The sequence below is a fragment of the Mycobacterium sp. SMC-4 genome (genome assembly GCF_050205565.1).
Taxonomy (GTDB): domain Bacteria; phylum Actinomycetota; class Actinomycetes; order Mycobacteriales; family Mycobacteriaceae; genus Mycobacterium.
Window position 1 is genome coordinate 230,686 of record NZ_JBNMQU010000005.1, and the last position, 57,671, is coordinate 288,356.

General features: G+C 66.5%; 50 protein-coding genes and 2 tRNA genes (1 of these 52 running past the window's edge). 40 read left to right on the top strand and 12 right to left on the bottom strand.

Annotated elements, in window-relative coordinates; genetic code table 11:
* The 3 genes in view from ACQI46_RS11530 to hisI are tightly spaced (each overlapping or abutting the next) and all read left to right on the top strand, a layout consistent with a single transcriptional unit that may run on beyond the window.
* A protein-coding gene (locus tag ACQI46_RS11530) for an inositol monophosphatase family protein (protein WP_427094118.1) crosses the window boundary here: on the top strand, positions 1-791 show its 3' portion. Its footprint begins 25 nt before the window's first position; 791 of the gene's 816 nt are visible here — the last part of the coding sequence; its start codon lies off the left edge, out of view; its stop codon occupies positions 789-791.
* On the top strand, positions 788-1,573 hold the full coding sequence (hisF, locus tag ACQI46_RS11535) for an imidazole glycerol phosphate synthase subunit HisF (protein WP_427094119.1): 786 nt from the start codon (positions 788-790) through the stop codon (positions 1,571-1,573). Before ACQI46_RS11530 ends, hisF begins: the two co-directional genes overlap by 4 nt.
* Positions 1,570-1,917 carry a phosphoribosyl-AMP cyclohydrolase gene (hisI, locus tag ACQI46_RS11540; RefSeq protein ID WP_427094120.1) on the top strand — a complete coding sequence of 116 codons (348 nt, stop codon included), beginning with the start codon at positions 1,570-1,572 and terminating at the stop codon, positions 1,915-1,917. Before hisF ends, hisI begins: the two co-directional genes overlap by 4 nt.
* On the opposite strand, the gene ACQI46_RS11545 is transcribed toward hisI, so the two are convergent.
* Together ACQI46_RS11545 and ACQI46_RS11550 are read right to left on the bottom strand one after the other, a co-directional pair.
* Positions 1,872-2,717 carry an ABC transporter ATP-binding protein gene (locus ACQI46_RS11545; protein ID WP_427094121.1) on the bottom strand — a complete coding sequence of 282 codons (846 nt, stop codon included), beginning with the start codon at positions 2,715-2,717 and terminating at the stop codon, positions 1,872-1,874. The two genes, hisI and ACQI46_RS11545, sit on opposite strands and share 46 nt — an antisense overlap.
* On the bottom strand, positions 2,714-3,178 hold the full coding sequence (locus ACQI46_RS11550; protein ID WP_427094122.1) for a peroxiredoxin: 465 nt from the start codon (positions 3,176-3,178) through the stop codon (positions 2,714-2,716). Before ACQI46_RS11550 ends, ACQI46_RS11545 begins: the two co-directional genes overlap by 4 nt.
* Before the next feature lie 32 nt (positions 3,179-3,210).
* Between ACQI46_RS11550 and ACQI46_RS11555 the strand changes: the two genes are divergently transcribed.
* The 12 genes from ACQI46_RS11555 (at position 3,211) to ACQI46_RS11610 (ending at position 19,958) form a co-directional block, all read left to right on the top strand.
* Complete coding sequence (locus ACQI46_RS11555; RefSeq protein WP_427094123.1) at positions 3,211-4,737, top strand: anthranilate synthase component I; 1,527 nt, start codon at positions 3,211-3,213, stop codon at positions 4,735-4,737.
* A complete protein-coding gene (locus ACQI46_RS11560) occupies positions 4,734-5,330 on the top strand; it encodes a TIGR02234 family membrane protein (RefSeq protein ID WP_427094124.1) in 597 nt (198 codons plus the stop codon). The genes ACQI46_RS11555 and ACQI46_RS11560 overlap by 4 nt, the downstream gene beginning before the upstream one ends.
* Before the next feature lie 65 nt (positions 5,331-5,395).
* Positions 5,396-6,214 (top strand): indole-3-glycerol phosphate synthase TrpC, encoded by an 819-nt coding sequence (gene trpC / locus ACQI46_RS11565; protein WP_427094125.1) that lies wholly within the window; start codon positions 5,396-5,398, stop codon positions 6,212-6,214.
* Positions 6,215-7,474, top strand: coding sequence for a tryptophan synthase subunit beta (gene trpB / locus ACQI46_RS11570; RefSeq protein ID WP_427094126.1), 1,260 nt, complete (start codon positions 6,215-6,217; stop codon positions 7,472-7,474).
* On the top strand, positions 7,471-8,262 hold the full coding sequence (trpA, locus tag ACQI46_RS11575; RefSeq protein WP_427094127.1) for a tryptophan synthase subunit alpha: 792 nt from the start codon (positions 7,471-7,473) through the stop codon (positions 8,260-8,262). The genes trpB and trpA overlap by 4 nt, the downstream gene beginning before the upstream one ends.
* The gene (lgt, locus tag ACQI46_RS11580; RefSeq protein ID WP_427094128.1) at positions 8,259-10,619 is read left to right on the top strand and encodes a prolipoprotein diacylglyceryl transferase; all 2,361 of its coding nucleotides are present in this window, start codon (positions 8,259-8,261) and stop codon (positions 10,617-10,619) included. The genes trpA and lgt overlap by 4 nt, the downstream gene beginning before the upstream one ends.
* A gap of 75 nt (positions 10,620-10,694) precedes the next feature.
* The gene (locus tag ACQI46_RS11585; protein ID WP_427094129.1) at positions 10,695-11,054 is read left to right on the top strand and encodes an NINE protein; all 360 of its coding nucleotides are present in this window, start codon (positions 10,695-10,697) and stop codon (positions 11,052-11,054) included.
* Positions 11,044-11,460: a DUF2752 domain-containing protein gene (locus ACQI46_RS11590; protein ID WP_427094130.1), complete on the top strand. Its 417-nt coding sequence runs from the start codon at positions 11,044-11,046 to the stop codon at positions 11,458-11,460. The genes ACQI46_RS11585 and ACQI46_RS11590 overlap by 11 nt, the downstream gene beginning before the upstream one ends.
* 81 nt (positions 11,461-11,541) lie before the next feature.
* Positions 11,542-16,098 (top strand): glutamate synthase large subunit, encoded by a 4,557-nt coding sequence (gene gltB, locus ACQI46_RS11595; RefSeq protein ID WP_427094131.1) that lies wholly within the window; start codon positions 11,542-11,544, stop codon positions 16,096-16,098.
* Positions 16,091-17,599: a glutamate synthase subunit beta gene (locus tag ACQI46_RS11600; protein WP_427094132.1), complete on the top strand. Its 1,509-nt coding sequence runs from the start codon at positions 16,091-16,093 to the stop codon at positions 17,597-17,599. Before gltB ends, ACQI46_RS11600 begins: the two co-directional genes overlap by 8 nt.
* A gap of 27 nt (positions 17,600-17,626) precedes the next feature.
* On the top strand, positions 17,627-19,045 hold the full coding sequence (pyk, locus tag ACQI46_RS11605; protein ID WP_427094133.1) for a pyruvate kinase: 1,419 nt from the start codon (positions 17,627-17,629) through the stop codon (positions 19,043-19,045).
* A gap of 25 nt (positions 19,046-19,070) precedes the next feature.
* Positions 19,071-19,958 carry an acyl-CoA thioesterase II gene (locus ACQI46_RS11610; RefSeq protein WP_427094134.1) on the top strand — a complete coding sequence of 296 codons (888 nt, stop codon included), beginning with the start codon at positions 19,071-19,073 and terminating at the stop codon, positions 19,956-19,958.
* Here the strand turns inward: ACQI46_RS11610 and ACQI46_RS11615 are convergent.
* Together ACQI46_RS11615 and ACQI46_RS11620 are read right to left on the bottom strand one after the other, a co-directional pair.
* Positions 19,936-20,427 carry a DUF4190 domain-containing protein gene (locus ACQI46_RS11615; protein WP_427094135.1) on the bottom strand — a complete coding sequence of 164 codons (492 nt, stop codon included), beginning with the start codon at positions 20,425-20,427 and terminating at the stop codon, positions 19,936-19,938. The genes ACQI46_RS11610 and ACQI46_RS11615 overlap by 23 nt on opposite strands.
* Positions 20,424-21,005 (bottom strand): HdeD family acid-resistance protein, encoded by a 582-nt coding sequence (locus ACQI46_RS11620; RefSeq protein ID WP_427094136.1) that lies wholly within the window; start codon positions 21,003-21,005, stop codon positions 20,424-20,426. The genes ACQI46_RS11615 and ACQI46_RS11620 overlap by 4 nt, the downstream gene beginning before the upstream one ends.
* Positions 21,006-21,231: 226 nt before the next feature.
* Here ACQI46_RS11620 and ACQI46_RS11625 point away from each other — a divergent pair, with 226 nt between their 5' ends.
* The 7 genes from ACQI46_RS11625 to ACQI46_RS11655 are packed head-to-tail and all read left to right on the top strand — an operon-like array spanning position 21,232 to position 27,996.
* On the top strand, positions 21,232-22,116 hold the full coding sequence (locus ACQI46_RS11625; protein WP_427094137.1) for an ABC transporter substrate-binding protein: 885 nt from the start codon (positions 21,232-21,234) through the stop codon (positions 22,114-22,116).
* Positions 22,113-23,045 (top strand): amino acid ABC transporter permease, encoded by a 933-nt coding sequence (locus ACQI46_RS11630; protein ID WP_427094221.1) that lies wholly within the window; start codon positions 22,113-22,115, stop codon positions 23,043-23,045. The genes ACQI46_RS11625 and ACQI46_RS11630 overlap by 4 nt, the downstream gene beginning before the upstream one ends.
* A gap of 23 nt (positions 23,046-23,068) precedes the next feature.
* On the top strand, positions 23,069-23,821 hold the full coding sequence (locus ACQI46_RS11635; RefSeq protein WP_427094222.1) for an amino acid ABC transporter ATP-binding protein: 753 nt from the start codon (positions 23,069-23,071) through the stop codon (positions 23,819-23,821).
* Positions 23,818-24,951: a MacS family sensor histidine kinase gene (macS, locus tag ACQI46_RS11640; RefSeq protein ID WP_427094138.1), complete on the top strand. Its 1,134-nt coding sequence runs from the start codon at positions 23,818-23,820 to the stop codon at positions 24,949-24,951. The genes ACQI46_RS11635 and macS overlap by 4 nt, the downstream gene beginning before the upstream one ends.
* On the top strand, positions 24,948-25,598 hold the full coding sequence (locus ACQI46_RS11645; protein WP_427094139.1) for a response regulator: 651 nt from the start codon (positions 24,948-24,950) through the stop codon (positions 25,596-25,598). The genes macS and ACQI46_RS11645 overlap by 4 nt, the downstream gene beginning before the upstream one ends.
* 44 nt (positions 25,599-25,642) lie before the next feature.
* Entirely contained in the window at positions 25,643-27,460 is a 1,818-nt protein-coding gene (locus ACQI46_RS11650; protein ID WP_427094140.1) for a DUF2339 domain-containing protein, read from the top strand.
* A gap of 32 nt (positions 27,461-27,492) precedes the next feature.
* Positions 27,493-27,996, top strand: coding sequence for a Dps family protein (locus ACQI46_RS11655; protein ID WP_427094141.1), 504 nt, complete (start codon positions 27,493-27,495; stop codon positions 27,994-27,996).
* On the opposite strand, the gene ACQI46_RS11660 is transcribed toward ACQI46_RS11655, so the two are convergent.
* A complete protein-coding gene (locus ACQI46_RS11660; protein ID WP_427094142.1) occupies positions 27,971-29,245 on the bottom strand; it encodes an adenylate/guanylate cyclase domain-containing protein in 1,275 nt (424 codons plus the stop codon). The two genes, ACQI46_RS11655 and ACQI46_RS11660, sit on opposite strands and share 26 nt — an antisense overlap.
* A gap of 194 nt (positions 29,246-29,439) precedes the next feature.
* Between ACQI46_RS11660 and ACQI46_RS11665 the strand changes: the two genes are divergently transcribed.
* From ACQI46_RS11665 to ACQI46_RS11675, 3 genes are all read left to right on the top strand, one after another.
* On the top strand, positions 29,440-30,741 hold the full coding sequence (locus tag ACQI46_RS11665; RefSeq protein WP_427094143.1) for a PE-PPE domain-containing protein: 1,302 nt from the start codon (positions 29,440-29,442) through the stop codon (positions 30,739-30,741).
* 496 nt (positions 30,742-31,237) lie between these two features.
* Positions 31,238-31,984, top strand: coding sequence for a peptidoglycan-binding protein (locus tag ACQI46_RS11670; RefSeq protein ID WP_427094144.1), 747 nt, complete (start codon positions 31,238-31,240; stop codon positions 31,982-31,984).
* A gap of 44 nt (positions 31,985-32,028) precedes the next feature.
* Complete coding sequence (locus ACQI46_RS11675; protein WP_427094145.1) at positions 32,029-34,578, top strand: hypothetical protein; 2,550 nt, start codon at positions 32,029-32,031, stop codon at positions 34,576-34,578.
* 56 nt (positions 34,579-34,634) lie between these two features.
* Here ACQI46_RS11675 and ACQI46_RS11680 read toward each other — a convergent pair.
* A tRNA-Leu gene (locus ACQI46_RS11680) sits at positions 34,635-34,711 on the bottom strand.
* A gap of 70 nt (positions 34,712-34,781) precedes the next feature.
* On the opposite strand from ACQI46_RS11680, the gene ACQI46_RS11685 reads away from it, so the two are divergent.
* From ACQI46_RS11685 to ACQI46_RS11710, 6 genes are all read left to right on the top strand, one after another.
* Positions 34,782-35,420, top strand: coding sequence for an ANTAR domain-containing response regulator (locus tag ACQI46_RS11685; RefSeq protein ID WP_427094146.1), 639 nt, complete (start codon positions 34,782-34,784; stop codon positions 35,418-35,420).
* A 183-nt stretch (positions 35,421-35,603) separates the two neighbouring features.
* Positions 35,604-36,815: a branched-chain amino acid ABC transporter substrate-binding protein gene (locus ACQI46_RS11690; protein WP_427094147.1), complete on the top strand. Its 1,212-nt coding sequence runs from the start codon at positions 35,604-35,606 to the stop codon at positions 36,813-36,815.
* A gap of 58 nt (positions 36,816-36,873) precedes the next feature.
* A complete protein-coding gene (locus ACQI46_RS11695) occupies positions 36,874-37,884 on the top strand; it encodes a branched-chain amino acid ABC transporter permease (protein ID WP_427094148.1) in 1,011 nt (336 codons plus the stop codon).
* A gap of 8 nt (positions 37,885-37,892) precedes the next feature.
* The gene (locus ACQI46_RS11700; protein ID WP_427094223.1) at positions 37,893-39,059 is read left to right on the top strand and encodes a branched-chain amino acid ABC transporter permease; all 1,167 of its coding nucleotides are present in this window, start codon (positions 37,893-37,895) and stop codon (positions 39,057-39,059) included.
* Positions 39,056-39,916 carry an ABC transporter ATP-binding protein gene (locus tag ACQI46_RS11705; protein WP_427094149.1) on the top strand — a complete coding sequence of 287 codons (861 nt, stop codon included), beginning with the start codon at positions 39,056-39,058 and terminating at the stop codon, positions 39,914-39,916. The genes ACQI46_RS11700 and ACQI46_RS11705 overlap by 4 nt, the downstream gene beginning before the upstream one ends.
* Entirely contained in the window at positions 39,903-40,652 is a 750-nt protein-coding gene (locus ACQI46_RS11710; protein ID WP_427094150.1) for an ABC transporter ATP-binding protein, read from the top strand. Before ACQI46_RS11705 ends, ACQI46_RS11710 begins: the two co-directional genes overlap by 14 nt.
* 65 nt (positions 40,653-40,717) lie before the next feature.
* On the opposite strand, the gene ACQI46_RS11715 is transcribed toward ACQI46_RS11710, so the two are convergent.
* Genes ACQI46_RS11715 through ACQI46_RS11725 form a run of 3 tightly spaced genes read right to left on the bottom strand, consistent with a single transcriptional unit; the run spans position 40,718 to position 42,602 of the window.
* Positions 40,718-40,951, bottom strand: coding sequence for a DUF167 domain-containing protein (locus ACQI46_RS11715; RefSeq protein WP_427094151.1), 234 nt, complete (start codon positions 40,949-40,951; stop codon positions 40,718-40,720).
* 17 nt (positions 40,952-40,968) lie between these two features.
* Positions 40,969-42,168 (bottom strand): lipid-transfer protein, encoded by a 1,200-nt coding sequence (locus ACQI46_RS11720; protein ID WP_427094152.1) that lies wholly within the window; start codon positions 42,166-42,168, stop codon positions 40,969-40,971.
* On the bottom strand, positions 42,165-42,602 hold the full coding sequence (locus ACQI46_RS11725) for a Zn-ribbon domain-containing OB-fold protein (RefSeq protein ID WP_427094153.1): 438 nt from the start codon (positions 42,600-42,602) through the stop codon (positions 42,165-42,167). Before ACQI46_RS11725 ends, ACQI46_RS11720 begins: the two co-directional genes overlap by 4 nt.
* 96 nt (positions 42,603-42,698) lie before the next feature.
* Between ACQI46_RS11725 and ACQI46_RS11730 the strand changes: the two genes are divergently transcribed.
* The 3 genes from ACQI46_RS11730 (at position 42,699) to ACQI46_RS11740 (ending at position 47,524) form a co-directional block, all read left to right on the top strand.
* On the top strand, positions 42,699-43,931 hold the full coding sequence (locus ACQI46_RS11730; protein WP_427094154.1) for an MFS transporter: 1,233 nt from the start codon (positions 42,699-42,701) through the stop codon (positions 43,929-43,931).
* An 84-nt stretch (positions 43,932-44,015) separates the two neighbouring features.
* Positions 44,016-46,688: a DNA polymerase I gene (polA, locus tag ACQI46_RS11735; RefSeq protein ID WP_427094224.1), complete on the top strand. Its 2,673-nt coding sequence runs from the start codon at positions 44,016-44,018 to the stop codon at positions 46,686-46,688.
* 32 nt (positions 46,689-46,720) lie between these two features.
* Positions 46,721-47,524 carry an acyl-CoA thioesterase gene (locus ACQI46_RS11740; RefSeq protein WP_427094155.1) on the top strand — a complete coding sequence of 268 codons (804 nt, stop codon included), beginning with the start codon at positions 46,721-46,723 and terminating at the stop codon, positions 47,522-47,524.
* 5 nt (positions 47,525-47,529) lie between these two features.
* Here ACQI46_RS11740 and ACQI46_RS11745 read toward each other — a convergent pair whose 3' ends face one another.
* Positions 47,530-48,693 (bottom strand): PrsW family intramembrane metalloprotease, encoded by a 1,164-nt coding sequence (locus ACQI46_RS11745; protein ID WP_427094156.1) that lies wholly within the window; start codon positions 48,691-48,693, stop codon positions 47,530-47,532.
* Between the two features lie 164 nt (positions 48,694-48,857).
* Between ACQI46_RS11745 and rpsA the strand changes: the two genes are divergently transcribed.
* The 3 genes from rpsA (at position 48,858) to coaE (ending at position 52,844) form a co-directional block, all read left to right on the top strand.
* Positions 48,858-50,303 carry a 30S ribosomal protein S1 gene (rpsA, locus tag ACQI46_RS11750; protein ID WP_370487471.1) on the top strand — a complete coding sequence of 482 codons (1,446 nt, stop codon included), beginning with the start codon at positions 48,858-48,860 and terminating at the stop codon, positions 50,301-50,303.
* Between the two features lie 114 nt (positions 50,304-50,417).
* On the top strand, positions 50,418-51,638 hold the full coding sequence (gene aztD / locus ACQI46_RS11755; RefSeq protein ID WP_427094157.1) for a zinc metallochaperone AztD: 1,221 nt from the start codon (positions 50,418-50,420) through the stop codon (positions 51,636-51,638).
* Between the two features lie 27 nt (positions 51,639-51,665).
* Positions 51,666-52,844, top strand: a complete 1,179-nt coding sequence (gene coaE / locus ACQI46_RS11760; protein WP_427094158.1) for a dephospho-CoA kinase — start codon at positions 51,666-51,668, stop codon at positions 52,842-52,844.
* Here coaE and ACQI46_RS11765 read toward each other — a convergent pair.
* Both ACQI46_RS11765 and ACQI46_RS11770 read right to left on the bottom strand, forming a co-directional pair.
* Entirely contained in the window at positions 52,841-53,377 is a 537-nt protein-coding gene (locus tag ACQI46_RS11765) for a hypothetical protein (protein ID WP_427094159.1), read from the bottom strand. The two genes, coaE and ACQI46_RS11765, sit on opposite strands and share 4 nt — an antisense overlap.
* A gap of 10 nt (positions 53,378-53,387) precedes the next feature.
* A complete protein-coding gene (locus tag ACQI46_RS11770) occupies positions 53,388-53,894 on the bottom strand; it encodes a DUF402 domain-containing protein (RefSeq protein WP_427094225.1) in 507 nt (168 codons plus the stop codon).
* A gap of 67 nt (positions 53,895-53,961) precedes the next feature.
* Between ACQI46_RS11770 and uvrB the strand changes: the two genes are divergently transcribed.
* From uvrB to ACQI46_RS11785, 3 genes are all read left to right on the top strand, one after another.
* Positions 53,962-56,121 (top strand): excinuclease ABC subunit UvrB, encoded by a 2,160-nt coding sequence (uvrB, locus tag ACQI46_RS11775; RefSeq protein ID WP_427094160.1) that lies wholly within the window; start codon positions 53,962-53,964, stop codon positions 56,119-56,121.
* A 19-nt stretch (positions 56,122-56,140) separates the two neighbouring features.
* Positions 56,141-57,538, top strand: a complete 1,398-nt coding sequence (locus tag ACQI46_RS11780) for an MFS transporter (protein WP_427094161.1) — start codon at positions 56,141-56,143, stop codon at positions 57,536-57,538.
* Between the two features lie 48 nt (positions 57,539-57,586).
* A tRNA-Cys gene (locus ACQI46_RS11785) sits at positions 57,587-57,657 on the top strand.
* Positions 57,658-57,671 lie beyond the last annotated feature (14 nt).

Genomic DNA, 57,671 nt, shown 5'->3' on the forward strand with positions numbered 1-57,671 from the left:
AACTGCTGGCCACCGCAGCCGGAATCCTCGACTCCGCCTCGCCGCAGTTCGTCAACGGCCACCGCGCCGACTCCGCTGTGGAGAAGAAGGGCAACGACTTCGCCACCGACGTCGATCTGGCCCTGGAGAAGCGGATCACCGCCGAGTTGACCAGGCTCACCGGGATCGGGGTCCACGGCGAGGAGTTCGGCGGCGAATCGCTGGACGCCGAGCAGGTCTGGGTGCTCGATCCCATCGACGGCACGTTCAACTACGCGGCGGGGCTGCCGACAGCAGCGATACTGCTGGCGCTGCTGACCGACGGCGAACCCGTCCTCGGGTTGACGTGGTTGCCGTTCACCTCGCAGCGCTACACCGCGATCGTGGGCGGACCGGTGTACTGCAACGGCGAACCCGTGGATGCCCTGCAACGGACCACGCTGGCCGATTCGGTCGTCGCGACCGGCACCTACAACATCGATTCGCGAGGACGGTATCCGGGCCGCTTCCGCGCGGCGATGCTGGCGAACCTGAGCCGGGAATGTTCCCGGATGCGCATGCACGGGTCCACCGGGATCGACTTCGCATACGTCTCGGCCGGAATCCTCGGTGGCGCAATCAGTTTCGGACACCATGCGTGGGACCACGCTGCCGGAGTGGCGTTGGTGCGGGCCGCCGGCGGCGTCGTCACCGATCTGGCCGGCCAGCCGTGGACGGTGACGTCGCCCTCGGCGGTGGCGGCCGCGCCCGGCGTGCACGAACGGATGCTGGAACTCATCGCAGACGCGGGAGACCCGGAGGACTACCGGTGACCCCGTCCAGCGACGTCGCCGCCCGGGTGATCCCCTGTCTGGACGTCGACGCCGGACGGGTGGTCAAGGGCGTCAACTTCGCGAACCTGCGTGACGCCGGTGACCCGGTAGAACTCGCAGCCGCATACGACGCCGAGGGCGCCGACGAACTCACCTTCCTCGATGTGACCGCATCGTCGTCGGGCCGCTCGACGATGCTGGAGGTGGTGCGGCGCACCGCCGACCAGGTGTTCATCCCGCTGACGGTCGGCGGCGGTGTGCGCTCCGTCGGTGACGTGGACGTGCTGCTGCGCGCCGGGGCCGACAAGGTCTCGGTCAACACGGCCGCGATCGCGCGTCCGGAGCTGCTCTCGGAGCTCTCCCGCCAATTCGGTTCGCAGTGCATCGTGCTGTCCGTCGACGCGCGCACCGTGCCGGAGGGCTCGCCGCCCACGACGTCCGGGTGGGAGGTGACCACCCACGGTGGGCGCCGCGGCACCGGGATCGACGCCGTTGAATGGGCCACTCGCGGTGCGGAATTGGGCGTGGGGGAGATCCTGCTCAACTCGATGGACTTCGACGGCACCAAGGCGGGCTTCGACTTGAAGATGCTGCACGCGGTGCGCGGGGCCGTGTCGGTCCCCGTGATCGCCAGCGGAGGCGCGGGTGCGGTCGACCATTTCGCTCCCGCAGTGCACGCCGGGGCAGATGCGGTGCTGGCGGCCAGTGTCTTCCATTTCCGCGAATTGACCATCGGTCAGGTCAAGGCCGCGATGGCGGCGCAGGGAATCGTGGTGCGGTGACTCTCGACCCGGCGATCGCGTCGCGACTCAAACGCAACGACGACGGCCTGTTCACGGCCGTCGTGCAGGAACGCGCCACCGGGCAGGTGCTGATGGTCGCGTGGATGGACGATGCCGCACTGGCACGGACCCTGCGGACGCGGGAAGCGACGTACTTCTCCCGATCCCGCGGCGAACAGTGGATCAAAGGCGCAACATCCGGGCACACCCAGCATGTGCACTCGGTTCGGTTGGACTGCGACGGCGATGCGGTGCTGCTCGAAGTCGATCAGGTCGGCGGTGCCTGCCACACCGGCGATCACACCTGTTTCGACGCCGACCTGTTGCTCGGCCCCGCGGACTGACCCACGTCGATGACCGCCGCGGCCTTGGCCCGCGCGGTCCAGCGCCCCTGCTCGTAGCCGACCATCACCGGGTGGTCGAATGCTGCCGAGACCGTGTCGGTGGTGATCGTGTCACGTGCGGGACCGCTGACCACGATGCGGCCTTCGGCGATCAGCAGCGCGTGCGTCGTGGTGGTCGGGAGTTCTTCGAGATGGTGCGTCACCAGGATCGAGGCGACCTCGGGGTGCGTGTCGTCGAGCGAGTCGATGGTCTCCAGGAGTTGCTCGCGTGCGGCGACGTCCAGACCCGTGGTCGGCTCGTCCAGCAGCAGGAGCTGCGGCTCGGCGATCAGTGCCCGGGCGATCAGGGCGCGGCCCCGCTCGCCCTGAGACAGCGTCGGCCACACGTCCTCGGCCTTGCGGGACAGCCCGACCGCGGCGATCAGCGCTTCGGTGCGCGCGAGTTCGTCAGCTCCGGGGCTCCACCGCAGCGGCATGTCGATGGTGGCCGTGATGCCGGTCAGCACCACCTCGCGCACACTCAGCGGAGACTGCAGGCGGTGGCGGGGGTTGACGTGGCCGATGTGGCGTCGCAGCGCCGACAGATCGACCCGTCCCATCTGCTGCCCGAGGATGCGCACAGTCCCGGTGGTGGGGAACGTCATTGCCGCGCAGAAGCCCAGCAGTGTGCTCTTGCCGGCGCCGTTGGGACCGAGCAGCGCCCAGTGTTCACCGGCGTGCACCGACAGCGTGATTCCGTCGAGGATCTGTTTGCCGTTGCGGCGGAACGTCACATCGACGAGTTCCAGGACCGGGGTCACGCGCGTTGCCGGCGACGCAGCACCTCGAGCGCCTTGTCGGCGTGGGCGTTCATGTTCAGCTCGCTGGAGATGACGTCGATGACCGTACGGTCGGTGTCGATGACGAACGTCGTGCGCTTGACTGGCATCAGTTTGCCCAGCAAGCCGCGTTTGACGCCGAACCGCGAGGCCACGACGCCGTCGCTGTCGGACAGCAGGGGATAGCCGAACCCTTGCTGGTCGGCGAACGTGGCCTGTTTGGCAACCGGATCGGCGCTGATGCCCACCGTCGTCGCGCCGACGGCCGCGAACTCCGACGCAAGGTCCCGGAAGTGACAGGCTTCCCGGGTGCAGCCCGGTGTCATCGCGGCAGGGTAGAAGAACAGCACCATCGGTCCGTCGGCCAGGAGGTCGGTCAGGCGGCGCGGGGTGCCGGTCTGGTCGGGGAGTTCGAAGTCGTCGACCCGATCGCCAGGATTCATGGTTCCAACCGTACGTCTGGGAGAATCACCGCGTGCAAACGACTGCCGACCTGACGGTGACGACGTCGCGGGAGGACTTCCGGGCACTGGCCGCCGAGCATCGCGTGGTGCCCGTCACGCGCAAGGTGCTCGCCGACAGCGAGACGCCGCTGTCGGCCTACCGGAAGTTGGCCGCCAACCGTCCCGGCACGTTCCTGCTGGAATCTGCGGAGAACGGCCGGTCGTGGTCGCGGTGGTCGTTCATCGGTGCCGGCGCCCCGTCGGCGTTGACGGTGCGCGACGGCCACGCCGGTTGGCTGGGCACCATCCCGCAGGACGCGCCGTCGGGCGGCGACCCGTTGGAGGCGCTGAAGGCGACGCTGGCGCTGCTGGAGACCGCGGCGCTACCAGGGCTGCCGCCGCTGTCATCCGGTCTGGTCGGCTACTTCGCCTACGACTTCGTGCGGCGCCTGGAGCGGCTGCCGGAACTGACCGTCGACGATCTGGGCCTGCCGGACATGGTGTTGCTGCTGGCCACCGACATCGCCGCGGTCGACCATCACGAGGGCACCATCACCTTGATCGCCAACGCGGTCAACTGGAACGGCACCGACGAACGCGTCGATGCCGCCTACGACGACGCGGTCGCGCGACTCGAGGTGATGACCGCGGCGCTGGCCGAACCGCTGCCCTCGACGGTGGCCACCTTCCGCAGACCGGCCCCGGTACATCGCGCCCAACGCACGGTGGAGGAATACAGCCAGATCGTCGACAAACTCGTCGGTGACATCGAAGCCGGTGAGGCCTTCCAGGTGGTGCCGTCGCAGCGCTTCGAGATGGACACCGATGCCGATCCGCTGGACGTCTACCGGATGCTGCGGGTGTCCAACCCCAGCCCGTACATGTACCTGCTCAACGTCCCCGATCAGACTGGGGGCCTTGACTTCTCGATCGTCGGCTCCAGTCCGGAGGCACTGGTGACCGTGAAGGACGGCCGCGCCACCACCCACCCGATCGCCGGGACCCGCTGGCGGGGGGACACCGAAGAGGAGGATGTCCTCCTCGAGAAGGAGTTGCTGGCCGACGAGAAGGAGCGCGCCGAGCACCTCATGCTCGTCGACCTAGGCCGTAACGATCTGGGCCGGGTGTGCCGCCCGGGCACCGTGCGGGTCGAGGACTACAGCCACATCGAGCGCTACAGCCACGTCATGCACCTGGTGTCGACGGTCACCGGGTTGCTGTCCGACGGTAAGACCGCACTGGACGCGGTGACGGCGTGCTTCCCCGCCGGGACGTTGTCGGGGGCGCCCAAGGTGCGGGCCATGGAGCTCATCGAAGAGGTCGAGAAGACGCGGCGCGGCCTGTACGGCGGTGTGCTGGGTTATCTGGACTTCGCCGGCAACGCCGACTTCGCGATCGCGATCCGCACGGCACTGATGCGCGGCGGCACCGCCTACGTGCAGGCCGGCGGGGGCGTGGTGGCCGATTCCAACGGCCCCTACGAGTACACCGAGGCATCCAACAAGGCGCGCGCGGTGTTGAGCGCGATCGCTGCGGCCGAGACGCTGAGCGAACCGTGATCAGGGCCGCCCAACTGCTGCTGGTGCTGGCTGCGGCCGGCCTGTGGGTGGGCTCTCGGCTGACCTGGGTGCAGGTCAGCTCCTTCGATGGTCTCGGTCAGCCCAAGACCGCCGACATCAATGGCGCGACGTGGTCGACGGCGTTGATTCCGCTGGCGCTTCTGGTCGCCGCGGCCGCGGCTGCGGCGCTGGCGGTCCGCGGCTGGCCGTTGCGGATTCTGTCGGTGCTGGTGGCGGCCGCCAGCGCGGGCATGGGCTACCTGGCCATCAGCTTGTGGGTGGTGCCCGACGTCGCCTCCCGCGCGGCCCAGCTCGCCGAGGTGCCGGTGTTCCAGCTGCTCAACACCGAGCGCTCCTACACCGGCGCGGTGGTGACGCTGGTCGCTGCGGTGCTGTCGCTGCTGGGTGCCGTGCTGTTGATGCGCGCCGCGGCGACGCGCCGTGCCGACGCGGCGCGGTATTCGCGACGGGCCACGCCCGCCGAAGGTCCGGAGGACACGATGTCAGAACGGGCGATCTGGGACGCGCTGGACGAGGGAGACGATCCCACCCGCGACGGACCGGACCCTGAGTCGAGGGGCGGTGGTCGGTGATGGCGCGGTGGCGGCTACCCTTCTTAAAGAGTCAAACGGCTGGCAGGGGAAGGGAAGCGACGCCTATGAGTTCGGCGACCGTGCTCGACTCCATTCTCGAAGGAGTCCGTGCCGACGTTGCCGCTCGCGAGGCCGCGGTGAGTCTGGCGGAGATCAAAGAGCGGGCCCAGCGGGCGCCGGCGCCCCTGGATGTGATGGGCGCCCTGCGGGCACCTGGCATCGCGGTGATCGCCGAGGTGAAACGAGCCAGCCCGTCGCGCGGTGCGTTGGCCTCGATCGCCGACCCGGCCGATCTGGCGAAGGCCTATCAGGACGGTGGCGCGCGCGTCATCAGCGTGTTGACCGAGGAGCGTCGCTTCCACGGTTCACTCGACGACCTCGACGCGGTACGCGCCGCGGTGTCGATCCCGGTGCTGCGCAAAGATTTCATCGTCCGCCCGTACCAGATCCACGAGGCTCGTGCGCATGGCGCGGACATGCTGCTGCTCATCGTCGCTGCACTGGAGCAGCCGGCGCTCGAGTCGCTGCTGGAGCGCACCGAATCGCTGGGCATGACCGCGTTGGTCGAGGTGCACACCGAGGAAGAGGCCGACCGGGCGCTGCAGGCCGGCGCCAAGGTCATCGGGGTCAACGCACGCAACCTCAAGACGCTCGAGGTCGACCGCAACACGTTCGCTCGTATCGCACCCGGGCTGCCGAGCAACGTCATCCGGGTCGCCGAGTCGGGCGTGCGGGGGACCGCTGACCTGCTGGCGTACGCGGGGGCCGGTGCCGACGCGGTCCTCGTCGGTGAAGGCCTGGTCACCAGTGGTGACCCCCGCACCGCGGTCGCCGATCTGGTCACCGCCGGTACCCATCCGTCGTGCCCGAAACCTGCGCGTTAAGTGGGCGGGGTGACCGGTCCTGACCTGCCGCCCGCCAGCGCGGCGGTAGCTGAACCAACTTCACACGATCCCGACGAGCGTGGGCATTTCGGCGCCTACGGCGGCCGGTTGGTTCCCGAGGCGCTGATGGCCGTCATCGAGGAGGTGACCGCCGCCTACGAGAAGGCGCGCGGCGACCAGACTTTCCTCGACGAACTCGACCGGTTGCAGCGTCACTACACCGGGCGACCCTCACCGCTCTACGAGGCAGAACGGCTCACCGAGCACGTCGGCGGCGCCCGCATCTTCCTCAAGCGAGAGGATCTGAACCACACCGGCTCGCACAAGATCAACAACGTGCTGGGTCAGGCGCTGCTGGCCCGTCAGATGGGCAAGACCCGCGTCATCGCCGAGACGGGTGCCGGCCAGCACGGCGTGGCCACCGCTACCGCCTGCGCGTTGCTCGGTCTGGAGTGCGTGATCTACATGGGCGCCGTCGACACGGCACGCCAGGCGTTGAACGTCGCGAGGATGCGCCTGCTCGGTGCCACGGTGGTTGCCGTCGAGTCGGGGTCCAAGACCCTCAAGGACGCGATCAACGAGACGTTCCGTGACTGGGTCACCAACGCCCACGACACCTACTACTGCTTCGGCACCGCGGCCGGGCCGCATCCGTTCCCGATGATGGTGCGCGACTTCCAGCGGGTGATCGGGATGGAGGCACGCGCCCAAATGCTCGATCAGGCGGGCCGGTTGCCCGATGCGGTCGTGGCATGTGTCGGCGGCGGGTCGAACGCGATCGGGATCTTCCACGCCTTCATCGACGATCCCGGAGTGGCGCTGGTCGGCTACGAAGCCGCCGGAGACGGTGTCGAAACCGGCCGTCACGCAGCAACTTTCACCGGTGGTTCGCCTGGAGCTTTCCAAGGGTCCTTCTCGTACCTGCTGCAGGACGAAGACGGTCAGACCATCGAATCGCATTCGATCTCGGCCGGACTGGACTATCCCGGTGTGGGTCCCGAACATGCGCTGCTCAAGGACGTCGGGCGGGCGCGGTACGAGCCGATCACCGACACCGAGGCGATGGATGCGCTGTCGCTGCTCAGCCGGACCGAGGGCATCATCCCCGCCATTGAGTCGGCGCACGCGGTGGCCGGCGCGGTGAAGCTGGCGGTCGAGCTCGGCCCCGGGTCGATCATCTTGGTGAACGTGTCGGGGCGTGGCGACAAGGACGTCGAGACGGCCGCGAAGTGGTTCGGACTCTTGGACGGTGGCCAGTGACGAGTCGGCTTTCCGGACTGTTCGAATCCTGCCGTGCCGAGGGGCGTTCGGCGCTGATCGGTTATCTGCCGACCGGTTACCCGGACGTGCCCACCTCGATCTCGGCGATGACCGCTCTGGTGGAATCGGGCTGCGACATCATCGAGGTCGGTATCGCTTATTCGGATCCCGGTATGGACGGGCCGACGATCGCGGCGGCGACCGAGGTGGCGCTGCGTGGAGGTGTGCGCGTTCGTGATGCGTTGACCGCGGTGGAGGCCATCAGCAACGCAGGTGGTCGCGCCGTGGTCATGAGCTACTGGAATCCGGTGCTGCGCAAAGGGGTCGACGCATTCGCGCGCGATCTCGCGTCGGCCGGTGGTTTCGGGATGATCACGCCGGACCTGATTCCCGAAGAGGCCGACGATTGGATGGCGGCTTCGGAGGCGCACGACCTGGATCGGATCTTTCTTGTCGCGCCTTCGTCGACACCCGAGCGGTTGACTGCCACGGTGCGGGCATCGCGCGGTTTCGTGTATGCCGCCTCGACGATGGGTGTGACCGGTGTGCGTGACGCGGTGTCCAACGCCGCACCGGAGCTCGTGCGTCGGGTCAAAGAGGTCGCGGACATTCCGGTCGGTGTCGGGTTGGGTGTGCGGTCGCGGGAGCAGGCCGCGGAGATCGGCGCGTACGCAGACGGGGTGATCGTCGGCTCGGCGTTGGTGTCCGCGCTCACCGACGGGATTCCGGCGATGCGGTCGTTGACCGAGGAGTTGGCGGACGGAGTGCGGCAGAGGATCACTGCGTGACCGCCACGCTGTTGGCGTCTTTCCCGAGCCCTGCGCAAGGCGTCTGGTTCCTGGGACCGTTCCCGGTGCGGGCCTACGCGTTGTGCATCATCGCGGGCATCGTTGCGGCGTTGGTGATCGGTGACCGTCGCTGGGTGGCGCGGGGCGGTGAGCCCGGCGTCATCTACGACATCGCCTTGTGGGCGGTCACCTTCGGGCTGGTCGGTGGCCGGCTCTATCACGTGCTGACCGACTGGAACACCTACTTCGGGGCCGACGGGGCCGGTTTCAGTGCAGCGCTGCGCATTTGGGACGGCGGTCTCGGCATCTGGGGTGCGGTGGCACTCGGCGGCGTGGGCGCGTGGATCGCATGTCGCCGGCGGGGGATTCCGCTGCCGGCGTTCGGCGACGCGATCGCCCCAGGGATCATCCTGGCGCAGGCGATCGGCCGGCTGGGTAACTACTTCAACCAGGAACTCTACGGGCGTGAGACCACGCTGCCGTGGGGACTGGAGATCTACGAGCGGCGTAACGCCAGCGGTGCCGTCGACTTTCTCAACGGTGTGTCCACTGGTCAGCTGTTGGAAGTCGTTCATCCGACGTTCCTGTACGAACTGCTGTGGAACCTGCTGGTCTTCGTCGCGTTGCTGGTGATCGACCGACGGTTCAACATCGGACACGGACGGCTCTTCGCGCTCTATGTCGCGGGCTACTGCGTCGGGCGGTTCTGGATCGAGCTGCTGCGCAGCGATTTCGCCACCGAGATCGCCGGGGTACGAGTCAACTCGTTCACCGCGACGTTCGTCTTCATCGGGGCTGTGGTGTACATCATGGCCGCGCCGAGGGGCCGCGAGGATCCGGCGACGCTGCGCGGCAACCAAGATGGCGCTACCGAGCCGGCAGTCGAGGGCGTGGTCAAGGATCTCGCAGTCGGGGCATCGACGACGGGCGTCGTCGCCGCTGCCACGGTCGCCGCCGAGGAAGACCGAGCCGATGACGACGCCGAAGTCGCGGCCGGTGGTGTGGGTTCGGTTGATGAGGATGAGCTCGGTGAGTCGGTGGCTGATGCCTCGGAGGCGCATGAGGTTGCGGTAGCAGGTGAGGCTGAGGCTGATGCGGTGGCCGCTGAGGACGTAGCCGATGAGTCGTCGGTCGAGGACGAACAGACTGTTGTCGGTGGTGTGGGCTCGGTTGGCGAGGGCGAATTTGGTGAGTCGGTGGCTGAGGCTGACGAGGTCGCTGCTGAGGTCGCCGACGGGGAGGAACTGGGCGAGCCCGCGGCTGATGCGGTGGCCGCTGATGTGGCCGATGAGGAAGCCGTTGATGTCGCCTCCGCAGAAGATTCGGCTGTTGGTGGTGTGGGTTCGGTTGATGAGGCCGAACTTGGTGAGTCGGTGGCTGATGCCTCGGAGGCGCATGAGGTTGCGGTAGCAGGTGAGGCTGAGGCTGACGAGGTCGCTGCTGAGGTCGCCGACGGGGAGGAACTGGGCGAGCCCGCGGTCGATGACGAAGCCGATGGGGTCGCCGCTGAGGACGTAGCCGCTGAGTCGTCGGTCGAGGACAAAGAGGCTGTTGTCGGTGGTGTGGGTTCGGTTGATGAGGGCGAGCTCGGTGAGTCGGTGGCTGATGCCTCGGACGCGCATGAGGCTGCGGTAGCGGGCGAGGCCGAAGCTGATGCGGTGGCCGCTGAAGTGGCCGCTGAAGAAGCCGTTGATGTCGCCTCCGCAGAAGATTCGGCTGTTGGCGGTGTGGGTTCGGTTGGCGAGGGCGAGCTCGGTGAGGCGGTGGCTGATGCCTCGGACGCGCATGAGGCTGCCGTAGCGGGCGAGGCTGTAGCTGATGCGGTGGCCACTGAAGTCTCCGATGAAGAAGCCGCCGATGTGTACCCCTCCACGGAGGCACCGGCCGTCGGCGGTGTGGGTTCCGTCGACGAGGAGGAACTCGACAAGGCCGTCGCCGATGCGTCAGCTGCACACGATGTGGCCGTAGACGGTGGCGCTGAGGCGGACGACGTTGCCGCAGAGGTCGCCGATGCTGCCGTCGACAGTGATGAGAAAGCCGGCGCGGAAGAGGCCGCTGCTCTTGCTCAGTTGGCCGCCGGGGAGCCCTCGGGAGTCGGAGGTCTGGGCTCCGTCGAAGGCGACGAGGCCAACGATGTCCGCGAGGCGATCTCCGTCGAAGATGAGGAGACGGGTGAGGCTGGCGAGACCGCCGAAGGCGAGCAGACGGACGAGAAGACCGTCACCGAGGCCGACCAATCCGACAAGGTTGTCGCACCGCCCGTCCAGGACTTGCCGCCACCTCCGTCGGCCGCTCAGAGGGCGGCCGAGGTGGGCACTCGCGTGCGGCAGTGGGTACGTCGCCGCCGAAACCGGTAGCACTGGAAGTAGCGGCTCAACACGCTCGAAACCAACCACTCCGTCTGCGGTAACGGCTCTGGCATGCTGGTGGACATGAGCGAGCCTCACTTCGGTGGCAACGAGGGTCCGAACCCATACCCACCGCCGCCCGGGCAGTATCCGCCGTTCTACGGCGATCCGTCGGCGCCCTACGGCCGCCATCCGGTTACGGGCGAACCGCTGTCGGAGAAATCGAAGGTCGTCGCTGGGCTGCTGCAACTCGTCGGGCTCCTGGGCCTGGTCGGGATCGGCCGCATCTACCTCGGTTACACCGGCCTGGGCATTGTGCAGCTCGTCGTCGGTCTGATCACCTGCGGTGTCGGCGCCGTCATCTGGGGCATTGTCGATGCGGTGCTGATCCTGACCGACAGAGTGCGCGACCCGGCAGGACGCCCGTTGCGCGATGGGACCTAGTCCGCTCCGCCGCAGCACCACTGCCCGCGTTCTCGTGGGTGTGGGCACCGGCGCGACAGTGCTCGGCGCCTTGGCGTACGTGGGTCTCGGGGACCCACACAGTCCGGATTTCGTGTTCCCGCCGTGCCCGTTCAAAGCGCTCACCGGCTGGGACTGCCCGGCATGCGGCGGTCTCCGGATGACCCACGACCTGTTGCACGGTGACCTCGCCGCGGCGTTCGTCGACAACGCCTTCCTGTTGATCGGGCTTCCGCTTCTGGTGGTCTGGCTGGTAACTCAGAGGAGCCGGGGCAAGACGCCGAGCAGCTCCACGGCCTTGACGGTCATCTTGGTGACCGCGGTGACCTGGACCGTTGCGCGCAACCTGCCCGGATTCCCGCTTGTCCCGACCGTCATCGACGGGTAGCTGCTTACCTGCGCTGATACACTCGCCGCACGGGCCGGTGCAGTCCCTGCCAACCATTCCAGGACTGCGAGGAGCCCGTCGATGCTCTTTTCGGCTTTGCCCGAACGTCAGGGGCTCTATGACCCCGACAATGAATCGGACTCCTGTGGCGTCGCCATGGTGGCCGACATCAAAGGACGCCGATCGCATTCCATCGTCGTCGACGGGTTGACTGCGCTCGAACATCTCGAACACCGCGGCGCCGCGGGCTCCGAGCCGACCAGCGGCGACGGCTCCGGCATCCTGATCCAGCTTCCCGTCGAACTGTTGCGCGAGACTGTCGACTTCGAGCTGCCGCAGAAGGCGCCGGACGGCACCAACGCTTTCGCCGCGGGCATCTGCTTCCTACCCGCCGACCCGGATCAGCGCACCGCCGCCTGCCAGGAGATCGCGTGCATCGCCGAGGACGAAGGCCTCGAAATACTGGGCTGGCGTGAGGTTCCCGTCGACCCTGCCGGCGCCGATGTCGGTGCAACCGCACGTGGATGCATGCCACACATGGCGCAGCTGTTCCTCGCCGCACCCGAACACCAGGCCAGCCGAGTCGGTGGAGTCGAACTCGACCGCCGGGTCTATCCGTTGCGCAAGCGCGCCGAAAAGCACGGGGTCTACTTCCCGTCGTTGTCGAGCCGCACCATGGTTTACAAGGGCATGCTCACCACAATGCAGCTGCCACAATACTTCTCGGACCTTCGCGACGAGCGTTGCCTCAGTGCCATCGCGATCGTGCACAGTCGCTTCTCGACCAACACATTCCCGTCCTGGCCGCTGGCCCACCCGTTCCGTTTCGTGGCGCACAATGGCGAAATCAACACGGTGCGCGGCAACCGCAACCGCATGCACGCCCGCGAAGCCATGCTCGGCAGCAGCCGCATCACCGGCGACCTCAGTCGGCTGTCGCCGATCTGTACCCCTGAAGCGTCGGATTCGGCTTCGTTCGACGAGGTTCTCGAGCTACTGCATCTCGGCGGCCGCAGTTTGCCCCACGCCGTGCTGATGATGATCCCCGAGGCGTGGGAGAACAACAGCACCATGGACGCCGACGAGCGGGCGTTCTGGCAGTTCCACGCCTCGTTGATGGAGCCGTGGGACGGACCCGCGTGCGTCACCTTCACCGACGGCACGCTGGTGGGAGCGGTATTGGACCGCAACGGATTACGTCCCGGACGCTGGTGGCGCACCATCGACGACCGGGTGGTCCTGGCCAGCGAGAGCGGTGTGCTCGACGTCCCCTCGGCGCGCATCGTTGCCAAAGGCCGGCTGCAGCCCGGCAAGATGTTCCTCATCGACACCGCGGCCGGACGCATCGTGTCCGATGACGAGATCAAAGCAGAACTCTCCGCCGCCGAAGCCTACGACGAATGGTTGCACGCCGGTCTGGTCGATCTGGCGTGCCTGCCCGACCGTGTCCGGGTGCAGCCCAACCACGAATCGGTGGTGCGGCGGCAGATCAGCTTCGGCTACACCGAAGAAGAACTACGCGTACTGCTCACACCGATGGCGGCCTCGGGCGCCGAACCACTGGGCTCGATGGGTACCGATACCCCGGCCGCGGTGCTCTCGCAGCGCTCGAAACTGTTGTACGACTACTTCGTCGAACTCTTCGCGCAGGTGACCAATCCGCCGCTCGACGCGATCCGCGAAGAGATCGTCACCTCGATGGCCCGCGTGATGGGGCCGGAGCAGAACCTGCTCGAACCCACCGCAGCGTCCTGTCGCCAGATCATGCTGCGCTGGCCGGTGCTCGACAATGACGAGCTCAGCAAGATCGTCCACATCAACGACGACGGTGAACATCCCGGCCTGCGCACGACTGTCCTGCGGGCGCTTTATGACGTCGAACGTGGCGGCGAGGGGCTTGCCGAGGCCCTCGAGGAGCTCCGGTTCCGTGCGTCCGAGGCGATCGCCAAAGGCGCTCGCACGCTGGTGATCTCCGACCGCGACTCCGACCACACCAAGGCCCCGATCCCGTCGCTGCTTTCTGTCTCGGCGGTACACCACCATCTGGTGCGGACCAAGAAGCGCACCAGTGTGGCCCTGGTGGTCGAGAGCGGAGACGCACGCGAAGTGCACCACATCGCGATGCTCATCGGTTTCGGCGCTGCGGCGGTCAATCCCTATCTGGCATTCGAGTCCATCGAGGACCTGATCCGCGAAGGCGAACTCACCGGCATCGAACCTGCAGCCGCCGTGCGCAACTACCTCAAGGCGCTGAGCAAGGGCGTCATGAAGGTGATGAGCAAGATGGGCATCTCGACCGTCGCCTCCTACACCGCGGCACAGGCGTTCGAGGCCATCGGCATCGACAAGGACATCATCGAGGAGTACTTCCCCGGCACGCCGAGCCAGCTCGGCGGTATCGGTCTCGACGTCATCGCCGAAGAGGTGAAACTCCGCCACCGCCGCGCGTACCCCGAGAACCCGACCGAGCGCGTTCACCGCCGTCTCGAGGTGGGCGGCGAGTACGCATTCCGGCGCGAAGGGGAACTACACCTGTTCACCCCGGAAGTGGTGTTCCTGCTCCAACATTCCACGCGCACCGGCCGCTACGAGGTCTTCGAGAAGTACACCGAGGAGGTCGACCGCCTGGTTCGTGAGGGAGGCGCGCTGCGTGGACTGTTCAAGTTCCGCACGGATGCGCGTCCGCCGGTGCCCCTCGAGGAAGTGGAACCGGCCGAGTCGATCCTCACCCGATTCAACACGGGCGCGATGAGCTATGGATCGATCTCGGTCGAGGCGCACGAGACCATGGCAATCGCCATGAACAACCTCGGCGGCCGATCGAACTCGGGGGAGGGCGGCGAAGATGCCGACCGCCTCTACGACCCGGTGCGGCGCAGCGCAGTCAAACAGGTGGCCTCCGGACGGTTCGGCGTCACCAGCGACTACCTGGTAAACGCCTCGGACATCCAGATCAAGATGGCGCAAGGCGCCAAACCCGGTGAAGGTGGACAACTTCCGGGCTACAAGGTGTATCCCAACATCGCCAAGACGCGGCACTCCACGCCCGGGGTCGGTCTGATCTCGCCGCCGCCGCACCACGACATCTACTCGATCGAGGATCTCGCGCAGCTGATCCACGACCTGAAGAACGCGAACTCCGAAGCGCGCATCCATGTCAAACTGGTCAGTTCGGTCGGCGTGGGAACGGTCGCTGCCGGCGTGTCCAAGGCGCACGCCGACGTGGTGTTGATCTCCGGCTACGACGGCGGCACCGGAGCGGCGCCGTTGACCAGTCTCAAACACGCCGGCGCGCCGTGGGAGATCGGGCTGGCCGACGCGCAGCAGACCCTCGTGCTCAATGGTTTACGCGATCGCATCACCGTGCAGTGCGACGGTGGGATGCGCACCGCGCGCGACGTCATGGTCGCGATGCTGCTGGGCGCCGAGGAGTACGGATTCGCCACCGCACCGCTGATCGTGTCGGGTTGCATCATGATGCGTGTCTGCCATCTGGACACGTGCCCGGTCGGGGTGGCAACCCAGAACCCGGAACTGCGTGCCCGTTTCAACGGCAAGCCGGAGTTCGTGGAGAACTTCTTCCGCTTCATCGCCGAAGACATTCGAAAATATTTGGCAGAGTTGGGTTTCCGAAGTGTGGACGAAGCGGTCGGGCACGCCGAGATGCTCGACGTCGACGGGGCTGTGTCGCATTGGAAGAGTAGAGGACTCGACCTGACCCCCATCTTCGCCACACCGACCGATGCGCACGGTGACGAACTGACCCAGCGTCGGCGGACGCGCGAGCAGGACCACGCCCTCGACGAGGCCCTGGACCAGACACTGATCCAACTCGCCGAAGGCGCCTTGGAGGACGCGCACCCGGTGCGGCTGGAACTGCCGGTCCGTAACGTCAACCGCACTGTGGGCACGCTGCTGGGCAGCGAAGTCACCCGCCGCTACGGCGCCCAGGGGCTGCCCGACGACACCATCCACGTGACACTGACCGGCTCGGCCGGCCAGTCCATCGGCGCCTTCCTGCCGCCCGGAATCACGCTGGAACTGATCGGGGATGCCAACGACTACGTCGGCAAGGGGCTTTCGGGCGGTCGCGTGATCGTCAAACCGGAAGACGACGTGCTCTTCGTCCCGGAGGACAACGTGATCGCCGGCAACACCCTGCTGTACGGGGCCACGTCCGGCGAGGTGTATCTGCGGGGTCGCGTCGGTGAGCGATTCGCCGCACGCAACTCGGGGGCGCTGGCCGTCGTCGAAGGCGTGGGCGACCATGCCTGTGAGTACATGACCGGTGGCCGAATCGTGGTGTTGGGCAAGGTCGGTCGCAACATGGCGGCCGGCATGTCCGGCGGTATCGGCTATGTGCTCGGCCTGGATCCCCGCCGCGTGAACACCGCCATGGTGGAGTTGCAGCGCCTCGACCAGGAAGATCTGTGCTGGTTACGCGACGTGGTGGCCGACCACGCGCGCTACACCGGCAGCACGGTGGCCACCTCGATTCTGTCGGACTGGCCCCGACGCAGTGCCCAGTTCACCAAGGTGATGCCGCGCGACTACCAGCGGGTGTTGCAGGCCACCCGCATGGCCAAGGCCGAGGGCCGCGACGTCGACACCGCGATCATGGAGGCCAGTCGTGGCTGATCCGCACGGATTCCTCGAAGTCCCCAAGGTCGACGCGCCGAAGCGGCCGGTCGACGAACGTGTCGGCGACTGGCGTGAGGTCTATGAACGACAGAATCCGCACGAACGGGCCGCCGAGGTGTCCCAACAAGCGCGTCGCTGCATGGATTGCGGGATCCCGTTCTGTCATTCCGGCACGGCTGGTTGCCCTTTGGGCAATCTCATTCCCGAGTGGAACGACCTGGTCCGCCGCGGCCGGTGGGACGCGGCCAGCGACCGCCTGCACGCCACCAACAACTTCCCCGAATTCACCGGCCGGCTATGCCCGGCGCCGTGTGAGGCGGCGTGCGTGCTGTCGATCGCCGAGGACCAGACCGGCGGCAGCGTCACCATCAAACGCATCGAACAGACCATCGCCGACCAGGCCTGGATGGACGGTCTCGTCGAACCGCAGACCCCGGCCATCACGACCGGCAAGCGGGTCGCCGTCGTCGGATCGGGCCCGGCGGGTCTGGCCGCAGCCCAACAGCTGACCCGGGCAGGGCACGACGTCACGGTTTACGAACGTGACGACCGCATCGGCGGTCTGATGCGCTACGGCATCCCCGAGTACAAACTCGAGAAGGCCACACTCAATCAGCGATTGTCCCAGATGCGCGCTGAGGGAACGCGTTTCGTCACCGACTGCGAAGTCGGTGTGGACGTCAGCGTCGAACAGCTGCGTGCGCGCTACGACGCGGTGGTGCTCGCCATCGGTGCGCTGCGTGCCCGGGACACCGGTGTCGAGGGTCGTGAACTCGAGGGCGTGCACCTTGCGATGGAACACCTGGTGCCGGCCAACAAGGAATGCGAAGGGGACCGGCCCAGCGAGATCAGCGCCGCCGGCAAGCGCGTCGTCATCATCGGTGGCGGCGATACCGGCGCCGACTGTCTGGGCACGGCGCACCGCCAGGGGGCACAATCGGTCACCCAGCTCGATTACAACCCGGCGCCGCCCGAACGTCGCGACGATTCGCGCTCGCCGTGGCCGACGTGGCCGATTGTGCTGCGCACCCGCTTGTCCCCGGCGCACGCCGAGGGCGGTGACCGCCGTTACGAGGTGGCCGTTCAACGTTTCGTCGGCGACGAGCGCGGCCATGTGCGGGCTGTGGAGATCGCCGAGGTGAAAGTCGAGCGCGACGAGGACGGTCGTCGTCGCATCACCCCGGTCGGAGAACCCCTCGAGGTTCCGTGTGACCTGGCGTTGCTGGCCATCGGTTTCGAAGGCGTCGAGGAGATGCCGCTGCTCGACGAGCTGGGTATCCGGCTGAACCCGCGTGGAACGGTGCCGTGCGGACACGACTGGCAGACCGACGCCCCCGGCGTCTTTGTGTGCGGTGACGCACACCGAGGTGCGTCACTGATCGTGTGGGCGATCGCCGAAGGACGCAGCGCTGCCCACGCCGTCGACACGTTTCTGATGGGGGAGTCCGACCTGCCGTCACCGGTCCGGCCGAACGCCCTGCCGCTGAGCGTCGTCTGAATCGATCCGCGACTATGCTCATTTGTCGTGAGTAGACGCGGAAAAATCGTCTGTACGCTTGGCCCCGCGACCGCTTCCGAGGAGGCAGTCAGGAACCTGGTCGAGTCCGGCATGGACGTGGCCCGACTCAATTTCAGCCACGGTGACTACCCCGACCACGAAGCCAATTACAAGCGCGTGCGCGCCGCTTCCGATGCGACCGGTCACGCCGTGGGCATCCTCGCCGACCTACAGGGCCCCAAGATCCGGCTGGGCCGATTCGCCGACGGACCGACCTACTGGAACACCGGTGAGACGGTGCGGATCACCGTGGAGGACTTCGAAGGCACCCACGACCGCGTGTCGACCACCTACAAGCGCCTGGCCGAAGACGCCAAGCCCGGCGACCGGGTTCTGGTCGACGACGGCAACATCGGGTTGGTCGTCGATCACATCGACGGCAACGACGTGGTCTGCACCGTCACCGAGGGCGGCAAGGTCAGCAACAACAAGGGCATGTCGCTGCCGGGCATGAACGTGTCAGCGCCGGCGCTGTCGGAGAAAGACATCGACGACCTCGAGTTCGCGTTGCGACTCGGGGTGGATCTGGTGGCGCTGTCGTTCGTGCGTTCGCCCGCCGACGTCGAACTCGTCCACGAGGTGATGGACCGGGTGGGCCGCCGGGTGCCGGTGATCGCCAAGCTGGAGAAACCCGAAGCCATCGACAATCTCGAGGCCATCGTATTGGCGTTCGACGCGATCATGGTCGCGCGCGGGGACCTCGGCGTCGAACTGCCGCTCGAAGAAGTACCCCTGGTGCAGAAGCGGGCCATCCAGATGGCAAGGGAAAACGCCAAACCCGTCATCGTCGCCACGCAGATGCTGGAGTCGATGATCGAGAATTCCCGGCCTACCCGCGCCGAAGCCTCCGATGTGGCCAACGCGGTGCTCGACGGTGCCGACGCGGTCATGCTGTCGGGGGAGACCTCGGTGGGCAAGTACCCGTTCGAGACGGTCAAGACCATGGCGCGCATCATCTCGGCAGTCGAGGACAACTCGGTGGCCGCACCGCCATTGACCCATACCCCGCGCACCAAGCGCGGTGTCATCTCCTATGCCGCGCGCGACATCGGTGAGCGACTGGACGCCAAGGCACTGGTGGCGTTCACCCAGTCCGGCGACACGGTGCGCCGCCTGGCCCGGCTGCACACGCCGTTGCCAGTGCTGGCGTTCACCGCGCTGCCCGAGATCCGCAGTCAGCTCGCGCTGACCTGGGGCACCGAGACGTTCATCGTGCCGCACATCGACACCACCGACGGCATGATCCGGCAGGTCGACCAGTCCATGCTCGAGATGGGCCGCTACAAGAGGGGCGACCTGGTGGTCATCGTCGCGGGCGCTCCGCCGGGCACAGTAGGCTCCACGAATCTGATCCACGTCCACCGCATCGGGGAGGACGACGTCTAGGGAAACCGGTTGGGGAGGTCGTCGAGTGTCGTCGCAGAGAGATTTCGACGAACTGCTGGCGACCCTGGATCTGCACCGACGCGACGAGCACACCTTCGTCGGGTCGCATCCGAGCAAGAACCCGGTTCGTACCTTCGGTGGGCAGATGATGGCTCAGGCGTTCGTCGCGGCCGGCCGCAGCCTGAGCCATCCCGTGCCGCCCAGCGCGCTGTCGGTGCATTTCATCGCCGGCGGTGACCCCAGCCAGGACCTGGAGTTCCACGTCGTGCGTCTGCGCGACGAGCGTCGCTTCGCCAACCGGCGTGTCGACGTCATGCAGAACGGTCAGCTGCTGACCACCGCGATGGTGTCGTACCTGTCCGGAGGGCGCGGACTCGAGCACGGCGTCGCGGCGCCCTCGGTCGCCGACCCGTCGACGTTGCCACCGATCGATGACCTCCTGGCCGGCTACGAGCAGGTGGTTCCGCACTTCGTCAACGCGCTGCGGCCCATCGAGTGGCGCTACACCAACGACCCCGCCTGGATTCTGCGGGACAAAGGCGACAGCCTCGACCACAACCGGGTGTGGATGAAGTCGCACGCGCAGATGCCCGACGACCCTGTCCTGCACGCGGCGGCGATGGTCTACTCGTCCGACACCACGGTGCTCGACTCGATCATCACCACCCACGGGCTGTCGTGGGGGCACGACCGCATCTTCGCCGTCACCACCAATCACTCGGTGTGGTTCCACCGGCCGGTGCGGTTCGACGATTGGGTGCTCTACTCGACGACCTCGCCCGTGGCGACTGATTCGCGCGGTCTGGGTTCAGGGCATTTCTTCGACCGGGACGGCCAGCTGTTGGCCACGGTCGTGCAAGAGGGGATCGTCAAGTACTTCCCCGCACGAGCTAAGGCGTCGGCGTCACCGTGACGGACAGCTTGTCCTCGACCCGCTGAGTGAACTCGTCGGCGCAACGCTGCGCGGCCTCGGCGTCCGACCCGGCCCGGCTCAGACAGTCGATGTAGTCGGTGCCGCCGACCTGGTCGAAGAGCCCGATGTAGATCGGGATGAACACCAGCGCCGCGACGACCGAGACGATCCCCAGCGCGATTCCCGCGACCGCAACGCCACCGTTGGTGGCCTCGCCACGTTTGACGCGGCCCCGCGCCAGGAAGCCGATCAACACCGCGCACACGCCGAGGATGACGCCACCCACAACCGTCCAGCACAGCACCAGGCCGACGATTGCCAGCACCAGAGCCGCGATTCCCAGCCCGTTCTTCGGTGCCATCGGCATCGGTGGCGGGTAACCGCCGTACGGCATCGGCGGGGGTGGCGGATACCCTCCCGGGAACGGGCCGTACTGCCCTGGCGGGGGCGGTGGCGGAGGTTCGCTCATGCTGGCGAGGTTACCTGCGGGGCGGTAAGGGCCCGGCTCTCCTTACGGATCCCGAACGCGGAGACCACCTCGAAGACACCGAGCACCACCAGCCAGATGCCGACCACCAGCGTGAGCGTCTTCAGGGATTCGAACGGGGCGGCCAGGATCACCACGCCGGCGACAAGGCTGATGACACCGATGAAGATCTCCCAGCCCCGTCCCGGCAGCGTGGGGTCGCTGATCGCCGATACCGCGGTCGCCACCCCGCGGAAGATGAACCCGATGCCGACCCAGATGGCCAGCAACAGGATCGACTCCTGCAAACTGCGGAAGCACAGCACCGCCAGAATCAGCGCAGCGGCACCGCTGAGGAACAACAGGACCCGTCCGCCGGCGGAGACGTGGAGGCTGAACGCGAAGATCACCTGCGCCACGCCGGTGATCAACAAATAGGCGCCGAAGAAGATCGCGGCAACGAGGATCGTGATGGCCGGCCACGCCAGCACCATCACCCCGAGAAGCACGGCCAGGATCCCGGAGAACAGCGCGGTCTTCCACAAATGCTGCAACATGGTCGGCGGAGCAGGGGGTGTCATGCCGGGCAGTGTGGCACATCCGTCCGGGTGAGCCGGGGTATTTCACGGTCCGGCTGTGATGTCTCCATGGGGTCGTTAATGTTCCGTTACCGGTGCTGCACGACGGAACCGCGGTCGTTAACGTCCATGACGCAAGATGGTCCGTAGGTGTCCGGCCGGGCGGCGACGACCGAAACCGAAAGTAGAGGCAACTGTGTTGGGTGCAAGACAAGATCGCCGGACGTCGGTGTGGCGCGTGGCTGTCGCGTTTGTCGCGACCGGTGCGCTGGCTCTGTCGGGGTGTTCGAGCAACACGGAGACGAGCGGTCCCGCGACGCAGACCACCGCCGCGAACGTCGAGAAGGTCCAGGAGATCGCCGACACCGTTCCCGAGGAGATCAGGTCGACCGGCACGCTGGTCGTCGGCGTGAACATCCCGTATCCGCCCAACGAGTTCAAAGATCCCGACGGCAAGCTGGTCGGCTTCGACGTCGACCTGATGAACGCGATCGCCGCGACACTCGGGCTGACGGCCGACTACCGCGAATCGGATTTCGACAAGATCATCCCGTCGATCCAGGGCGGCACCTACAACGTCGGGATGTCGTCGTTCACCGACACCAGGCAGCGCGAAGAGGTCGTCGACTTCGTCACCTACTTCTCTGCCGGCTCGCTGTGGGCGCAGCAGGTCGGTGCCGGAATCGATCCGGAGAACGCGTGCGGTAAAAGGGTTGCGGTGCAGTCGAACACGACGCAGGCGACCGACGAGCTGCCGGCCCGCAACCAGAGGTGCGTCGACGCCGGGCAACCCCCGATCGAGATCGTGCCGTTCGACGGACAAGATGCGGCGACCAACGCCGTGGTGCTCGGGCAGGCCGATGCCATGTCGGCGGACTCGCCGGTCACGCAGTACGCGATCAAGCAGAGCAACGGAAAACTCGAGCAAGCCGGTGAACTGTTCGATTCGGCGCCCTACGGTTGGCCGGTGGCCAAGGGCTCGCCGCTGGCACAGTCGCTGCTGCAGGCCCTCGAGCATCTGATCGAGACGGGCACCTACGAGCAAATCGCGTCCAACTGGGGCTTGGAAGAGGGCCTGATCGACAAGCCGGTGATCAACGGGGCGATCAACTGAGCGAGCGCGCCGCCTCGGCGACGGATGCCGGCACCCCGCCTGAGGCGATCGACGCCGTACCCCTGCGGCACCCCTGGCGCTGGGTGACGGCCGGTGTCATCGTCATCCTCGTCGGGTTGTTCCTCTATGGGGCCGCGACCAACGACGCCTACCGTTGGTCGACTTTCTGGCGGTACCTGTTCGACGATCGCATCCCCAGCGCCATTTGGTACACGCTGCAGCTGACGGTGTTCTCGATGGTGCTGGCCGTCGTCCTCGGGGTCACCCTCGCCGTGATGCGCCTGTCGCCCAACCCGGTGTTCCGTTCGGTGGCCTGGGTGTATCTCTGGATCTTCCGCGGCACGCCGGTGTACGTGCAGCTGGTGTTCTGGGGGCTGTTCCCGACGATCTACCAGAACATCCAGCTGGGTGTTCCGTTCGGTCCGACGTTCTTCCACCTGGACCTGCAGAGCCTGTCCATTCCGTTCCTGCTGGCGATCATCGGGCTGGGCCTCAACGAGGCCGCCTACATGGCCGAGATCATCCGCGCCGGTATCAGTTCGGTGCCCGAAGGTCAGCTCGAAGCATCCACCGCGCTGGGCATGTCATGGGGCCTGGCGATGCGGCGGACGGTGCTGCCGCAGGCGATGCGGGTGATCATCCCGCCGACCGGCAACGAGATCATCAGCATGCTCAAGACCACGTCCCTGGTGACCGCGGTGCCGTTCACCCTCGAGCTGTACATGGTCACCCGCAATATCGGCTCGGTCCTGTTCGAGCCGGTGCCGCTGCTGATGGTCGCCGCGGTCTGGTACCTGGTGATCACCAGCGTGCTGATGGTCGGTCAGTACTACCTGGAGAAGTACTTCTCTCGAGGCGCGTCACGCAAGCTGACCGACAAGCAGCTCGCGGCGCTGGCCAAAGCGCAAGCCGGCACGGGGTCGATGTGAGCGGCGCGACCGAGGCGCGTCCCATGGTGCGCGCGGAGCTGGTGTGCAAGGACTTCGGTGCGCTGCGAGTGCTCAAGGGCGTCAGCCTCGAGGTGCAGAAGGGGCAGGTGCTGGTCCTGGTCGGGCCGTCGGGTTCGGGCAAGTCGACGTTCCTGCGGTGCATCAATCATCTGGAGACCGTCAGCGCCGGCCGCCTCTACGTCGACGGCGAGCTGGTGGGCTACAAGGAGCGCGGCGGGCGGCTGTACGAGATGAAGCCGCGCGAAGTCGCCCGGCAGCGCCGCGACGTCGGCATGGTGTTCCAGCACTTCAATCTGTTCCCGCACCGCACGGCCCTCGGCAACGTCATCGAGGCGCCGATCCAGGTCAAAGGGATGAAGCGGGACAAGGCGGTTCAGCGCGGCCGGGAACTGCTCGACCAGGTCGGGTTGGCCGACAAGGCGGATGCCTACCCGCTGCAGCTGTCCGGCGGCCAGCAGCAACGGGTCGCGATCGCCCGCGCCCTGGCGATGGACCCCAAGCTGATGCTGTTCGATGAACCGACCTCCGCGCTGGACCCCGAACTGGTCGGCGAGGTCCTCACGGTGATGAAGACGCTGGCCTCGGAGGGCATGACGATGATCGTGGTCACCCACGAGATGGGGTTCGCGCGAGAAGTGGCCGACGAGTTGGTGTTCATGGACGGCGGGGTGGTCGTCGAGCGCGGCAATCCGCGCGAACTGATGGCCAACCCTCAGCATGATCGGACGAAAGCGTTTCTGTCGAAGGTGATGTGAAGCTGGACCCGACTGCTCCGCTGTGGCGGGCGGCGCAGGTGTTCCGTCTGCTCAGTTGCCTCTACGCGCTGGGCTTCCAGGTCGCGGTGAACCAGGATCTGGCGTATCCGGCGGCCGGTTGGGTGCTGTTCGCTGTCCTGATCGTGTGGAGCGCCGCGTGCGCGGTGGCCTATCTGCAGGGTTTCGGTCGCAGACCCGGGTGGGTCCTGACCGAGGTCGCCGTCGTGGTGGCGTTGATGCTCAGTACCGAGGTGATCGCTGCGGAGCAGTGGGTGCTGGACAACCAGTCGCTGCCGACCACGCTGTGGGCGACCAACGCCACGATCTCCGCGGCCATCCTGTTCGGCCCGGTAGCCGGCATGGGCGTCGGGTTGCTGGTGATGGCGGCCGGGGCCGCCCTCAAGGGCTATGTGCACGTCGATCTCGGCCGCAACGCCACGATCATCGTCGAGTTGGCGGTAGGGCTGGTCGTGGGGCTGGCTGCCCAGACCGCGCGCCGGGCACACGCCGAACTCGAGCGAGCGGCTCGGCTTTCGGCCTCTCTGGAGGAGCGTGAGCGGTTGGCGCGGCAAGTGCACGATGGTGCGATCCAGGTGCTGGCGCTGGTGGCACGCCGTGGCCGCGAGATCGGCGGTGAGACAGCCCGATTGGCCGAGCTGGCCGGCGAGCAGGAGCGGGCTCTGCGACGTCTGGTCAGTGCCACCGGCGAACGCAGCACCGACGGGGCGGCGGCGGCCGACGTCGGAGTGATGTTGCGACGGTGCGCCAGCGACCGGGTGTCGGTGGCGGTCCCCGCCGAACCGGTCCTCCTCGACACGGCGACCGCTGACGAACTGCTGGCCGCGGTGACCAACGCGTTGGACAACGTCGCCACCCACGCCGGGCCGTCGGCGCGCGCCTACGTACTCCTCGAAGATCTCGGTGACACCGTGACGGTCAGCGTGCGCGACGACGGCATCGGGATCGCCGAGGGCCGGCTCGCCCAAGCCGAGCGGGAAGGCCACGTCGGCATCGCCAAATCGATTGTGGGAAGACTCAATTCGCTCGGTGGCCGCGCTGACCTGACCACCTCTCCGGGCGCCGGTGTGGAATGGGAGTTGACCGTGCCGCGGAGGGAGAGCAGCACATGAGCGAGCAGTCCGTGACCGTGATGGTGGTCGACGATCATCCGATCTGGCGTGATGCAGTGGCGAGGGACTTGGCCGACCACGGATTCGACGTGGTGGCCACCGCTGACGGGGTGGCGGCCGCCAAGCGACGCGCCGCCGTCGTCAAACCTTCGGTGGTCCTGATGGACATGCGTCTCGGCGACGGTGACGGCGCGCAGGCCACCGCCGAGGTACTCGCCGTCTCGCCGGACACCCGGATTCTGGTGCTGTCGGCCTCCGACGAGCGTGACGACGTTCTCGAAGCGGTCAAAGCCGGCGCCACGGGCTACTTGGTCAAGAGCGCATCACGTCAGGAACTGGTGGACGCGGTGCGCGCGACTGCGCAGGGCAGGGCGGTGTTCACGCCCGGACTGGCCGGACTGGTCCTCGGCGAGTACCGACGGATCGCCCGTGACGACAGCAGTCCGGCGGCCCCGACTCTGACCGAACGCGAGACCGAGATTCTGCGTCATGTGGCAAAAGGGCTGACTGCCAAGCAGATCGCGGCGCGGCTCTCGCTCAGTCATCGGACGGTGGAGAACCACGTTCAGGCCACCTTCCGTAAGTTGCAGGTCGGCAATCGGGTGGAGTTGGCGCGCTACGCGATAGAACACGGCCTCGACGAGTAGTTGTACTCATCCATTCGACCTCGGGCGTGACGACGATTGGATGCATGACCGAACCGCACAGTGTCGTCATCTCTCGGCTCTCTGCCGATTTCGCCGCGATCTCCCGTCAATTGGCACAGGCGTCTGCAGACCTGCGCCAGCTGGACGCCGTTTTGTCCCACCGAATGCCGGTGGGCCCGCCGATCCCGGTGGTGCCACCGCAGCCTGCTGTCGTCGCGCCCCAACCCGTCGCGCCCCGGCCCGTCGCGCCCACCGGCCCGTACGGGCACTACCCGCCACCGCCCACGCCGGCTCCGCCTCCTGCGGCACGGCCGCCGCTGCGAAGGGAGCCTGCTGCGAGTTGGATCGGCAAGCTCCTGGCGGTCGCCGGTGTCGGCGTCACGCTCATCGGCGTGGTCCTGCTGCTCGTTCTGGCGGCTCAGGCGGGGGTCCTGCGCCCGGAATTCCGGGTTGCGGGAGGCGCCGTGCTGGCCGTCGGATTGGTGGCTGCCGGGCAGTGGTTGTTCCGACGGCCCGGAGGACGGGTCGGCGCGATCGCTTTGGTCGCGACGGGGGTTGCGGCGGCCTACATCGACGTGATCGCCCTGACGACGATCTACGACTGGGTGTCCGCGGCGGTCGGTCTGACGATTGCGGCGTTGATTGCCGGCGGCGGACTGATGCTGGCGCGACGCTGGGATTCCGAGCAACTGGGCTTGCTCGTCGTGGTCCCGCTGCTCGTCCTGGCGCCGGTGGTGACGGACGGGATCACCCTGCTGCTCATCGGTTTCATGCTGGCGCTGGCTGCGATGTCGGTTCCCGTTCAGTTGGGCCGGGACTGGATCTGGTTGCACAGCGCCCGTACGGCGGCGGTGGTCCTGCCGCTGCTGACAGCTCTGGCTGTCCGCCATTTCGATTCCCGCCATGACCTGACGCTGGCGGTTACGTGCGCTCTCGGCGCGGTGCTGGCGATCGTCGCCGCGTTGGTGCTGCTGCCAGGGACCGCGAATCGCGCGGTGATGGCGTTGCTGGCCGCGGCCGGGGTGACGCCACTGCTGTGCGTCGGCCTGGCCGTCGACGACGTGGTCGCGGCGCTGATGGTGGCGGCCCTGTCGGCTGCCCTGCTCGCGGTGGTGCTGCTGGCCGACCACTTGCCGGGGGTACCGGGGGTGCCCCGCCAGGTGTTCACGGTGGTGTCGGCGGTAGCGGCGCTGTTCGCGGTGGTGACGGCATTCGACGGCACGGTGGCCGGACCGATGTTGTTGGCGATCGCGCTGACGATTGCGGTGGTGGTGCGCGACGATGAGGTCGCGCGTTGGGTGGCGCTGGGATTCACCGTGATGGGTGGTAGTGCCTACGTTGTGACCGCGAAGCTGTCGGCATTGCTGACACCGACCTCGTTCGACGCGGCAACGGGTGTGTCGATCCTGGTGTCGAGCCTTCTACTGGGGGCCGTCGCGATCGCTTGGACGCGGACGGTCCAGGAGAACAGCGCTGTGTTGTGGAGCGTGGCTGCCGTGATCGTCGTCTACGCGGTCACCCAGTTCAGCGTGACCGCGGCGACGCTGGTCGCCCCCGGTGATCGAGGTTTCTATGCGGGTCACATGATCGCGACCATCTGCTGGATCGCAATGGCGGCTGCGGCGTTCCGCTACGCGGTACGTCTCGACAAGGCCGCGCGTTCCGTGCCGATCAGCGGCGGATTGGGCCTGGTCGGTGCGGCGGTCGCGAAGCTGTTCCTGTTCGACCTGAGCGCGTTGGACGGCATCTTCCGCGTCGCGGTGTTCCTCGTCGTCGGGCTGGTCTTGTTGGCCATGGGAGCCGGGTATGCGCGTTTGCTCGACCGGCAGGACGAGCTTGCTGTGACGAACGATACGGGCTAAACTGGACTCGATCCAAAAAAGGAGGCGTTCTGATGACTATGAAGACAACAGTGAACAACCGCAAGACCGACGCCGAGGTGACCGATTTCCAGGCCTCGCCCGAACTCAACGCGGCGCTGCAGCGCGTGCTCGTGGATCTGATCGAACTCCAGCTCCAGGGCAAGCAGGCCCACTGGAACGTCGTCGGCACCAACTTCCGCGACCTTCACCTGCAACTCGACGAAGTGGTCGACTTCGCCCGCGAAGGCAGCGATACGGTCGCCGAGCGGATGCGCTCCCTGTGGGGCATCCCGGACGGCCGGTCCGACACCGTCGCCGCGACGACATCGCTGCCGGAGTTCCCTGCCTACGAACACAGCACGGGCGACGTGGTCGACCTGATCAGCACCCGCATCTACGCCGCGGTGAGCACCATGCGCGAGGTCCACGACGGGGTGGACTCCGAGGATCCCACCACCGCCGACATCCTCCACTCGCTCATCGACGGCTTGGAGAAGTTGGCGTGGCTGATCAAATCGGAGAACCGGAAGGTGTGACCACCCCGGCGCGACGGCCGACCAGGTACCACGTGTGCATGAGTCCCTTGCCCTTCACTTCGACGAGCCCCCGCTCCTCGAGCACGAAGGCGTGGCGCAGCCTCAGGTAGACGTCCTGAGGTACCTGGATCCGGCCCTCGATGTCTGTGGTCTCCATCCGTGACGCCACGTTCACGGAATCGCCCCAGACGTCGTAGAAGAATTTCTTCGCGCCCACCACTCCCGCGACCACCGGTCCCGCTGCCATCCCGATGCGCAGCGGGACCGCTCTTCCTTGCGCATCTTTCAGGCCGGCCACGGCCGCGGTGATGTCGAGCGCCAGCGCGGCCAATGCCTCCAGATGGTCGGGTCGCGGAATCGGAACACCGCTGACGACCATGTAGGCGTCCCCACTGGTCTTGATCTTCTCCAAACCGTGCCGATCCACCAGCGCGTCGAGATCGGTGTAGAGACGGTCCAGGAACCGGACCAACTCGGCCGGCGGGGTGTCCGCGGCGCGCTCGGTGTATCCCGCGATATCGGCGAACAGGATCGACGCGTCGTCGTACTTGTCGGCGATCACGGTGCGCGCCGGTTCCTTCAGGCGTTCGGCGATGGTCTCGGGCAATATGTTCGCCAGAAGTCGTTCCGAGCGTTCGTATTCGGCTTCCATGGCGTGTTCGGCGCGGTCGGTCTCGCGCAACGTGTACCAGATGGTGGCCACCAGCATCACCGCCGAGGCCGCCACCGAACTCAGGAAGCCGGCCGTCAACGTCCACGGCGGACCCAGCCCGCGATCATGGGGGACCGTCAACTCCAGGACGACGCAGATGACGACGCCGGTCGCGGCGACCGCCGACGCGAGCAGGATGCGCTCGGTACCCAGGATCAACACGGCCAGAGCGGCGGCGACCACAAAGTAGAACTGCAAGCCGGATCCGGTTCCGACCGTGTAGCAGATGAATCCGACCGACACGTAGGCAAAGCCGACGAAGGTCAGCGGTGCGACGAGTTCGCCTAGCGGGCACAACCGCGGAATTGCCAGAAACATTGCGGCGCAGACGATGTTGACCGCACCCACCCACCACAGCGCGCCACCCAGGGTGAGCTGGAAGACCCCGAACAGTGCCGATACCGCGGCTGCGATCCAACCGGCGATGGTGAGTACTCGCAGCCTGCGTGCGATGCGCTCGGAGCGGTGGCGCTCCGGCGACACGGCCCGGCTCCGCACCGCCACCTCGGGCACGCACACCGGTCGCACGTTGAGCACGCCGAAAGCTTATTCGTCGGCGAGTGGGTCGGCCCGCCGTTTCGGCGCGGATCTTGACGCTGGATACCGGCCAGCGAATTTGCTGAGATCGCTTGCGCAAACTCTCGAGCCTGTTACGCTTCCATTGCAGGGAGATTCATCGGGGGATCTCTTCCCTGATTAGGGGGATTTTCATGAATAAAAGGTCAGCATCAGTGCTCGGGGGAGCATTTACAGCCAGTGCTCTGTTACTTGCTCCAAGTGCTATGGCGGCACCGCCGGGGGGTGCGCCGGGTCAGCCGTGTGGACCGGGCAACCCGGGTTGCCACAACAACGTGACGGCTCTACTCGTGGGCGGGGAGGGCAGCTACGCGCAACTCACCGAAGAGCAGATGTCCACGGCATTCGGCGGGTACTTCGCCGGCTACAAGGAACGCATCAGCGTTCCGTTCCCTGGCGACGCTCCGTTCGAGGTATCCGTCCCGGAGGGATCGGACAATCTCTACAACGCGATCTACGCCCATCAGGCCACCAAGGGGAACCCGCTCACCATCGGTGGTGTGTCCAAAGGCGCGGCCTCGGTGGTGAATGTCCTCTACCGACTTCTGGAGGACTACGAGGACACCGAGGATGGTCGCACTCCACCGAGCAGGGAGTCGATGACCGTCGCCCTCTACGGCGCGCCCGGACGCATGTTCTTCTGGACTGTGAAGCACGAGGAATTTCCCGAAACGCCTTGGGACACAATCATCGTCTCGGGGGAGTACGACGGCATCGCGGATATGCCCGACAACCTGTTCAACATCCTCGCCGTTCTCAATGCGATCAAGGGCGCTGAACTGCTGCACGTCGATTCGGCGTTCTACGACGTGACGGAAAACCCGGTGATGTACCGCGAGGTCATCAGTGAGGAATACGGATCGAAGACGACGTATGTCGTCATCCCGGCCGAACGCCTCCCCCTGCTACACGACATGTACGAGTCCGACTTCTGGGACCCGGGCTACGTCAGCTGGCTGGAGAAGGTCCTGCGACCGATCATCGACAGCGCCTACAAACGCAACTGGTTCTCCCAGCGCGGCGAATGGCACGAGGGCATGATCGAGATGCCTGCGGCGCCCACCGGGTACAGCACGCCCGATGGAAAACCGCTTCCGGAAGCCCCGGAGGAGCCCGGCGACGGAGGCGTCACCCCGACCGCAACCGGCACGGGCGATGGCAGCCAGCCCGAGACCGAGGGACTACCGGAGGAGGCGGGCGAGGAAGAGTCGCTCATCCAGGCCTCGCTGGAGACCGAATACCGCGGCAAGCACCGTCTGGAGGACCTCGCCCCCAGTGAGGAAGAGGAACTCGACCTCGAGCAGATCGTCAACGAGGAAGTGACGAACGAAGAAGAAGGCAACGAGGTTTCCGAGGCCGAGGCGCCGAGCCCGACGAACGAAAGCGACGACGAAGGGGCAGATGCACCGGAGCCGCCCGCCGACACGTCTGACGCAGGCAGCGAAAACACCGAGTAGCTCAGCGACCAGTGGTGCCCTCGGTGAGATTCGAACTTCGACGCCGCATTGCACCGCCGCTACCGCACGCACACCGGCCGTACGTCGAGCACTAGCAAATCCATTCCCGGGTCACTCAGCACTTGCCCGAGCAGCATGCAAGCGCCCTCCGGGGATTGGCTGGACGGTCTTGTGTCGTCGCTGCCCCCAGTGCCGCACGGTGCACGGCACGCGGGGGAGAGTTGCGACCCCGATGAGGGGTTCTGACCTTGTGCCTCAGTTATGTAGCAAATTACCGCACGGGGGCGGCCGACGGGAGAAATGGCAGTCTACGTGCAGCAAGGGTCACTCGATCTACCAGGAAGTTAATGAGACCGCCGTTGTTCCTGCTGGACAGCGGGCTTCACACCAGATTTTCGCTTGAGTTTGTGTTAGTGCAGTCACATCCGAGGGTACGTCTTGTTCATCGAACATGAACCGCACAGCAACGGCGGCCCTAGGGACCAGGAGAAGTGAAATGAACGACGAAGGACTGACCATCGAGGAGATGGAGGCCGAATTCGTCACGGTGCTGCCGGACAAAGAGGTGGTCTCCATCCTCGACTTGAACGTTGATGTCGACATCTTCATCGACGCCGCATCGCCGATCGACCTCGCCGCTGCTGCGCAGCTCAACGTTGCGGCGCCGATCGATGCGTCTGCTGCAGCGAACGTGCTGGCCTACGACTCCGGTGCTCAGGCGGAGAACTTCCAGACCGGATCGGTCGACCAGATTCTGGTCGCCAATGCGTACGCGACATCCGATCAGGCCAGCGACATCATCCAGTCCGACGAAGCGGACGGGGATCCCACGCCTGCCGACGAGGACATCGCCACCCCAGAGCTCGGCCTGTTCGAAGGTCCGCTGCTCAACGTGGATGTCAACGTCGATCTCGACGCCGATCTCGCGGCCCCGATCGCCGGCGCGGTGGCAGCCAACGCCAACGTGGCCGCGCCGATCAGTGCCAGCGTGGCCGCGAACGTGATCACGATCGAGTCCGACGCGATCGCCTACACCGATCAGGAGGTGTCGATCAGCCAGGAGCTGCGCGGGGACGCCGTCGCCAATGCGGCTCAGGACTCGAGCATCGACCAAGGCACCGTCCAGCCTGACGGTGATCCCAACACCGATACGACGAGCGTGTCGACCGGGACGGACTCCGCCTCGACCGGTGGTGGGGTCGCTGCAGGCGCCGGCTCGGGCGCCGCCGACTCTGCCGGCTGACCGGACTCATTGCGCCGCAACGCGGCTGGACGAGGAGCGCTCAGGTGACTGTGACCACCGAGGGTGCGGGACCGGCGCAGGCTGTTCTGCATCGTGCGGAGGGTGTCGAGCTGATCGGCGAGATGGCGGGATCGGGTTATCGGGTTCCGCCATCTTTGGCCCGGCGTGCCGACGGCCAAACTCTGCAGCTGACCCCGCTGCTGTATGCGACGTTGGCCGAAATCGACGGTCGCCGGACATCCGCCGAGGTTGCGGCGGCGGTGTCGGCATCGACGGGTCGCTCCGTCAGCGAGGACAACGTCCGGCTGCTCGCCGACAAGCTGCGCCCGCTCGGCCTTCTGGTCCAGGCCAACGGCAGCCAGCCGACGCTGAAAAGGCGAAACCCGTTGTTGGGACTTCGCTTTCGGTACGTGGTCACCGACCCCGAGCGGACCCGGCGAATCACCGATCCGTTCCGGCACCTGTTCCACCCGTGGGTGGTGGCTGTGGTGCTGTCCGCGTTCGTCGTCGTGTGCTGGTGGGTCTTCTTCCAGAAAGGGTTGGCGTCGGCGGCATATGATGCCTTCGACCGCCCAGGGCTGCTGATCTTGGTCTTCGTCGTTACCGTCGTGTCCGCCGGATTTCATGAGTTCGGGCACGCGGCGGCTGCCAGGTACGGCGGTGCGACTCCCGGCGTCATGGGCGTCGGTCTGTATCTTGTGTGGCCGGCGTTCTACACCGATGTCACCGATTCCTACCGGCTCGACCGTCGGGGTCGCCTGCGTACCGACCTCGGTGGCCTGTACTTCAACGCGATCGTCGCCGTCGCGATCGCCGCGGTGTGGCTGGTACTGCGCTACGACGCCCTGCTACTGGTTGTGGCCACCCAAATCATCCAAATGCTGCGTCAGCTCGCACCTTTGGTGCGATTCGACGGTTACCACGTACTGGCCGACCTCACCGGCGTGCCCGATCTCTTCGGCCGGATCAAGCCGATCCTGCTCGGTGCGCTGCCCTGGCGGTGGCGTGACCCCGAGCCCCGCCAGCTCAAACTGTGGGCCCGCATCGTGGTGACGGTCTGGGTGCTCGTCGTGGTTCCACTGCTGATCGGGATGCTCGCGTTGGCGGTCATCGCCCTGCCCCGGCTCCTCGGTACAGCATGGGCAAGCCTCAACAAGCAGCAGGACGTCTTCGCGGCGGCGTGGGCAGACGGAGACGTGCTGCAAGCCGCCGCGCGTGTGCTCGCCATCATCGCGATCGTCATCCCCGTCGCCGGGGTCATCTACCTCATCATCCGCTTCGCCCGACAGATCGTTTCGGCCGGCCGGAGAGTCAGCGCCGACAGTCCCGCTCGGCGAGCGTTGGTCTCGGTGCTCGGTGTGGCGATGTTGTGCGGGCTCGCCTACGCGTGGTGGCCGAACAACGGCAACTACCGTCCGATCGAAGCCGCAGACCGCGGCGCCCTGAGCGACATCGTCTATGCCCTCGGGGTCTACGAAATGAACGAGCGCACCCGCGTCAGCATCGACCGGACCGACGCCGCCGCCCGTCCGGTCGCTGAGCGGCGAACGATGTCGACCGGCCAGCAGGGCACGATGTGGGCGCTCTACGACCGCGGCACCCGGCCTCCGACGGGCGGCGCCCCGAGGCTCGCGCTGGTCGTCGTTCCCCGGGTCCCATCCGCGTCAGTGGTCAGTAACGGCGCCCCGGGCACCGCGATTCGGTTGACCGCGGCCGATCAAGGCTGGGTCTTCCCGTTCGACAAGCCTCTCGCCCCCGGTGAGGGCGACAACCAGGCGCTGGCGGTGAACACCAAGGACGGCACTGTCGAGTACGCCGTCGCGGTGGCGCTGGTCTGGCAGACCGACGAAGAGTATGCGCTCAACATCAATGACGCACACGCCTACGCATCCTGCGAGTCGTGTGCGGCGGTGGCAGTCGCCTACCAGGTGGTGTTCGTACTCGACGAGATCGAGGACAACGACAACGTCGCCGTGCCGCAGAACCTCGCCGGCGCCCTGAACTACCGCTGCGTCAACTGCCTGACCTACGCCGTCGCTCAACAACTCTTCGTCACCCTGGACTCGCCGTTGTCGTTGAAGGCACAACGCGAGATCGAGGACATCTGGGTCGAAATCGGCCGCTACGCCGCCAGCATCGAGCGAGGCGAGGTGAACAACCTGAGCGAGATCGCGCTGACGTTCGATTCCTTCACCGCCCAGATCAAACAGATCGTCGAGAACGAACAACCCGGAACCTTCCCGACGACGACCGTCGCGCCCACCAGCACGGCGCTCGCGTCGCCGACAGCGACCAGCACGCCCGCTCCCCCCAGTAGCGGCATCGCGGAGCCGACGCCCACCGGTACTCCCACCGCAACGCAGACACCGTCGATGGTCGTCACCACAGACACCACCGCCGTCGCCGAGACGACGCCCGCGCCGGAGCCCACGACGACGGAATCGGCGACCAGCACGGAAGTGACGACGGAGCCGTCGGCCGACAGCTCGCTGACAAGTGAGCCGACCCCGGAGGCGACGACTGTTGACGAGTCGAGTACGTCGGACGGATCGACGACCTCAGACGGATCAGCTGGCTCCGACGGGTCGACGTGAGTCGGAACGGATTCGGCGACCCGACAGGTGGCACGGCGGCCGGCGTGAGAACTTCGTGGTGCCCTCGGTGAGATTCGAACTCACACTGTACGGGTTTTGAATCCGTTTCCTCTGCCAGTTGGGATACGAGGGCGTGCGGTCTCCCACCATAAAGGATGGCCCCGCGGTCGCTCATCCGGCCTCTGCCCGCCACAATGATCCTCATGTCAGCCTCAACCGGGTCATCGTCAGATGCCGTGCCGCCGCGCCGCGTTCTCGTCGCCGAAGACGAGGCCCTCATCCGGCTCGACCTGGCGGAAATGTTGCGCGAAGAGGGCTATGAAATCGTCGGCGAGGCCGGTGACGGCCAGGAGGCCGTCGATCTCGCGGAGTCCCTGCGGCCCGATCTGGTGATCATGGACGTCAAGATGCCGCGTCGCGACGGCATCGACGCCGCCTCGGAGATCGCCAGCAAGCGCATTGCGCCCATCGTCATCCTCACCGCCTTCAGCCAGCGCGAACTCGTCGAACGGGCCCGGGACGCCGGCGCCATGGCCTACCTGGTCAAGCCGTTCAGCATCACGGATCTGATCCCGGCCATCGAGGTCGCCGTCAGCCGGTTCAGCGAGATGGCCGAGTTGGAGAAAGAAGTCGCGTCGCTGTCCGACCGGCTCGAAACCCGCAAGCTCGTGGAGCGGGCCAAAGGGCTGCTGCAGACCAAGCAGGGGATGACCGAGCCCGAGGCCTTCAAGTGGATCCAGCGCGCGGCGATGGACCGGCGCACCACGATGAAACGCGTCGCCGAAGTGGTCGTCGAGACCCTCGATCCGCCCGCCGACGCGGCCCCAGCGCCTGCGCAGTAGCCCGGTGAAACGTTAAGAGTTCGTTTCGTCGACCGAGAATCTGCAGGCAGATCCGCGCCACGCGTGTTCCAACAGCACGCACTGGGGCCACTGGTTGGTTAATGTCTTCGGCGAAGCACCGCCGCCTGCGCTGTTGCGCGGGCGCCACGGTGTCGTCCACGACATAGCAACCGGAGGTGAGACGTGCGCAGTCGCGTGGCACGCAATGCAATAGCACTCGGAAGTGCGGGCCTGATGGCGCTGGCCATCGCCGGCTGCAGCCAGGGCGCCCCTGAGGAGGAGTCGGCGCAGACCAACCTGAAGATCGTCGAGAAGGTGCAGATCGACGAGAACGGCGCAGAGGTCGCCGCCGCCGAGGGTGCCGCCCCCGCCGACCCGGCCGGCGACGGCAGTGCGACGTGTCCGCCGGTGTCGATCGCGATGGCCGGCGCGCTGAACGGACCCGATGCCGCGCTGGGCATCAACATCAAGAACGGTGTGCAGCTGGCCATCGACAAGCACAACGCCGCCAATCCCGGCTGCCAGGTCCAGCTCAAGCCGTTCGATACCGAGGGCGACCCGCAGAAGGCCAGCGCCATCGCTCCGCAGATCGTCGACGACCAGTACACGATCGGCTTGGTCGGACCGGCGTTCTCCGGTGAGACCAAAGCCACCGGCGGTGTGTTCGATCAGGCCGGCCTGGTAGCGGTCACCGCATCGGCGACCAACGTCACCCTGTCGGAGAACGGCTGGAAGACCTTCTTCCGCGGCCTGGCCAATGACGGCGTGCAGGGGCCCTCGGTCGCCAATTACCTGAAGAACACGCTGGGCCATCAGAAGGTCTGCGTCGTCGACGACAGCACCGACTACGGGTTGGGCCTCGGCCAGGTGGTCCGCGAGACCCTCGGTCCGGTGGCAGATTCCGGCTGCAACATCTCGGTCAAGAAGGGCGACAAGGACTTCAGCGCCGCGGTCACCCAGATCAAGGGCGCCGCGCCGGAGTCGGTGTTCTTCAGTGGTTACTACGCGGAGGCGGCCCCGTTCGTGCAGCAGCTCAAGGACGGCGGGTTCGAAGGACTGTTCGTCAGCGCCGACGGCACCAAGGATCCCGAATTCGTCAAGCAGGCCGGCGAATCCGCCAAGGGAGCGGTCCTGTCGTGCCCGTGCGGTCCGGCCACCGGTGCCTTCGCCGAGGAGTACACGGAGAAGTTCGGACAGGCGCCCGGCACCTACAGCACCGAGGGCTACGACCTGGGCACCATCCTGGTCAAGGGCATCGACTCCGGCGCGATCACCCGGCCGGCCCTGCTGGACTTCGTCCGCAACTACAAGGGTCAAGGCGTGGCCCGCGAATACCAGTGGACCCCCAACGGTGAGCTCACCACCACGCTGATCTGGATTTACGACGTCCAGTAGCCGACGGTACGAAACCGGCGCCCGCCGTGTCGATCGACTCTGAGGAGCTAGCCGGCGAATGACCTTGGCTGCCAACATCAACTTCAACGTCGGAGCGCTCGTCGACAGCTTCTGGCAGTTGACGATCGACGGACTGTCCTGGGGCGCCATCTACGCACTCGTCGCGGTCGGCTACACGCTGGTCTTCGGTGTGCTGCGGCTGATCAACTTCGCACACTCCGAGATCTTCATGCTGGGCATGTTCGGCGCGTATTTCGCCCTGGACGTGCTGATGGGATTCACCCCCAGTGGCAACGCCTACAACAAGGGCGTCGCGTTGACGGTGCTCTACCTGGGCATCGCGATGCTGTTCGCGATGCTTGTGTCGGGCAGCGCTGCGATCGGTCTGGAGTTCGTTGCGTACCGACCGCTGCGAAAACGCAATGCGAGGGCGCTGACGTTCCTGATCACCGCGATCGGAATGTCGTTTGTGCTCCAGCAGTTCGTGTTGTTCATCCTGCCCAAACTGATGCCCGGGTACGGCGGTCCCAATGCCCAGCAGCCGATCGTGCTGGTTCAACCGAAGACGCAGTTCACGTTCTTCGGTGTGGCGGTGTCCAACGTGACCCTGGTGATCATCGGCGCCGCGCTGGTGCTGGCGATCCTCACCGACTTCGCGCTCAACCGCACCAAGCTCGGGCGCGGGGTTCGCGCGGTGGCCCAGGATCCGACCACTGCCACGCTGATGGGGGTGTCACGCGAACGGGTCATCATGACGACGTTCCTGATCGGCGGCCTGCTCGCCGGCGCGGCCGCACTGCTCTACACGTTGAAGGTGCCCCAGGGCATCATCTACTCCGGCGGGTTCTTGTTGGGCATCAAGGCGTTCTCGGCCGCGGTCCTCGGCGGCATCGGCAATCTTCGGGGCGCGCTACTGGGCGGCCTGTTGCTGGGCATCATGGAGAACTACGGACAGGCCGTGTTCGGTACGCAATGGCGCGACGTGGTCGCCTTCGTCCTCCTGGTGCTCGTGCTGCTGGTCCGACCGACAGGGATTCTCGGTGAGAGCCTGGGGAAGGCGCGGGTATGAGCACGGTCATGGAACGGCTCGGAGGCAGTTGGCAGCGGGTGCTGCACTGGTGGGACGGGCTGACCCGCGCGCAGAAGTGGGTTTTCGGCGTCATCCTGTTCGCCGGCATCGCCCTGTCGCCATTGTTCAAACCCGCTTTCGTGAACACCCCGGGCATCAGCTTCGGCGGCACCATGGCTCAGTTCGCGATGGTCGCCATCATTGCGATCGGCTTGAATGTCGTTGTCGGGCAAGCAGGTCTGCTCGATCTCGGCTACGTCGGGTTCTACGCGGTCGGCGCCTACACGGTGGCGTTGTTGACCAGCCCGGAAAGCCCGTGGAACCAGCTCAGCCCGTCCGGGTTCTTCAGCACGCCGTGGGCGTGGTTGTCCTGCGTCCCGTTGGCGATGGCAGTCACCGCACTCAGCGGCCTGGTTCTCGGCACCCCCACGCTGCGGTTGCGCGGCGACTACCTGGCCATCGTCACTCTGGGGTTCGGCGAGATCATCCGGCTGATGGCCGACAATCTCTCCGACGTCACCAACGGTCCCCGCGGACTGAATGAAGTCGCCTTCCCGCACTTCCTGGAAAGCGATGCCCACCCCGAAGGTGTGTTCTCCGTGTCCAATTCGGGAGGCGACGCCAACTATGGGACGTGGTGGTTCTGGCTCGGGCTGATCCTGATCGTGGGCATCCTGCTGCTGGTCGGCAACCTCGAACGCAGCCGCGTCGGGCGGGCGTGGATCGCGGTGCGCGAAGACGAGGACGCCGCAGAAGTCATGGGCGTCAACGCGTTCAAGTTCAAGTTGTGGGCATTCACGATCGGTGCGGCGATCGGCGGCCTGTCCGGTGCTCTGTATGCGGGCCAGGTGCAGTACGTGGCGCCGCCGACGTTCAACATCATCAACTCGATGCTGTTCCTGTGCGCGGTGGTCCTCGGCGGCCAGGGCAACAAGCTGGGCGTCATCCTGGGCGCGTTCATCATCGTCTACCTGCCCAACCGGCTGCTGGGAGTGCACTTCCTGGGCATCGACATGGGCAACTTGAAGTATCTGTTCTTCGGGCTGGCGCTGGTGGTGTTGATGATCTTCCGGCCGCAGGGACTGTTCCCGGCTCGGCAACACCTGCTGACCTACGCGAAGGCGGCGCGCGACCTGCTGCGAACCAAACCGACCGACAAGGAGCCGGTGCAGTGACGGTCCCCGACGAACCGCAGGGGTTCGAGGACAGCATCGCCGAACTCGCGAGTGTCCACCGCGAAATCCAGGCCGACGAAGGCGAAGTGCTGCTGCAGACGCGCGAACTGACCGTGCGGTTCGGCGGATTGGTGGCATTGGATTCGGTCACGTTCGACATCCGCCGCGGCGAGATTCTCGGTCTGATCGGGCCGAACGGCGCCGGCAAGACAACCTGTTTCAACGCCCTCACCGGCGTCTACCGGCCCAGTTCCGGGTCGGTCATCTTCGACGGTCAGCCCATCGGACGGATCAAACGCCACCAGATCACTCGGCGGGGGATTGCGCGGACGTTCCAGAACATCCGGCTGTTCGGCGAGATGACCGCGCTGGAGAACGTCATGGTCGGTACTGATGCCCGTCATCACACGTCGGTGCCCGGGGCGCTGATCCGCTCCCCGCGGCATCGTCGTGAGGAGCGGTCGGCCATTGAGAGGTCTGCTGCTCTACTGCATTTCGTGGGTATCGCGCACCGCGGCGACGAGAAGGCCAAGAACCTGTCCTACGGCGACCAACGCCGGCTGGAGATCGCCCGCGCACTGGCGACCGAACCGAAGTTGCTCTGCCTCGACGAACCCGCCGCCGGGTTCAATCCCAGCGAGAAATCCGCGCTGATCGACCTGATCCGCAAGATCCGCGATGACGGCTACACGGTGCTGCTCATCGAGCACGACATGCGGTTGGTCATGGGCGTCACCGACCGTATCGTCGTGTTGGAGTTCGGCCGCAAGATCGCCGATGGCCTGCCCGCGCAGATCCGCGAGGATCCGAAGGTGATCGCTGCTTACCTGGGGGTGCCCGACGATGACATCAGCTGAGTCGACCGACTCACGTCCGGTGCTGCTGGAGGTGCGCGACATCGTGGTGCACTACGGCCGCATCAAGGCCCTGCATTCGGTGTCGTTGACCGTGCATGAAGGTGAACTGGTCACGCTGCTGGGCTCCAACGGCGCAGGCAAGACCACGATGATGCGGGCGATCTCAGGTCTGCTGCCGTTGACGTCGGGTTCGGTGTGGTTCGAGGGCCGCGACATCAGTCGGGTCAAGGCGCACCGGCGCGTCACCGACGGGTTGATCCAGGCGCCCGAAGGTCGCGGCGTCTTCCCGGGGATGACGATCCTGGAGAACCTCGAAATGGGTTGCTACGGACGGAAATTTCCGTCGAAGGCCGAGCATGACGAGCGGCTGGACTGGGTGCTGACCACGTTCCCGCGGCTGGCCGAACGCAAGAGTCAGGTGGGCGGCACGCTGTCCGGTGGAGAGCAGCAGATGCTCGCGATCGGTCGTGCGCTGATGGCCCGCCCGAAGGTACTGCTGCTCGACGAGCCGTCGATGGGGTTGGCGCCGATGGTCATCTCGCAGATCTTCAAGATCATCGCCGAGATCAACGCGGCCGGCACCACGGTGCTGCTCGTGGAGCAGAACGCCCAGCAGGCGCTCAGCCGCTCGGACCGGGCCTACATCCTGGAGACGGGGTCGGTCACCAAGACCGGGAATGCCCGCGAGATGTTGGCCGACGACAGCGTCCGCGCCGCTTACCTGGGCGTCGCCTAATTCTGCCGAGCGCGCGGGTCTGCCGGTCGGAACGCCGTGTCGCACCGTCATTTCGCGCACCCTCGTCACGCGCGAGCGATGCGAAAGCGCTTCATCCGCGACGTCGCTCCGGCGGCCAACTCGACATCTCGGCGCGCCACACCGAAGTGCTCGGCCAGCACCCGGACGACAGCCTCGTTGGCTTTGCCGTCGACCGCGCGCTCTCGCACATACACGGTCAGCGTTCCGTCCGCTCTGGTCTCCACCAGGGGACCCTTCGAGCTGCCGGGCTTCACCCGAACGGAAACGACCTCAGACACCCGGACCGCGGACTGGCTCAGCGGGCGACGACGACCGACGAGCCGTGGCCGAACAGCCCCTGGTTTGCGGTGATGCCCACCTTGGCACCCTCGACCTGACGTCCGGTCGCCTGACCCCGCAGCTGCCAGGTCAGCTCGCAGACCTGAGCGATGGCCTGCGCCGGAATCGCCTCGCCGAAGCACGCGAGCCCGCCGGACGCGTTGACCGGGATCTTGCCACCGATCGTGGTCGCGCCGCTGCGCAGCAGCTGCTCGGCCTCACCTTTGGCGCACAGCCCGAGGTGCTCGTACCAGTCCAGCTCCAGCGCGGTCGACAGGTCGTACACCTCGGCCAGCGACAGATCCTCCGGTCCGATGCCGGCCTCGCGGTAGGCGGCGTCGAGGATCTGGTCCTTGAACACCCGGTCGGGGGCGGGGACCACCGCGGTCGAATCGGTCGCGATGTCGGGCAGCTCCGGCAGATGCTGCGGATACTGCGGCGTCTGCAGACTGACGGCCCGCACCGACGGGACGCCTTCCACCGAACCGAGATGCTTCTCGGCGAACGACTTGCTCGCCACGATCAGCGCCGCGGCGCCATCGGACGTCGCGCAGATGTCGAGCAGCCGCAGCGGATCCGAGACCACCGGGCTGGCCAGCACATCGTCGACCGAGGCGGCCTTGCGGTAGCGGGCATTCGGGTTGTCCAACCCGTGGCGCGCATTCTTGACCTTGACCTGCGCGAAATCCTCGAGCGTCGCGCCGTAGAGATCCATGCGGCGGCGCGCCAGGAACGCGAAGTACACCGTGTTGGTCGCGCCGATCAGGTGGAACCGCTGCCAGTCGGGGTCGTTCTTGCGTTCTCCGCCCACGGGCGCGAAGAACCCCTTGGGCGTGGTGTCCGCGCCGATGACCAGCGCGACGTCGCAGAATCCGGCCAGGATCTGGGCGCGGGCGCTCTGCAGCGCCTGCGACCCGCTGGCACAGGCGGCGTAGCTCGAGGTGACCGGAATACCGTTCCAGCCCAGCTTCTGGGCGAACGTCGACCCCGCGACGAATCCGGGGTAGCCGTTGCGGATGGTGTCTGCGCCGGCGACCAGCTGGATCTGCTTCCAGTCCAGCCCTGCCTCGGCGAGCGCGGCCCGGGCGGCGACGACGCCGTACTCGGTGAAGTCACGTCCCCATTTGCCCCACGGGTGCATGCCCGCGCCGAGGATGTAAACCGGTTCCGGACTCATTCCGCACGCCTCCATGCGTAGACGACCCGCTCGACACCGTCGTCGTCGACGTAGAGCGGCATCGTGGCCAGTTCCATCTCCATGCCGACTTTCAGGTCAGCTGCGAGCGTGCCCTCGACCACCTTGCCGAGCACGATCAGCCCTTCGTCGGCCAACTCGACCGCGGCCACCGCGAACGGCTCGAACGGATCGGGTGAGGGATACGGGGGCGGTGGCGCATAACGGTTTTCGGTATAGCTCCACAACCGGCCGCGGCGCGACAGCGGCACCTGGGCGAGTTCGTCGCCGTCACATCCGGGGTTGGGGCAGTTGTTGGCGCGCGGCGGGAACACGTAGGTGCCGCACTGATGACACTTGCCACCGATCAGGTACGGATTGCCCGACCCGTCGGAAGCGAACCACCCGTCGATCGCGGGTTGAGTGGAAGCTGACACGCGAAGAGCGTACCGAGAACCACGACCGAAACTGAAACGTGTTCCAGTCGGTGGGAGATGCCAGCACTGGACGCGCGTACAGCAGAATGGGCGGCGATGACCTACCTCGGGGAACTGAAGACCAACTGGCAACCGCTGGCCTCGGCCACCGCCGGTCTGAGCGCGGGCCTGAGTTTGAGCGCCTACACCAATGCCGCCATGGGGCCGCAGTTCCTCGACGCCTTCGGGTGGAGCCGGTCGGACTTCGTGCTGACCGGTGTGATCACGCTGCTCACCTTCGTGTTCCTACCCGTCTACGGTCGGTTGACCGACCTGTTCGGAGTGCGACGGGTCGCGCTCGTGGGGGTGGTCGGACTGCCCGCCTGCTGGGTCGCCTACGCGCTGATGTCCGGACCCATCTGGCAGTACTTCGCGATCAATGTCGTCCTCATCGCCGTCGGCGTGACAACCACGCCCGCGATCTACAGCCGGATCGTGGCAACGTGTTTCGTCAAGGCTCGCGGTTTGGCCCTGGCTGTCGCGATCTCGGGGCCGCCGCTACTCGGCGCGATCCTGGCCCCAGTTCTCAACACGGTGAACGACGCCTACGGTTGGCGCGCCGGCTGCCTGACCGTGGCCGCCGTCATTGCGACGCTCGGTGTGCTGGCGCTGCTGCTGGTCCCGGCCGTCGACGCGGACACCAGACGAATTGCGCGGCAACGCAACAACCGCAGCGACTACCGGCACATCGCCACCCACCCGGTGTTCTGGATCCTGTTGGGCGGAGTGCTGCTGTGCAACCTCTACCACACGGTCACCACCAGCCAACTCGGCGTCATGCTGGCCGATTCGGCGCCGGGGGAGACGGTGGCCGTGCTGATCTCGGTGTTCGCGACCGCGGTCATCGTCGGCCGCTTCGTCTGTGGAATCGCGCTCGATCGCTTCCCGCCCCACCTCGTCGCGGCCATCGCGATGGGACTGCCCGGTCTGGGCTGTCTGCTCATCGCATCGCCGTGGAACAGCGTGACCGCGTTGGTGGTCGCGGTCTGTTGTCTCGGGGCCGCCTGGGGTGCCGAGGGAGACGTGATCGCCTACCTGGTGGCGCGCCGCTTCAGCCTGTCGATGTACAGCACCGTCCTCAGCATCCTGTCGGCAGCCATCGGGGTCTCTTCGGCGTTGGGTGCCTTGATACTCAGCTGGACATTGAAGGCCAGCCCCAGCTTCAACGGGTTCCTGACGTTCGCCGGCGCGGCGGCGTTCGTCGGCGGTGCACTGTTCCTCCTGCTGGCCCGCCAGCCGGTACCGGAACCAGAAGTGGTCGACGGCTCGCCTGTCGGTGGCGGTGCCTAGAGTGAACCCGTGAGCCCAGCCAAGACCGCATCGACCGCCAAGGGCAAGCCCGCCGCCGCGCCGGCCGACGACAAGCCCACACTGATGCTTCTGGATGGGAACTCGTTGGCGTTCCGCGCGTTCTATGCGCTGCCTGCGGAGAACTTCAAGACCCAGGGCGGGCTGACCACCAACGCGGTCTACGGGTTCACCGCGATGCTGATCAACCTGCTGCGCGACGAGCAGCCCACCCACATCGCAGCCGCCTTCGACGTGTCGCGGCAGACGTTCCGGTTGGAGAAGTACCCCGAGTACAAGGCCGGCCGCTCCGCCACGCCCGACGAGTTCCGCGGTCAGATCGACATCACCAAGGAGGTCCTCGGCGCGCTGGGTATCACCGTGCTCGCCGAGCCCGGCTTTGAAGCCGACGACGTCATCGCCACCTTGGCCACGCAGGCCCAGCAGGAGGGCTACCGGGTTCTCGTCGTCACCGGGGACCGCGACTCCCTGCAACTCGTCAGCGACTCGGTCACCGTGCTCTATCCGCGCAAGGGCGTCAGCGAGCTCACTCGGTTCACTCCCGAGGCGGTCGTCGAGAAGTACGGACTCACCCCGACGCAGTACCCCGACTTCGCGGCGTTGCGCGGCGACCCCAGCGACAACCTGCCCGGGATCCCGGGCGTGGGGGAGAAGACCGCCACCAAGTGGATCGCCGAATACGGCTCGCTGGAGGCCCTGGTCGACAACGTCGACAAGGTCAAAGGCAAGGTCGGCGACGCGCTGCGGGCCAACCTGTCCAGCGTGATCCTCAACCGCGAGCTCACCGACCTGGTCAAAGACGTGCCGCTGGCGCAGACGCCGGACACATTGCGCATGCAGCCGTGGAACCGCGACCAGATCCACCGCCTGTTCGACGACCTCGAGTTCCGCGTCCTGCGGGACCGCCTCTTCGACACCCTGGCTTCGGCGGATCCGGAGGTCGACGAGGGCTTCGAGGTCCGCGGCGAAGCGCTGCAGGCCGGCACGCTGGCGCCGTGGCTGGCCGAGCACAGCGACGGACGACGGTTCGGGTTGGCGGTGGTCGGTAACCATCTGGCTTTCGACAGTGACGCGACCGCGTTGGCGATTGTCGCCGCCGACGGCGACGGCCGCTATCTCGACACCGCGTCGCTGACCCCCGACGACGAGGCCGCCCTGGCCGCGTGGCTGGCCGACCCGAGCGTGCCCAAGGCGCTGCACGAGGCCAAGCTCGCGATGCACGACCTGCAGGGCCGCGGCTGGACGCTGGCGGGTGTCACCTCCGACACCGCGCTGGCCGCCTACATCGTGCGGCCCGGCCAACGCAGCTTCACCCTCGACGACCTGTCGCTGCGCTACCTCAAACGGGAACTGCGCGCCGACAACCCTGAGCAGCAACAGCTTTCGCTGCTCGATGACAGCCTCAACGAGTCCGACGGCATCGACAACCAGGCCGTGCAGACACTGTTGCTGCGCGCCAACGCGGTCATGGATCTGGCCGACGCGCTCGACGAGGAGCTCGCCCGTATCGACTCCTCGGCCCTGCTGGGCAACATGGAATTGCCGGTTCAGCGGGTGCTCGCCGAGCTGGAGACCGCCGGTATCGCCGTCGATCTGCCCAAGCTGACCGAGTTGCAGAGCGAATTCGCCGACCAGATCCGCGACGCCGCCGAAGCGGCCTATTCGGTGATCGGCAAGCAGATCAACCTCGGGTCACCCAAGCAGTTGCAGGTGGTGCTGTTCGACGAGCTGCAGATGCCCAAGACCAAGCGCACCAAGACCGGCTACACCACCGATGCCGATGCGCTGCAGGGTCTCTTCGACAAGACCGGGCATCCCTTCCTGCAGCACCTGCTCAACCACCGCGACGCGACGCGACTGAAGGTCACCGTCGACGGGCTGCTGGCGTCCACGGCGAGCGACGGCCGCATCCACACCACCTTCAACCAGACGATCGCCGCGACCGGGCGGCTGTCGTCGACCGAGCCGAACCTGCAGAACATCCCCATCCGTACCGAGGCCGGCCGTCGGATCCGCGACGCGTTCGTAGTAGGAGACGGTTATGCGGAACTGATGACCGCCGACTACAGCCAGATCGAGATGCGCATCATGGCGCATCTGTCCGGCGATGAAGGCCTCATCGAGGCGTTCAACACCGGCGAGGATCTGCACTCGTTCGTCGCTTCGCGCGCGTTCTCGGTGCCCATCGACGAGGTCACCGCGGAGCTGCGACGCCGGGTCAAGGCCATGTCCTACGGCTTGGCCTACGGGCTGAGCGCGTACGGCCTGGCCCAGCAGCTCAAGATCTCCACCGAGGAAGCCAAGGTGCAGATGGAGCAGTACTTCGCCCGATTCGGCGGGGTGCGCGACTATCTGCACGCCGTCGTCGACCAGGCCCGTAAGGACGGCTACACCTCGACGGTGTTCGGTCGTCGGCGGTATCTGCCCGAGCTCGACAGCAGCAACCGCAACGTCCGCGAAGCCGCCGAGCGCGCCGCGCTCAACGCGCCGATCCAGGGCAGCGCCGCGGACATCATCAAGGTGGCGATGATCAACGTCGACCAGGCCATCAAGGACGCCGGCCTGCAGTCGCGGATGCTGCTGCAGGTGCATGACGAATTGCTGTTCGAAGTCGCCGACGGAGAACGCGACACCCTCGATGCGCTGGTGCGCGACCAGATGGGCAGCGCGTACGAACTCGCGGTGCCGCTGGAGGTCAGCGTCGGTTACGGACGCAGCTGGGACGCCGCGGCGCACTGACCCGCTGGCTACCGTTCCGAGAGAGGCCCCTCATGGCATCGCACCCGTTCGATGACGCTCTGACGCTGACGCCGTCCGACGGTGGTTGGCGCGGGCACACGAGCCCGGCATGGGCGAACATGGTCGGACCGTTCGGCGGCGTCACCGCCGCCATCCTTCTCCGCGCCGTGGAATCCCATCCGGATCGGACCGGAGCGCCGGTCGCCCTCACCGTGAACTTCACCGCGCCGGTCGCCGACGGCGCGTTCGACGTCTCGGCCCGCATCGTCCGCACCAATCGCAGCAACCAGCACTGGCTGGTCGAACTGACGCAGGACGGCGAGGTCAAGACCAACGCTTCGGCGGTCTTCGCCACCCGCCGCGACACGTGGACCGACACCGAGGCGGTGCCGCCGACCGTGCCGGCGCCGGATGCCGTCGCGCCCAGTGACGCGCCCGGAATGGTCGACTGGATCAACAACTTCGACATGCGCTATATCGACGGAGGCATCCCGGGTCCGGACGCCGGGGCGGCGCCGTCGTCGGCGACCAACCTGTGGGTGCGCGACGCGCGTGACCGTCCGCTCGACTTCGCGGCCCTCACCGCGTTGAGCGACATCTTCTACCCCCGCGTGTTCCTGCGCCGCGGCGCCGTCGGGCCCGCCGGCACCGTCTCGATGACCATCTATTTCCACGCCGAAGCGACCGACCTCGACGAAGTCGGCGCGGACTACGTGCTCGCATGCACGCGGGCCAATCGGTTCGCTCGCGGCTACTTCGACCAATCGGCCACGCTGTGGAGCCGACGCGGTGACCTCTTGGTCACGACGCACCAGCTCGTGTACTTCCGGAGCTGATCGGGTCAGAACGTCCGGAAGCCGGCCATCCACTGCAGGACGGGTGCCGACGCGCGCGCGGAGTAGACCGCGTAGGTCTCGTGGGTCAGGAGGGCGGCGACGCGCGGATCGCCGAAGCCACGGTCGATGCGGTCCCGCACGAATGCCAGCTCGACGATCTGATGGGCGAACTTGCGGACCGAGTTGCCGGCCTGCTTGCCGCCGATGCGCGTCGCCTCGGCGATTGCGAGCTTGCGGGTGGGGATGGAGCGCAGCCAGCTCGCCTCATTCGGTGTGATGACCCCGGCCGCGACCATCCCCGGCAGCTTGGCGGTCACGGTCTTCTGTTCACGCCGCCGGTTGTAGATCGCCAGGATCACGGCCAACGCGAAGATCGGCATCATCCAGAAGATGTACAACCCGAAGTAGGCCTCGACACCCAGCAGCGAGGAGCCGTTCCACATCGCGTGCAGCAGGACCGCCCCGGCGTAACCCAGGAGCAGGCAGCCGAGTTGAGCCGCAGTGCTGCGCTTGTGCAGTGCGAACCAGACGCCGAGCGCGAACATCGTGGTGAACAGCGAATGCGCGAACGGCGCCATGATCAGTCGCAGCGCGGCAGTCAACAGAGAATCGGCCAGCGACTCGCCGTCGGCGATGTACATGATGTCCTCGAGCCACGCGAAACCGGCTCCGACCAGCCCGGCATAGACGAGGCAGTCGGTCAGGGAATTCATCTCGTTGCGCCGCGCCCCGGTCATCATCAGCAGCAGGAACAGGCCTTTGGCGGCTTCCTCGGTGATCGGGGCGCCGAGGACCAGCGTCCACGCGCTGGTGCCAGCGGCCTCCGGGTCCAGGGACGGGTTGAGCCACACTTCGAGCAGGATCTGCAGCACCAATGCGATGACCACCGCCGCCGAGGCGCCCCAGATGAAGGCGAAGAGCAACAGGCGCGGCGGCTCGGGTTCCCACCGGTCGAGCCACAGGTAGGCCAGGACAACGACCGCGATCGCCACGCTCGACAACACGAAGCCGACGGCGGTGCCTGCCGGATTCACCGCCGTCAGCAGAATCACCAACAACCCCGTCAGCGTGCCCAGCGCGATCAGTGCGCCCAGCGGCGCGCCGACCTTGCGGACCCGATGATGCGGAATACTCGGTGCGGCCACCGGGTGGACCGGACTGATCGACATTCCCGCAGGGTAAACGGTGCGAGCCCGACAGCCGGGTAAGGCGGACCGGGTTTGGCCAGCATGTGTCCGGTCGAGTAAGCTCGGTGAGTACCTGTGTGCGCGATCTCAGGTCAACAAAAGCAATCCTGTCCCTACGATTAAACCTGTCCGGAGCAACCCACCACATGCCAAGTCCCTCCGTCACCTCGCCCCAAGTAGCCGTCAACGACATCGGCTCGGCTGAGGACTTTCTCGCCGCCATCGACAAAACCATCAAATACTTCAACGATGGCGACATCGTCGAGGGAACCATCGTCAAGGTTGACCGTGACGAAGTCCTGCTCGACATCGGTTACAAGACCGAAGGCGTCATCCCTTCCCGTGAGCTGTCCATCAAGCACGACGTCGACCCCAATGAGGTTGTGTCCGTCGGCGACGAGGTCGAAGCTCTGGTCCTCACCAAGGAGGACAAGGAAGGCCGCCTGATCCTGTCCAAGAAGCGCGCTCAGTACGAGCGGGCCTGGGGCACCATCGAAGAGCTCAAGGAAAAGGACGAGGCCGTCAAGGGCACCGTCATCGAGGTCGTCAAGGGCGGCCTGATCCTCGACATCGGCCTGCGCGGCTTCCTGCCGGCGTCGCTGGTCGAGATGCGTCGCGTCCGCGATCTGCAGCCGTACATCGGCAAGGAGATCGAGGCCAAGATCATCGAACTCGACAAGAACCGCAACAACGTGGTGCTCTCGCGCCGTGCCTGGCTCGAGCAGACCCAGTCCGAGGTGCGCAGCGAGTTCCTCAACCAGCTCACCAAGGGCGCCATCCGCAAGGGCGTCGTGTCCTCGATCGTCAACTTCGGCGCGTTCGTCGATCTCGGCGGTGTCGACGGCCTGGTGCACGTCTCGGAGCTGTCCTGGAAGCACATCGATCACCCGTCCGAGGTGGTTCAGGTGGGCGACGAGGTCACCGTCGAGGTGCTCGACGTGGACATGGACCGCGAGCGGGTTTCGTTGTCGCTCAAGGCGACTCAGGAAGACCCGTGGCGCCACTTCGCCCGCACCCACGCCATCGGCCAGATCGTGCCGGGCAAGGTCACCAAGCTGGTGCCCTTCGGTGCGTTCGTCCGTGTCGAAGAGGGCATCGAGGGCCTGGTGCACATCTCCGAGCTCTCCGAGCGTCACGTCGAGGTGCCGGACCAGGTGGTCCAGGTCGGCGACGACGCGATGGTCAAGGTCATCGACATCGACCTGGAGCGTCGCCGCATCTCGCTGAGCCTCAAGCAGGCCAACGAGGACTACGCCGAGGAGTTCGAGGCCTGGAAGTACGGCATGGCCGACAGCTACGACGAGCAGGGCAACTACATCTTCCCCGAGGGCTTCGACGCCGAGACCAACGAATGGCTCGAAGGCTTCGAGAAGCAGCGGGACGAGTGGGAGGCCCGCTACGCCGAGGCCGAGCGTCGCCACAAGATGCACACCGCGCAGATGGAGCGGTTCGCCGCGGCTGAGGCTGCCGAGGCTGCCCGTCCGTCCGCGAACGGCACGTCGCGTTCCGACGATTCGTCGTCGGCCGGTGGCTCGCTGGCCAGCGACGCTCAGCTCGCTGCGCTGCGCGAGAAGCTCGCAGGCAACGCCTAGCCAGTAACGATCGAACGCCCCGGCTCATCACGAGCCGGGGCGTTCGTCGTTTCAGCGTCATGTGCACATATGACTTTTTGACAATGATTTTCATTATCAATTTGAATGTGCGCCATGACGACGACCCGAGTAGCGGCGATGATCTCCCTGACGGTTCTCTGCGCGGGGTGCAGCGCGACGACCGACACCGACAGCGGTGCGGCCGCGCCGGCATCGGTGTCGGCGCCAACCGAGCAGTCGTCCCCGACTTCCCGGTTGGCGATGACGTACGACGGCGGCATCCTGGTCCTCGACTCTCGATCGCTGAACCAGGTGGCTGACATCCCGGTGGAAGGATTCGTCCGCCTCAACCCGGCCGGGAACGACCGCCACGTCCTGGTGTCGCGCAGCGACGGCTTCACCGTCCTCGACATGGGGACCTGGACAGACGTCCACGGCGACCACCGTCACCACTACACCGCGGACCCGGTCCTCACCGATCTCCGCTTCGGAGGAGCCGAGCCGGGGCATGCCGTCTTCCACGACGGCCTGCTCACGTTGTTCAGTGACGGCACCGGCGCGGTCGACATCGTCGATCCCGATGCGTTGCTGGAGGGCGACGGCAACGCCGCAGCCGCCGCATCGACCGTGCCGCACCACGGTGTGGCCGTCGCCCGCCGGGACGGGACGGTCGTGGTCAGCGTCGGCGACGAGAACGCCCGATCGGGAATCGAGATCCGCGACGCCGCGGGAAGTCGACTGGTGGCCAACGAGGACTGCCCGGGAATTCACGGCGAAGCCGGAGCGTACGGCGACGTGCTGACCTTCGGATGTGAGGACGGCGCACTCATCGTGCGCGGCAACGAGATTCGCAAGGTGAGTAGCCCCGACCCGTATGGGCGGATCGGGAACCAGGCCGGTAGCCCGGAATCGACGATAGTGCTGGGGGACTACAAGACCGATCCCGACGCGGAGATCGAACGTCCACGACGCTTCACCCTGATCGACACGGAGAGTGCGACCGTGCGCGTGGTGCCGATCGATGCGAGCTACAGCTTCCGCTCGCTGGTTCGCGGACCGGCCGGCGAGGCCGTCATCCTGGGCACTGATGGTGCGCTGCACGTCTTCGACCCGGTCACCGCACAGCGGACCGCGCGCATCGAGGTCATCGCTGCGTGGACCGAACCCGACCGCTGGCAGTCGCCGATGCCCACTGTGCACGTTCAGGACGGAACGGCGTATGTCACCGATCCAGGGGCGCGCCGTCTGGTTGCCGTCGACCTACAGACCGGCCGCACCGTCGGCGAGACCTCGCTCCCGCATCCGACCATCGAGTTGACAGGGGTGCGTGGGTGAGTCCGTGCGGCCTGACAGACTGGTGCGGTGCTGCGTATTGGGTTGAGCGGAGGAATCGGAGCAGGCAAGTCGACGGTGTCGGCCACGTTCAGTGAACTGGGTGGGATCGTCGTCGACGGAGACGTCATCGCCCGGGAGGTGGTCGAGCCGGGGACGCCGGGCCTGGCCCGGCTGGTCGAAGCGTTCGGCGAGCAGATCCTGCTGCCGGATGGCGCTTTGAACCGTCCGGCTCTGGCCGCCATCGCGTTCAGTGACGACGACAAACGCGCGACCCTCAACGGGATCGTGCATCCGCTGGTCGGTGAGCGACGCGCCGAACTCATCGCGAGCGCCGACGATGACGCCGTGATCATCGAGGACATCCCGTTGCTGGTGGAGTCTCAGATGGCGTCGATGTTCCCGCTGGTCATCATCGTCCACGCCGACGAGGAGGTGCGGGTCCGGCGGCTGATCGAACACCGCAACTTCAGCGAGCAGGACGCCCGCGCCCGTATCGCTGCTCAGGCCACCGAGGAGCAGCGGCGCGCCGTCGCCGATGTCTGGCTGGACAATTCGGGTTCGGCCGAGGACCTCGTCGAGAAGGCCCGTGCCCTGTGGCACAACCGGATTCAGCCATTCGCACAGAACCTGCAGGCCGGGCGGCCGGCTGTCGCCCGGCCGGAGGTGGTGGCGTCAGATCCGGCCTGGGCCGCCCAAGCCGAGCGCATCGTGAGCCGGCTCCGGACGACGTGCGGCCATCGCGCCCAGCGCATCGATCACATCGGTTCCACAGCGGTCCCGGGATTGGACGCCAAAGACGTCATCGACGTGCAGGTGACCGTCGAATCCCTGGATGTGGCAGACGAAATGGCGGATTCGCTGCGGGGTGCGGGCTACGTCCGTACGGAGATCACCGCGGACGTCGACCACGACGGCGATCCGGCCGCGTGGCAGAAGCGACTGTACTGTTCGGCCGATCCCGGCCGTCCGACGAACGTGCATGTCCGAGTGGCCGGTTCGCCGGGGCAGCAGTTCGCCTTGCTCTTCGTGGACTGGTTGGTGGCCAATCCTGCTGTCCGAGAAGAATATTTGACACTCAAGCGCAAGGTCTCGGCGCAGGGTCATGCGACGACCGGTGCGTACGCCGAAGCGAAAGAGCCGTGGCTCGATGACGCCTACCGTCGCGCGCGGCAGTGGGCGGACGCCACCGGGTGGTCGTCGGGCTAGGCCGGCGGAGGCGGCGGCACGTCCCCGGGCGGGGGCGGCGGCTCGCCGGGAACGACGTTGGCGATCCCGGCGACCGGAGCCTCGCACGTCAGCGCACCGTAGTCCGGGTCGTCGCGCTGAGGGAGCACCCGCGGTGCGATGAAGTCGTCAGCCTGAGCCACGACTGCGTCGTCCACCAGAATCTCGCAGTGCAGATTCGCCGAGTACGGCCAGTCGATCGATACCCGGACATTGGCGACCTCGGACGCCGGCAGCACCGTGTGGGCCTCGAAAACGCGTCCGGGCACCATCGTCGGATTCGCGATCTGGATCTTGTCGCCTTCAGCCTCGTAGGAGATCGTCGCTCCGCGCGACACACCGTCCACCCGGGCGCGGTAGGTGATGTTGTGCAGCAGTTCGGGGGTCTGGGTCTCCAACTCGGGTTCCACGATGGTGGGTTGCGCCGACGCGGTGCCCACCGCCAGCCACGTCGCCAGCGGCAGTGCCGCGACGACGACAGCACCGGCGGTACGCGTCCGTCTCCTCGCACTCACAGGCAGGAGTCTATGTCGTGCGCCAGGTCAAGATCATCCCCATACCCCGCAACCACTCATCGAGCCGGTAGTCGTGGCCGGCGAGGGCGTCGACGGTGGCCACCGCGGTGTGGACGGCGCGCTCCGCTGTCTCCGGGCCGATCAGCCCCTCCCGGACCGCGGCGAGCAGCTCGTCGACGTCGGTCAGCTCCACCGACTCGCCGGTCCGCAGGATCAGGTCCAGGTAGTGGTCGTCGCCGTGCCAGCAGGTCGGCCCGGGCCGGTAGTCGCCGACGTCGAGATAGAAGTCCTGGTCGCGCTCGTAGCCGGGGTTGAAGTGGAACACCGTGGCCCGCAGCCCCAGCGTCGGCAACAACCATGACTCCAGGTAGTGGAACTGTGCGCGACCGGGTGCCGGGCGGGCCATGTACAGACCCCACGGTTGCACCGTGTACACCTCGACGGCCCGCACGATGCCCTTCGGGTCGGTGTTCGTGCGGGCCGCGAGGTCGAAGATCTCGTGCTTGGGCGGGTGGATGCCGTCCACAATAGGGCTCTGCGCTCGGGGAACAGAACATGTCGGACGCAGGTTCTACCCTGGTGAAATGGCTTTTGCGACCGAACACCCAGTGCTTGCGCACTCGGAGTACCGCCCGGTGGACGAGATCGTGCGCACCGGCAAGCGCTTCGAGGTGGTCAGCGAATACCAGCCGGCCGGTGACCAGCCGGCCGCGATCGACGAGCTGGAACGCCGGATCCGTGCAGGGGAGAAGGACGTCGTCCTCCTCGGCGCCACGGGTACCGGCAAGTCTGCTACGACGGCGTGGCTCATCGAGCGTCTCCAGCGCCCTACGTTGGTGATGGCGCCGAACAAGACGTTGGCCGCACAGTTGGCCAACGAGTTGCGGGAAATGCTGCCGCACAACGCCGTCGAGTACTTCGTCTCGTACTACGACTACTACCAACCCGAGGCGTACATCGCGCAGACGGACACATACATCGAGAAGGACAGCTCGATCAACGACGACGTCGAGCGGCTGCGTCACTCGGCGACGTCGAACCTGCTGTCGCGCCGCGATGTCGTGGTGGTGGCGTCGGTGTCGTGCATCTACGGCCTCGGCACACCGCAGTCGTACCTCGATCGCTCGGTCGAGCTCCAAGTCGGTGACGAGGTGCCGCGCGACGCTCTGCTGCGGCTGCTCGTCGACGTCCAGTACACCCGCAACGACATGTCCTTCACCCGCGGCACGTTCCGGGTGCGCGGCGACACGGTGGAGATCATCCCGTCCTACGAGGAGCTCGCGGTGCGCATCGAGTTCTTCGGTGACGAGATCGAGGAGCTGTACTACCTGCATCCGTTGACCGGCGACATCATCCGCAAAGTCGACTCGCTGCGGATCTTCCCGGCCACGCACTACGTCGCCGGACCCGAGCGCATGGCGGCGGCGATCTCCTCGATCGAGCAGGAACTCGAGGAGCGGCTTTCCGAATTGGAGGGCCAGGGCAAGCTACTCGAAGCCCAGAGACTGAGGATGCGGACCAACTACGACATCGAGATGATGCGCCAGGTCGGCTTCTGCTCCGGCATCGAGAACTATTCGCGGCACATCGACGGCCGCGGCCCCGGCACGGCGCCGGCGACGCTGATCGATTACTTCCCCGAAGACTTCCTGCTGGTCATCGACGAGTCCCACGTCACGGTGCCGCAGATCGGCGGCATGTACGAAGGCGACATGTCGCGCAAGCGCAACCTTGTCGACTTCGGTTTCCGCCTGCCCTCAGCGGTCGACAACCGGCCCCTGACCTGGGAGGAGTTCGCCGACCGGATCGGCCAGACGGTGTACCTGTCGGCCACCCCCGGCCCCTACGAGCTCAGCCAGACCGGCGGCGAGTTCGTCGAGCAGGTCATTCGCCCCACCGGTCTGGTCGATCCGCATGTCATCGTCAAACCGACCAAGGGTCAGATCGACGATCTGATCGGCGAGATCCGCAAGCGCACCGAGCGCGACGAGCGTGTGCTGGTCACGACACTGACCAAGAAGATGGCCGAGGATCTCACCGATTACCTCCTCGAGATGGGTATCCGCGTCCGGTACCTGCATTCCGAGGTCGACACCCTGCGCCGCGTCGAACTGCTCCGGCAGTTGCGGTTGGGGGAGTACGACGTGCTCGTGGGCATCAACCTTCTGCGTGAGGGCCTCGACCTGCCCGAGGTGTCGCTGGTGGCGATCCTCGACGCGGACAAGGAAGGCTTCCTGCGATCGCCCCGCAGCCTCATCCAGACCATCGGGCGTGCGGCGCGCAACGTCTCCGGCGAAGTGCACATGTACGCGGACACCATGACCGACTCGATGAAGCAAGCCATCGACGAGACCGAGCGACGCCGCGCCAAGCAGATCGCCTACAACAAGGAACACGGCATCGACCCGAAGCCGTTGCGCAAGAAGATCGCCGACATTCTCGATCAGGTGTACCGCGAGGCGGACGACACCGAGGCGGTCGAGGTCGGAGGCTCGGGACGTAACGCGTCGCGTGGGCGGCGGGCGCAGGGTGAGCCAGGGCGTGCGGCCACCTCCGGCATCGTGGAAGGCCGCGACACCACGAACATGCCGCGTGCGGAGTTGGCTGATCTGATCAAGCAGATGACCGACCAGATGATGACAGCAGCGCGCGATCTGCAGTTCGAGTTGGCCGCCCGCATCCGTGACGAGATCGCCGATCTGAAGAAGGAACTGCGCGGTATGGATGCCGCGGGCCTGAAGTAATCCGAGCAGTCGACCACCCATGACCGACACCGCACACGGTGCCGCCGGGAGCTGGCGCGAGCTGCTGGGACCGAAGAACCTCGGCGCCGCGACCGTGCTCGCCGGCGGGGTCGCCTTGTACGCCACCAACGAGTTCCTGACCATCAGCTTGATGCCCAGCGCGGTGGCCGAGATCGGCGGTCACCGCTTCTACGCGTGGGTGACAACGGTGTATCTCGTCGGATCGGTGATGGCGGCCACAACCGTGCACGCGTTGTTGATGAAGGCGGGACCGCGGTGGGCCTATCTGCTCGGTCTCGGCGTCTTCAGCCTCGGCAGCTTCGGGTGTGCAGTAGCTCCGAGCATGGAGATCTTGTTGGTCGGCCGCACGGTGCAGGGTGCTGCGGGCGGTCTTCTCGCTGGGCTCGGATACGCCGTCATCAATACCGCCCTGCCGAGTGCGCTGTGGACCAGAGCGTCAGCGTTGGTGTCGGCGATGTGGGGTGTCGGGACGCTGGTGGGGCCGGCTGCCGGTGGTCTGTTCGCGCAATTCAGTTCCTGGCGTTGGGCATTCGGTGTGTTGGTGGTGATGACGGCCGCCATGGCGGTTCTGGTGCCCATCGCACTGCCATCCGAACAGAGAGTCTCGACCGAGATCCGTGTTCCGATTCGCTCCCTGGTGCTGCTCGGTGCGGCGGCTCTGGTGGTGAGTATCGCCGGTATTCCGTCCGACGCGCGGTGGACCTCGGTACTGGTGGTCGCCGCGGTGCTGCTGGTGGTGGTGTTCGTGTACGTCGACCGGCGGGCGGCGGCATCGGTACTTCCGCCGAGCACTTTCGGCCCAGGACCGTTGAAGTGGATCTATCTGACGCTGGGTGCGTTGATGGCAGCCACGATGGTCGACATGTATGTGCCGTTCTTCGGTCAGCGGCTCGCGCACCTGACGCCCGTGGCGGCCGGCTTTCTCGCCGCGGGTCTGGCCATCGGCTGGACGTCCGCCGAGATCGTCAGTGCGTCGTTGAACCGCCACCGGGTCATCGTCCGTACGGTGACGGTGGCTCCGCTGGTGATGGCAGCAGGACTGGTGATCGGCGCGGTGACGCAGCATGAGGACGCGTCGGCGCTGCTGGTGGCCTGCTGGGCGATCGGGTTGACGCTCAGCGGGGTCGGCATCGGCGTGGCGTGGCCGCATCTGTCGGCGTGGGCGATGGGCAAGGTGGCCGACCCGGCCGAGGGACCGATCGCTGCCGCGGCCATCAACACCGTTCAGATCATTTCGGCCGCCTTCGGCGCGGCGCTGGCCGGTGTAGTCGTCAACCTGTCCGATCGGGGAGACGCGACTGCCGCGCGGTGGCTGTTCGGCAGCTTCGCAGTCCTGGCGCTGTTGACGGTGATCGCCTCGTCGAGGAGCACGCGCCCCGCTTATCGCTCACGATGATCGTAAATCTGTGCTGCGGCAAGCCGCTTTGGCATCGTCAGTGCCACTGCGGGTGTGGCTGAGTGGCTAGGCACCGGCCTGCAAAGCCGTTTACACGGGTTCGAATCCCGTCACTCGCTCGCAGAGCAGTCCA

Bases quoted from the DNA above. Each gene is read 5' to 3' on its own strand.
- trpC (WP_427094125.1), top strand. From the start codon at position 5,396: ATGAGTTCGGCGACCGTGCTCGACTCCATTCTCGAAGGAGTCCGTGCC.
- aztD (WP_427094157.1), top strand. From the start codon at position 50,418: ATGACGACGACCCGAGTAGCGGCGATGATCTCCCTGACGGTTCTCTGC.
- ACQI46_RS11695 (WP_427094148.1), top strand. From the start codon at position 36,874: ATGACCTTGGCTGCCAACATCAACTTCAACGTCGGAGCGCTCGTCGAC.
- ACQI46_RS11720 (WP_427094152.1), bottom strand. From the start codon at position 42,168: ATGAGTCCGGAACCGGTTTACATCCTCGGCGCGGGCATGCACCCGTGG.
- ACQI46_RS11730 (WP_427094154.1), top strand. From the start codon at position 42,699: ATGACCTACCTCGGGGAACTGAAGACCAACTGGCAACCGCTGGCCTCG.
- ACQI46_RS11590 (WP_427094130.1), top strand. From the start codon at position 11,044: ATGGGACCTAGTCCGCTCCGCCGCAGCACCACTGCCCGCGTTCTCGTG.
- ACQI46_RS11645 (WP_427094139.1), top strand. From the start codon at position 24,948: ATGAGCGAGCAGTCCGTGACCGTGATGGTGGTCGACGATCATCCGATC.
- ACQI46_RS11700 (WP_427094223.1), top strand. From the start codon at position 37,893: ATGGAACGGCTCGGAGGCAGTTGGCAGCGGGTGCTGCACTGGTGGGAC.
- ACQI46_RS11685 (WP_427094146.1), top strand. From the start codon at position 34,782: ATGTCAGCCTCAACCGGGTCATCGTCAGATGCCGTGCCGCCGCGCCGC.
- ACQI46_RS11615 (WP_427094135.1), bottom strand. From the start codon at position 20,427: ATGAGCGAACCTCCGCCACCGCCCCCGCCAGGGCAGTACGGCCCGTTC.
- uvrB (WP_427094160.1), top strand. From the start codon at position 53,962: ATGGCTTTTGCGACCGAACACCCAGTGCTTGCGCACTCGGAGTACCGC.
- polA (WP_427094224.1), top strand. From the start codon at position 44,016: ATGCTTCTGGATGGGAACTCGTTGGCGTTCCGCGCGTTCTATGCGCTG.
- gltB (WP_427094131.1), top strand. From the start codon at position 11,542: ATGCTCTTTTCGGCTTTGCCCGAACGTCAGGGGCTCTATGACCCCGAC.
- ACQI46_RS11710 (WP_427094150.1), top strand. From the start codon at position 39,903: ATGACATCAGCTGAGTCGACCGACTCACGTCCGGTGCTGCTGGAGGTG.
- ACQI46_RS11655 (WP_427094141.1), top strand. From the start codon at position 27,493: ATGACTATGAAGACAACAGTGAACAACCGCAAGACCGACGCCGAGGTG.
- ACQI46_RS11650 (WP_427094140.1), top strand. From the start codon at position 25,643: ATGACCGAACCGCACAGTGTCGTCATCTCTCGGCTCTCTGCCGATTTC.
- ACQI46_RS11745 (WP_427094156.1), bottom strand. From the start codon at position 48,693: ATGTCGATCAGTCCGGTCCACCCGGTGGCCGCACCGAGTATTCCGCAT.
- rpsA (WP_370487471.1), top strand. From the start codon at position 48,858: ATGCCAAGTCCCTCCGTCACCTCGCCCCAAGTAGCCGTCAACGACATC.
- ACQI46_RS11550 (WP_427094122.1), bottom strand. From the start codon at position 3,178: ATGAATCCTGGCGATCGGGTCGACGACTTCGAACTCCCCGACCAGACC.
- ACQI46_RS11780 (WP_427094161.1), top strand. From the start codon at position 56,141: ATGACCGACACCGCACACGGTGCCGCCGGGAGCTGGCGCGAGCTGCTG.
- ACQI46_RS11620 (WP_427094136.1), bottom strand. From the start codon at position 21,005: ATGACACCCCCTGCTCCGCCGACCATGTTGCAGCATTTGTGGAAGACC.
- ACQI46_RS11670 (WP_427094144.1), top strand. From the start codon at position 31,238: ATGAACGACGAAGGACTGACCATCGAGGAGATGGAGGCCGAATTCGTC.
- ACQI46_RS11635 (WP_427094222.1), top strand. From the start codon at position 23,069: ATGGTGCGCGCGGAGCTGGTGTGCAAGGACTTCGGTGCGCTGCGAGTG.
- ACQI46_RS11585 (WP_427094129.1), top strand. From the start codon at position 10,695: ATGAGCGAGCCTCACTTCGGTGGCAACGAGGGTCCGAACCCATACCCA.
- ACQI46_RS11740 (WP_427094155.1), top strand. From the start codon at position 46,721: ATGGCATCGCACCCGTTCGATGACGCTCTGACGCTGACGCCGTCCGAC.